This is a genomic window from Streptomyces sp. NPDC014006 (genome assembly GCF_043088925.1).
Classification (GTDB): Bacteria; Actinomycetota; Actinomycetes; order Streptomycetales; family Streptomycetaceae; genus Streptomyces.
Window position 1 is genome coordinate 1 of the sequence record NZ_JBICAJ010000007.1, and the last position, 56,326, is coordinate 56,326.

A 56,326-nucleotide genomic window follows, 5' to 3' on the forward strand; every position below is an offset into this window, starting at 1 on the left:
TATCAACATATCTGGCGTTGACTTTTGGCACGCTGTTGAGTTCTCAAGGAACGGTCGCTTCCTTTGTACTCACCCTCTCGGGCTTTCCTCCGGGCTTCCCTTCGGTCTTGCGTTTCCGACTCTATCAGATCTTTCCGATCCGATTTCCTCGGTGCTTTCCAGGTTCTCGCTTTCGCGGTTTCCTTTCCGGCGGTTCCGACTTTATCAGATGTTTCCGGCTGTTTGATCAGCCATCCAATTCCGATTCATCGGGGTGGCTCGCTGGAATCGATGTTCCGTGGAGCCTGTAGATACGCACTGTAGCCGACCGGACGCTGTCCAGTTCCAGGCAACTGTTCGAATCTACCTCCTCGTCCACTCCGTGTCAACGGGGTTTCCGGGGCGAAGGAGAGATTAACAGCTTCCGAGGGGTGGATGCACATCAGGCGGCCGTCGGCAGCGTGGCGCTGCGCTCCGCCGCCTCCACGTCACCGCTCTCGCCCTCCCGTACAGCCCTCCCGCCCAGCACGAAGACGTACGTCAGGAAAGCCGCCTCGGCGGCGATGCCGATGGCGATGCGGGCCCAGGTGGGCAGGCCCGACGGGGTGACGAAGCCTTCGATCGCGCCGGAGACGAAGAGGACGAGGGCGAGGCCTATGGCCATGCCGATGGCGGCGCGGCCTTCCTCGGCCAGGGCGGTACGACGGGTGCGCGGGCCGGGGTCGATGACGGTCCAGCCCAGGCGCAGGCCGGTGCCGGCGGCGACGAAGACCGCCGTCAGTTCGAGCAGGCCGTGCGGGAGGACCAGGCCGAGAAAGACGTCCAGGCGGCCGGCGGAGGACATCAGGCCGATGCCGACGCCCAGGTTGAGCATGTTCAGGAAGAGGATCCACAGGACCGGCAGGCCAAGGAAGACCCCCATGACGAGGCAGACGGCGGCGGCCTGTGCGTTGTTCGTCCACACCTGGGCGGCGAAGGAGGCTGCCGGGTGGCTCGAGTAGTAGGTCTCGTACTCGCCGCCCGGGCGGGTGAGCCGGCGCAGCTCCTCGGGGGCGGCGATGGCGGACTGGACGTCGGGGTGGGTTCCGATCCACCAGCCGAGCAGGGCGGCGACCACGATGGACAGCAGCGCCGCGGGCACCCACCAATGGCGGGAGCGGTATACGGCGGCGGGGAAACCCCGGGTCAGGAAGCGGGTCACGTCCCGCCAGGAGGCACGTCGGGTGCCGGTCACCGCACTACGCGCGCGTGCGACGAGCTGGCTGAGCCGGCCGGTCAGCTGAGGATCGGGGGCGCTGGACCGGATCAGGGAGAGATGGGTGGCGGTGCGTTGGTAAAGGGCGACGAGTTCGTCGGCCTCGGCTCCGGTGAGACGGCGCCGGCGTCCGAGCAGGATGTCGAGGCGTTCCCACTCGGCTCGGTGGGCGGAGACGAAGACGTCGAGGTCCATCGGTGTGCCTGCTCCTGCGCGGTTCGTCGGCGGCTCGGCCGGGGGTCAGCTTGTCGTACTGCGGCGCGATGCGCCCTCAGCTTGGCAGACTGGCGGTTCTCAGGGCAGGTCAGGGGAAGGGGCGTCGGGCGTGAGTGAGCTGGTGACGGGCGAGGCGGTGGCGTTGGAGTTGCGCCCCGCGAAACTGCCCAGCAGGGCGCTCGCCGTGCTGATCGATCTGGCCGTCGCCATGGCGGTGTACACGGTCGTGACCTTGGTTCTGTTGGTGGCGACGGCCTCGTTGGACGATGCGGCCCAGACGGCGGTGTCGATCGCGACGTTCGTGCTGGTGCTGGTGGGCGGTCCGATAGCCGTGGAGACGCTCAGTCACGGGCGCTCGCTGGGGAAGCTGGCGGCGGGGCTGCGGGTGGTGCGGGACGACGGGGGGCCGATCCGGTTCCGGCATGCGCTGGTGCGGGGGGCTGTCGGCGTGGTGGAGATCCTGCTGACGTTCGGGGTCGTGGCCTGTATCGCCTCGCTGGTGTCGGAGCGGGGGCGGCGGCTGGGTGATGTGTTCGCGGGGACACTGGTCGTGCGGGAGCGGGTGCCGCAGACGCGGTCGGGGTTCCTGCCGCCTCCGCCGCCGTGGCTTGCGGGGCGGTTCGGGCAGCTGGACCTTTCGGCGGTACCGGACGGGCTGTGGCTCGCGATCCGTCAGTACCTGACGCGGATGCAGCAGCTGGACCCGCAGGTCGGCTCTGACATGGCCCAGCGTCTCGCCGCCGACCTCGCGGCGCGTACGGGGGCTCCGGTGCCGCCCGGAGTCCCGCCGGCCGCGTTTCTCGCGGCGGTCCTCCAGGAGCGGCAGGCCAGGGAGGCCCGGCGTGCCTTCGCCGGCGGACCGCACGCGGCGATGCCGCGGGACGGTCGGCCGAGTGCGACCGCTGGGACTCCCGTCGCTCCTGCTCCCGTCGCCTCGGCGCCTGCGCCGACGCCGTTCGCCGGCCCGGGCGGCATGCCGTCCTCCTCCGCCCCCTCCGCCGCCCCGTCTGCACCGAGCGCCCCGTCCTCTCCCGCCGGCTCCCCTGTCGAGCCGGCGGACGGCCGCTCCCGGACGGGCTTCGCTCCGCCCGCCTGATCCGCCTCCGGACACCCGGAAGCCGAGGAAGCGTGACCGCTCAGGGGAAGGCGGACGGCGGTGACTCGAGGTCCTCCAGCTCGATGCCGGGGGCTGCGAGGACCACATCACCGGCGATGTGCACGGTGTGTTGCTCTCCCGTGTCCAGGGCTGTGACCTGGTATTCGTCCACGGTCAGGGGGCCGTTGTCAGTGGCGTGTGCTTCTCTTTTCAGCAAGGTCCAGGACTGGTCCACGGTGCGTGGGGCGAGCACCGGATCCGTGAACGCGACGAGGCGTACTCGGGTGGCGGGACCGGAGGGGGTGAGGCGCAGGAGCCGAGTGGTGGCGACGAGGAACGCGGGGGAGGTGCCGGTGAAGGCGTGGGCGCGCACATTGCCTTCGGTGGCATGGGCGCCGGTGGGGTCGGTGCGGACCCAGGTGACGCCGTCGAGGGCGGCGCCGCGCACCTGCCAGTCGCCCGCGTGGAGTTCCAGGCGGAGGGGGCGGCCCAGCTCGTCGATGGCGAGGTCGACGGAGCCGCGGTGATCTCCGGCCGGGGTGGTCAGCCGTGAGACATAGCGCCAGCCGGAGGGGCCGGGGGCGCACTGGAAGTGTTCTTCCGCGAGGGGGGTGTGATCGTGCGGATCATGGAGCGAATAGCGGCCGCGGGGCATGGGGGTCCTGGATCGTGACGGGGCGTTCCGGTGGGTCCGGCGAGTCGTAACCGGTGTCCGGCCAGTCGTGACGGGCTGGTCCGGGACATGGGGCAGGCCCCCGGCACGGGGGTGCGGGGGCCTGCCTCGGACCTCGGTCAGCGGTGCTGACGCGTGATCAGTAGCGGTAGTGGTCGGCCTTGTACGGGCCGTCCACGTCGACGCCGATGTACGCCGCCTGCTCCGGGCGCAGCGTGGTGAGCTTCACGCCGAGGGCGTCCAGGTGGAGCCGGGCGACCTTCTCGTCGAGGTGCTTGGGCAGCACGTAGACGCCGGTCGGGTACTCCGACTGCTTCGTGAACAGCTCGATCTGCGCGATCGTCTGGTTCGCGAACGAGTTGGACATCACGAACGAGGGGTGACCGGTGGCGTTGCCCAGGTTCAGCAGACGGCCCTCGGACAGCACGATGATCTTCCTGCCGTCCGGGAAGGTCCAGGTGTGGACCTGCGGCTTGACCTCGTCCTTCACGATGCCGGGGATCCTGGCGAGGCCCGCCATGTCGATCTCGTTGTCGAAGTGACCGATGTTGCCGACGATCGCCTGGTGCTTCATCTTGGCCATGTCGGAGGCCATGATGATGTCCTTGTTGCCGGTCGTGGTGATGAAGATGTCGGCCGTCTCGACGACCTCGTCGAGGGTGGTGACCTGGTAGCCGTCCATCGCCGCCTGCAGCGCGCAGATCGGGTCGATCTCGGTGACGATCACCCGGGCGCCCTGGCCGCGCAGGGACTCGGCGCAGCCCTTGCCCACGTCGCCGTAGCCGCAGACGACGGCCGTCTTGCCGCCGATCAGCACATCGGTGGCGCGGTTGATGCCGTCGATGAGGGAGTGGCGGCAGCCGTACTTGTTGTCGAACTTCGACTTCGTCACCGAGTCGTTGACGTTGATCGCCGGGAACAGCAGCGTCCCGTCACGCATCATCTCGTACAGGCGGTGGACACCCGTCGTCGTCTCCTCCGTGACACCGCGGATCTCGGACGCCAGCTGGGTCCACTTCTGCGGGGTCTCGGCGACGGTGCGGGTGAGCAGTTCGAGGATGACGCGGTGCTCGTCGGACTCGGCGGTGTCGGGCGAGGGGACCTTGCCGTCCTTCTCGTACTCGACGCCCTTGTGGACGAGGAGGGTGGCGTCACCACCGTCGTCGAGGATCATGTTCGGGCCGCCGGTGGGCGTGCCCGGCCAGGTCAGCGCCTGCTCGGTGCACCACCAGTACTCCTCGAGGGTCTCGCCCTTCCAGGCGAAGACCGGCACACCCTGCGGGTTGTCGGGCGTGCCGTTCGGGCCGACGGCGATGGCCGCGGCGGCGTGGTCCTGGGTGGAGAAGATGTTGCAGGAGGCCCAGCGGACCTGGGCGCCGAGAGCGACCAGGGTCTCGATGAGGACGGCGGTCTGCACCGTCATGTGCAGCGAGCCGGTGATGCGGGCGCCCTTGAGGGGCTGTGCCTCGGCGTACTCCTCGCGGATCGCCATCAGGCCCGGCATCTCGTGCTCGGCGAGGCTGATCTCCTTGCGGCCGAACTCGGCCAGGGACAGGTCGGCGACCTTGAAGTCCTGTCGGTTGTCGACAGTCGTCATTCGGGCTGCTCCTCGGGTTGGTCGAGGTGTGGGTAGGGCTGACCTGCGCGGCGGCGGACACAGGGGTGCCCAGAGGGACACAGGCATGCCCGCGTGCGCGCAGCGCAGTCCGTCGGAGGCCCTCTCTCCCTCGGTCGGTCCGCGCCGGGACCGCCCGACCGCCATCAGCAGCGACGTCTGGCTCTCTCCCAAGCTACACGGTCGGCCGGGTCGTCCCCAGTCCGCACCGGAAAGCGTCGGGCGTTCACCGATGCCGTGCCGGGCTGTCCGGGCCGGTGAGAGGGGGTGAGCGGGTCGCGTACCCCGGCGAGCGGACCGCTACGCTCTGCGCCCGCGGAAGGGCCGCAAAGGGAGGGGACGCAATGTCCGGCAAGGGACGGGGGCTCGCGATCGCGGCCGTCGTGGTGGGTGTGGTGGGCGTGCTGCTGGGGCTCGGCGGTGCGGGGTACGCGCGGTCCGGGTACGGCGGTTCCGTGATGCGCGGCGAGAGCATGAGGCCGACGTACCGTCCCGGTGACAGGATCATGTTCGAGCGGATCGACGGGAGCCAGGTGCGGCGCGGTGACGTCGTGCTGTTCTCCGCGCCGGACCGGTACGGCTTCGACGACCTGCTGGTGGAGCGGGTCGTCGCCGTCGGCGGTGACCGCGTCTCCTGCTGCACGGGGAAGGGCCCGGGCGGGCACGTCACCCTGAACGGCAGGCCGCTGCAGGAGCCGTATGTGCGCGGCGGGCAGGCCGATGACTGGCTCGCCGGAACGCACTACGACGTACGGGTGCCGGAGGGCCGGCTGTTCCTGCTGGGTGACAACCGCGGGAACGCCCAGGACTCGCGGGCCTTCCTCGACGACCAGGGCGGGACGGTGCCGCTGTCCGCGGTGCGCGGGCGGGTGATCGACGACTACACGGTGCCGGGGCTGGTCGGTGCGGCGCTGATCGTCGCGGCGGTGCTGGTGCTGACCGGCGTCGGGCTCGGGATCGCCGCGGTTGCCGTGCGGCGCCGGACGCGGGCGCTGGTGCCGCCCGCGCCGCCGTGGGTGATGCAGCAGCCGTAGGGGTGCTTCAGTGCCCGGCGCTCTGCGGGGCCGGGCCGCCCGGGGTGGCCTCGGGGTCGGGGCCGTTGGCGGCCGCGGCCTCGCTGTAGATGTCGGGCTCGAGGTAGATGACGCGCGCGATGGGCACGGCGGCGCGGATGCGGGCCTCGGCGGCGTCGATGGCGGTGGCGACCTCGGCGGCGGTGTCGTCGTGCTGGACGGCGATCTTGGCGGCGACCAGCAGTTCCTCGGGGCCGAGGTGGAGTGTGCGCATGTGGATGATGCGGGTGACGGTGTCGCCGTCGACGATCGCGGCCTCGATCTTCTTGATCTCTTCGGTGCCGGCGGCCTCGCCGAGCAGCAGCGACTTGGTTTCGGCGGCCAGGACGAGCGCGATGAGGACGAGCAGGACGCCGATGCAGATGGTGCCGATGCCGTCCCAGACGCCGTCGCCGGTGAGCAGGGTCATGCCGACGCCGAAGAGCGCGAGGACCAGACCGATGAGCGCGCCGAAGTCCTCGAGCAGGACGACGGGCAGCTCGGGTGCCTTGGCGCGGCGGATGAACTGCGCCCAGGAGAGCTTGCCGCGCAGTTCGTTGGACTCCTTGATGGCCGTGCGGAAGGAGAAGCCCTCGGCGATGACGGCGAAGGCGAGGACGCCCACCGGCCAGTACCAGTGCTCCAGTTCGTGGGGATGCCGGACCTTCTCGTAGCCCTCGTAGATGGCGAACATGCCGCCGACCGAGAACAGGACGATGGAGACGAGGAAGGCGTAGATGAACCGCTCGCGGCCGTAGCCGAAGGGGTGCTGGGGGGTGGCCTGGCGCTGGGCGCGCTTGCCGCCGACCAGCAGCAGGAACTGGTTGCCGGAGTCGGCGACCGAGTGCACGCCCTCGGCGAGCATCGACGACGAGCCGCTGAACGCGAACGCCACGAACTTCGATGCCGCGATCGCGAGGTTGGCGCCGAGTGCCGCCACGATCGCCCTGGTGCCGCCTGACGCGCTCATGTGTCCGCGTTGTCCCTTCGCCTGCGTGTGCTGTCGCCGTCCGGGCCTTTGCCCGCCCTTTGCCGGGGGGCCATTCTTGCAGCCCCCGTGGCTCCGGCGTCCCGAGTGTCCACAGTCACGGTCGTACGAACACACCGGGGCCGCGTTCGGAGTCGGCGCTCAGGCGATCACGGTGGCCCGGAACAGCGTGCCGGCGCCGGACACCTCGGCCTTCTCCCCCGCGGGGACGAAGACGGACTGACCGGCGGTCAGCTGGTGTTCCCCGGCCCGCACGGTGCCCGCCGTGCACAGCAGGATCTGCGGCGTGGACCGGGTGAGGACGTGGGCGGCGCCGCCTTCCGGCAGGGTGTAGCGGGAGAGCCGGAACTCGTCGATGGGGGTCTCGTAGACCTCTTCGCCGTCCGGGGATGCCTCGGGTCGCAGCACGCCCGGGTCGCTCGCCTCGAAGCGGACGACGCGCAGCAGTTCGGGGACGTCGACGTGCTTGGGGGTCAGGCCGCAGCGCAGGACGTTGTCCGAGTTGGCCATGATCTCCACGCCGAGGCCGTCGAGGTAGGCGTGCGGGATGCCGGCGCCGAGGTAGAGGGCCTCGCCGGGCTGGAGCCGGACGTCGTTGAGGAGCATCGCGGCGATGACGCCGGGGTCGCCCGGGTAGTGGTGGGCGAGGCCGGCGTAGGGGGCGTAAGTGCCGCCGAGCCGGTCGCAGGCGGCCGCGGCCTCGGCGACGGTGTGGGCCATCTCCTCGCGGTCCGCGGTGAGGATCGCGGTCAGCACCTCGCGCAGGGCCGCTTCCTCGGGGTGGGCGTGCAGCAGGTCGACGTACGGCTTGAGGGAGTCGACGCCGAGACCGGCCAGCAGGTCGGCGGCGTGGACGGGGTCGCGGAAGCCGCACAGGCCGTCGAACTCGGTGAGCGCGCAGATCAGTTCGGGCTTGTGGTTGGCGTCCTTGTAGTTGCGGTGCGGGGCGTCGAGCGGGATGCCGCGGCGTTCCTCGTCGGCGTATCCCTGCCGGGCTTGCTCCAGGTCCGGGTGGACCTGGAGTGAGAGCGGCGCGCCGGCGGCGAGCAGCTTGAGCAGGAACGGCAGGCGCGGGCCGAACTTCGCCACGGCCGCGGGGCCCAGTTCCTGCTCGGGGTCGGCCGCGATGACGTCGGCGAGGGTTCCGCGCGCGGTGCGCGAGGGAGCGCCCGGGTGTGCGCCCATCCACATCTCCGCCTGCGGTTCGCCGGTCGGCTTCACGCCGAGCAGCTGCGGGATCGCGGTGGTGGAACCCCAGGCGTAGGGGCGGACGGTGTTGTCGAGGCGGTCCATGGGATCTCTCTGCGGGATGCGTGCGGGCCGAGGACGGGCGTTCGGCGCCGGTCGGCGCCCGGGAAAAGATCAGACCCTTGACGCAACGGCCAGGTAAACGGCGGCGAAATCGGTGATGGCGATCAGCTCGGCCAGGGTCTCCAGCTCATCGCCCTCCTCCGGTTCCAGTTCGCTGATCGGGGTGTCGTGGCTGAGGGCCAGGTCGCGGGCGGCCGGGGCGGCGGTGAGGCTGCCGATCGGGCGGTCACGCAGCAGCACCACGCGCGCGTGCATCGCTGGCCGTTCCTCGACGCGGTCGCGGAAGAAGTCGTCGGGGTCCGCGCCGGCGGCCAGCGGGCCGGCGAGCAGGGCGCTGTGCGCGGCGAGCGCCTCGGGCAGTTCGGCGACCACCGCGGGCACGCCGGACAGTTCCGCGAGCGCGGCGGCGAAGCGGCGGCCGGCCGGTCCTGCGGAGGTCCCCTCGGTCCAGACGAGGGGCAGGGCGTCGGCCAGTTCGGCGGCGAGGGTCTTGGCCGGGTTGCTGTACGTCGCGATGGCGGGGCCGCAGCGTTCGGCGACGTGGTCGAGTCGGTTGGCGACCTTCTCCAGGGCGTCGGACGGCGCGGTGAGCAGGCCGACGCGGTCGAGCAGGGCGAGCAGCGGGGTGAGCAGCGCCCACAGGACGCCCGGCGCGGAGGCGGCGAGCGGTTCCTCCTGGTCGTACGGGGCGGTCGCCATCGGCAGGAACAGGCCGTGGGCGCCCGCGACGGCCTCCGCGAGGGGGGTGCCGGCGGGGGCGACGGCGGCGACCGTGCAGCCACGGCGGTAGGCCTGTTCGGCGAGCTGGGACAGCGAGGGTTCGGTGCCGTCCGGGGTGGCGATCAGCAGCAGGTCGACGGAGCCGGCCCAGCCGGGCAGCTCCCAGCGCAGCGCGCCCGCGGCGGGGGCGACGCCGGTGGGAGCGAGCCGGATGACGGGGCTGCCGGGGCCGGCGAGGGTGCCCAGCAGGTCGGCGGCGTGGGTGGCGGCGGCGCCGGGGCCGGCGATGAGCACGGCGCGGGGGCGGCCGTCGGGTTTGAGCCCGTTGATGCCGGCCTCCGCGGCGTGCCGGGCCGCGGTGCGGACGCGGGCGCCGGCCTCGGCGGCGCCGCGCAGCAGGGCGCGGCGGTCGGCCTCGGCCAGGGCCTCCGGCGTGTCGAGCAGCGATTCGTCGAGCATGGCGGCAGTCTCCGATCGCCGTGTCGTCGTGCGCGGGCTTTCGCGGCGGTGTTACGCCGGGCGGCGGGCCTCGTCGACGAGCAGCACGGGGATGCCGTCGCGGACCGGGTAAGCCAGGCCGCAGTCCTGACCGGTGCAGATCAGCTCGGTGTCCTGCTCCTCGAGGGGGGCGTGGCAGGCTGGGCAGGCGAGGATCTCCAGGAGGCCGGCTTCGAGCGGCATGGGCTGTCCCTTCGGATACGGCGGAGTCTGGGGTTGTGCCTGGTCAGCGTACCGCCGGGAAGGACCCTGTGCGGTGGGCTGTGGACAACGCCGTCCAGTTGCCCCACCGACGCCACGGTGACCGCTGTCGGGCTGCGCGCCCGGCGTGCACGGTGATCTGCGGTTGGGCTGCGCGCCCGGCGTTTCACCGGTGTCCGGTGCGGTGGCCGGCCGGGGGTGGATGACGCTCACCGGCGCTGGCGGGGTGCCTCCCGACTGCCCGCAGCTACGTCGGCAGGGCGACCGCCCGCAGCTGTGCGCGCACGCGCCGCGCCCGACGGGCAGCGACGACGGGCACCCCCCACCCCGTCCCCGACCCACAACGCACCGTAGGCGAACACCAGCCACCCACCGCAACGCAACGGGCCGCCGCAGGCACAAAAAGGGGCGCGGGGCTGTATTCGACATGCGGCTCCGCCGCGTGGGCGCGAGCAACCACAACGCACCCGCACCCGAAACACGCCCCCGCGCCGCAGGCACCGTCACCCCCGGATGATCCCCAGCACCTCGTCCCGCACCTTCGCCATCAGCCCCCCGTCACGCGCCTCCGCGTTCAGCCGCAGCAGCGGTTCCGTGTTGGACGGGCGGACGTTGAACCACCAGTCGGCGGCGCTCACCGTGAGGCCGTCGAGCGTGTCCAGGGTCACGTCCTCGCGCCCTTCGTACGCCGCGCGGATCGCCGCGACGCGGGCCCCCTGGTCGGCGACGGTGGAGTTGATCTCCCCGGAGCCGACGTACCGGTCGTACTGGGCCACCAGGGCCGACAGCGGACCGTCCTGTTCCCCGAGGGCCGCGAGGACGTGCAGCGCCGCCAGCATCCCCGTGTCCGCGTTCCAGAAGTCCCGGAAGTAGTAGTGCGCGGAGTGCTCGCCGCCGAAGATCGCCCCCGTACGCGCCATCTCCGCCTTGATGAAGGAGTGGCCGACACGGGTGCGCACCGGCGTGCCCCCGTGCTCGGCGACGACCTCCGGCACCGACCAGGAGGTGATCAGGTTGTGGATGATCATGCCCTTGCCGCCGTTGCGCGCCAGTTCCCGCGAGGCGACCAGCGCGGTGATGGCCGACGGCGACACCGGCTCCCCCCGCTCGTCGACGACGAAGCAGCGGTCGGCGTCGCCGTCGAAGGCGAGGCCGAGGTCGGCACCCTCCTCGCGCACCCGCAGCTGAAGGTCGACGAGGTTGGCCGGGTCCAGGGGATTGGCCTCGTGGTTGGGGAAGGTGCCGTCCAGCTCGAAGTACATCGGGACCAGCTGCACGGGCAGGCCGTCCAGCACGGTGGGCACGGTGTGGCCGCCCATGCCGTTGCCCGCGTCGACGACGACCTTCAGGGGCCGGATGGAGGTGAGGTCGACCAGCGACTTCAGATGGGCCGCGTAATCCTCCAACGTCTCACGCACACCCAGGGTTCCCGGCTTCGCGGCCGGCGCCGGGGCACCCGAGACGCTCCACTGCTCGACCAGCGCGCGGATCTCGGCCAGCCCCGTGTCCTGGCCGACGGGCGCGGCGCCCGCCCGGCACATCTTGATGCCGTTGTACTGGGCCGGGTTGTGCGAGGCGGTGAACATCGCGCCGGGCAGGTCCAGCGCGCCGGAGGCGTAGTACAGCTGGTCCGTGGAGCACAGGCCGATCTCGGTGACGTCCACGCCGCGTGCCGCGGCGCCGCGCGCGAAGGCGCGGGACAGGCCGGGCGAGGAGGGCCGCATGTCGTGCCCAACGACGATCGCGTCGGCGCCGGTCACCTGGGCGAAGGCCATGCCGAACAGTTCGGCCAGCGACTCGTCCCACTGGTCCGGAACCACCCCGCGCACGTCGTACGCCTTCACGAGCTGCGACAGATCACCAGCCACGGTCACTTCCTCCTGAACGTCCCCGTCGGTCGCCCCAACCTACCCGCACGTAGCGGCCGCGGAAGGGGCGGACACCGAGTGGACGGCAAGCCGTAACCTCAGGTCAAGCGGGAGATCCCGGGACGACGGGGCGAGTGCCGTGCGGCTCAGTTGTCGGGGGAGCGCAGGACCCGCAGATGGCCGCGGCGGGCGACCTCCATCGGGTCCGCCGAGCGTGCCCCGCCGCCGGCGCCGGCCGCCCGCTTCTGCGGACGGGCCGCCTCGCGGACCGCGTTGGCAAGGGCTTCCAAATCGTCTCCGCTGGGCCGCGCGGGGGCGGAGCCGTCCAGCAGGCGTACGACTTCCCAGCCGCGCGGGGCGGTGAGGCGCTCGGAATGCTCGGCGCACAGGTCGTAGCAGTGGGGTTCGGCGTAGGTGGCGAGCGGGCCGAGGACCGCGGTCGAGTCGGCGTAGACGTACGTCAGCGTCGCGACGGCGGGTCGGCCGCAGGCGGTGCGCGAACAGCGACGTACAGGGCTCACGATGTTGGACGGTACCGCACTCTTGAGCGGGCCGCGACGACTCTCCACCAGGTCACTCCCCCGTGTCGTGCTGTGAAACGTCCCACACACCCTTCCAGAGGGACCTCGCTGACCTGCGCCGACGCCCCTCTTCCCGGCGTGCGTCGGATGGCGATCCAGTCATTTCTCCGTACAAACACCACCAATCGGATCGAGGTCCGCGGTCACGTAGAGATGCGGAAACGAGCCGAAGTTGGCTGGAATGGTCAGCCTGCGACGTGTCACGCACCGCCGACTCCCCGTGGCCGAACCGTCACCCGCAGGTCGGGCGAGCGAGGGCGCCGAGGACTACGCTGCACCAGTGATGGACAACGCCGTACCGCCCCGTGCCACGGGCCCCGGGCCCCGCCGCCGTGATCGCCACGGCCGGGGGATGCGCGGGCCGATCGCGCCGCCGCAGGTGCCGCTCGCGGCGAGCCGCGCCGAGGTGTTCGCGGACCTGGTGCAGGACTCCGTGGACCGTCTCGAGCGGCACTGGCCGCAGCTCGCCGACATCGATTTCCTCGTGCTGGAGGTGCCGCGGCTGGACGGCCCGGGGCAGCCGTGGAACGACGAGGCCGTGCCGCTGGGCGGGATCATCCCGGCGCGTGACGGCCGGCGGGCGCGCGTGGTCGTGTACCGGCGGCCGGTGGAGATCCGCACCAAGGGACGCGACGAGCGGGCGGCGCTGGTGCACGAGATCGTCGTGGAACAAGTCGCCGAGCTGCTCGGGCTGACCCCGGAGACGGTGGACCCCCGCTACGGCGAGGACTGAGCCGGACGCAGCAACGGCGGATCTTGGCTGCCGCGAGGACTGAGCCCGACGCCGCAACGGTGGCTCGCGGCTGCCGCGAGGACTGAGCCGGGCGCCGTACGAGCGTCCGGCCCCGCCTGCGCCGCCGCCCTACTTCTGCAGTACCGCCAGGTCCTCGTCCGCCTCGGGTACCGCCACCGTGCCGCGGTCGTTCGGCAGGGTCTGGATCGTGAAGGCCGGAACGCCGTCCTCCGTCGCCGCGAGCATGCGGGAGGCGTAGACGGGACCGCCCGAGACCTGCTCGACCGTCAGCGCGTACGTCCCCTTCAGACCGCTGGGGACGGGGATCTGCACGTCCTGCGTGGTGCCCGCCTTGATCGTGTACGTCTGGGTGGCCGCCGCGCCGCCCTGGCTGCCGGCCGAAGCCGTCACCTTGACCTGGGCGCTCGCCGTCGGCGCGGTGAGGGAGAGCGTGGTGCCCTTGGCGCTGTTGTCGGCGACCGTCGCGCGGGTGCCCACGGCCGCGGTCGCCGGGATGAACGCCGTCTCCTGCTGGTCGCCCTTGCCGCGGACGACCCGTAGCGCGGCCACCACCGGCACGGCACGGTCCGTCGGCGTCAGCACGAGCGATCCGGCCTCGCCGCGGGTGACGTCGCCGAGGTCGAGGACGCTGGTCATGCCGGACTTCACGTGGAGCGTCTCGTTGCCGGCCGGGGTGATCAGTCCCGCGGGTGAGGCGAGGCGCACTTTCAGGTCGGCATCGGAGCCACCGGGCGTGAAGGCGACCAGGCGGACGGACACCGCGTCCTTGGGGATGCCGGGCAGCACCAGGCTCGGTGCCGGATCGGCGGCAGCGGGCAGCCAGTCGCCGCCGAGCTTCTGGTCGAGGGCCTGGACGGCGGCGCCGACCCGGCCGCTGCGGACGGTGACGTGGACGGTGAGGTTGTCCTGCCGGTCGTCGGTGAGCGTGGAGAGCAGGATCGGCTCGCCGGCGTGCGGCGGGACGGTGATGCCCTCGCCGACCGTCGACTTCACCGCGCCGTCCTTGCCGTACAGCTCGATGTCGGCGACGGCGGCGGAGTCGTCGGGGTTGGTCAGATGCACGTAGTCGGTGCGGTCGGCGGCGGTGCTGGCGCCCGGGAACCAGAACTCGGTGTCGGGGGCCGTGCAGTCGACGCCCTGCAGGCCGCGCCCGTTACCGGCGGCGACCTCGGTGGTCTGCTGGACGGTCCAGCCGGGCGCGAACGTGCCCTGGGCGGTGCCGATCAGCGCGGGCGCGTCCGCGCCGGAGGCCTCTGCGGTGGCGGGGGTGCCGGGCTGCTTGGGCGTGAGGCCGGGTGTGCCGCTCTTCGCGGACGCCTTCTTGCCCTTCTTGTCCTTGCCGCTCGCGCCGTTCGCCGACTGCTCGGCGGCGGCCTTGAGTTCGGCCGAGCCGGTGCCCGACACGCCCTGGGTGACGGGCGTGAAGGACGTGTACGCCGTGTCGGCGAGGTCGGACTGGCTGGGTGCCGGGCAGAGCAGCGTGGTGCGCTCCACGGGCCGCTGGGCGGCGGCCTTGGCGGTGTCCGCGCCGGAGGCGTCCGGGGAGCTGAGGGCGGCGAAGCCGGTCACCGCGGCGAGCGCGGTCGCGCCGGCGATCAGGGACAGGGTCGTGCGGTTCACTGCTGGCTCCCGTCGGGGCGCTCATGGCCGCCGTCGTGCGGTTGCGGCTGTGCCTGGCCGTACGCCGTCGCGTCGTACCCCTGGTCGTACGGCTGCTGATAGGCCGTCGGTTCGTAGGCATCGGCCGGGCTCTGGCCGCCGTAGCCGTAGGGGTCGTAGCCGCCGGCCTGGTAGGCGTCGGCCGGATACGCCTGCTCGTGGCCGCCGCCCGCCGGGTACGGCTGCCCGCCTGCCTGGTACGGGTCGTAGCCGCCGTATTCGGCGACGGCCGGGGCGGGTGTGTCCCACTGGTCGTAGGACTGCTGCTGCGGGACGGGCACGGGGGGCTGCTCGGTGGGAACGGGTACGGGCTGCTCCTCCCCGGCCGCTGCCTCCGCCTCGGCCTGGGCGCGCAGGCGGCGGGCGCGGCGGCCCTCGCCGGCGACCGGCTGGGCCGGGATCACGGGCTCCTCGGGCAGGTCGTCGTCGACGTCGCGGCGCCGCCCGGGCAGGGCGAGGACGACGAGGACGACGGCGAGGGCGCCCTGGGCCCACAGCCAGGCGGTGTGGCCGAACGGGTCGTCGTAGACGACGTCGAGCTTTCCGCCCGAGGCGGGCAGTTCGAAGCCCTGCGCCCAGCCGCCGACGGTGGTGGCCTTGAGCGGCTTGCCGTCCAGGGTGGCGCTCCAGCCGTCGGCGGCGGCGTCGGCCAGGCGCAGCACGCGCGTGCCCTGGCCGGCCGGGACCGTGGTGTGGATCTCCACGGGGCCGGCCGCGACGGGCTGGGGTGCGCCGGTGCCGGAGGCGGGGACGACGGCGGCGCGGGAGACCTCGCGGTCCACCCGCCACAGCCCGCTGCCGTTCTGCTCGCTGAGCCGGCTCAGGCCGGGGGTGGCGTCCAGGACGCGGGTGACGTCGCGGGGCGCGCCCTTGTGGACGAGGACGTAGCGCACCGCGAACGCGCCGAGCTGGTCGGCCTGGTCGGCGCCGGAGCCGGCCACGAGGTTGGCGACGGTCTTGCCGAGCCGGTCGTCCTCGCCGTCGGCGGCGGCGAGTTCGGCGTCACCGAGGCGGGCGCCGGAGCCGCGGACCAGCATGTAGCTCACATGGGCGGCGGAGTCGCTGTCCAGGACGAGGGTGCGGGCCTGGTCGCGGGTGTTGCTCTCCTCGGCGACGAACGCGGGCACCTGCACCGGGTCGCGGCGCTCGAGCGGCCCGTCGGCGCCGCCGATCATCCAGCCGACGGCGACGAGCAGCGGGCCCGCGGCGGACGCGAAGGCGATCAGGGCAGCGACCGGCTGGCGCCAGCCGAAGCTCTGCTCGGCCACGCGCGTGCGTGCCCCGTCGGCGCCGACGACGGCGGCGGCGAGGAGGGCGAGGCCGTAGACGAGGGTGGCGGGGCCGGCCCAGGTGGAGCTGTTGGACAGGACGGCGAAGACGAGGGCGACGAGGGCGACGGCCCAGGCGGTCCAGATGCCCCGCTGGCGCTCGGAGCGCATCAGGGCGGCGAGCGCGGCCAGCACGATGCCGATGAGCATCAGCCCGTCGACGGTGCCGGGGCCGCCCGGGCTCGCGCCGAGCAGGTCGAGCGCGGTGGCGGAGGACGGGCCGTAGTCCAGGCCGGCCTCGGTGAAGAAGCCGAACGGCAGCAGGGACAGCGACCAGGGCGCGAGGACCAGCAGCGGGGTGCCCAGCTGGGCCAGGAAGCGCAGGCCCTGGGCGATGGGGTCGCCGCGGCGCAGGGCCAGGACCGCGAGGCCGAGGATCAGCGCGAGGGGCCACACGATCGGCGTGAACGCCGTGGTCAGGGTCAGCAGCAGGGCGTAGGCCCAAGTGGCACGCCAACTGCCCCGTGCGCCGGAGGGGTTCGCGAGGCCGCTTGCGGCGATGCCCGCGCGGGCGATCAGCGGCAGCAGGACGGCGAGGACGGCAGTGCCGATGCGGCCGCCGGCCAGGGCGCCGGTGGCGGCGGGCAGGAAGGCGTACGCGATGGCCGCCCAGGCGCGCAGGAGCCGGGACTCGACGAGCGGGCGGGAGGCGAAGTACGCGGTGAAGCCGGCCAGCGGGACGGAGCAGACCAGCAGGACGGTGACGGCCAGGCCGGTCGAGCCGAACAGCACCGACGCCAGCAGTGCGACGATCGCCAGGTAGGGCGGCGCGGAGGGGTCGCCGCCGGCGCCGACCGGGTGCCAGGCGTCGAGGTAGCGGGACCACAGCTCGGAGGCGTCGGCGGGGGCGGGCAGCAGCGCGCCGCCGGCGAGGGCGCCGCCGCCGAGCAGGTTGCGGCAGGCGACCAGGGAGACGGCCAGCAGCACCAGGAAGAGCACCGGGCCCGGTTTGCGGGCGATGCGCTTCAGGCGCGCGAACTGCTCGATCTCAAGGAAGTCGGCGTCGTCTCCGCCGGGGCCGGACTCGACGGCGCCGCCGTGCCGGCCGACCGAGGAGGTCTCCTGGTCGGAGCCGCCGGAAAGGTTGCCCGCGACCTGTTCGAAGGTGGCCCGCACGGTTGCTCCGGGTGGCGGGAACAAGGGCCGTAGTTCGCCCTTGTCGACCGCGGGGCGTCCGCGCCTGCGCCGGCCGGCGATGATCCGCTCGGGCCGCAGCAGGGTGCCCAGCAGGCCGCGGATCTCGTCGACGGCCTGTCCGGGGACCTTGCCGACGAGGTAGGCGACGGTGCGCAGCAGGGTGCCGAGGATGATGCGCAGCACGATCCAGGGCAGCACGGCGGTGCGGGCGTTGACGAGGAGGGTGTAGACGGCACCGGCCTTGTCGACCTTGTGCGGGGAGGCGGTGGTGCGGCCGGCGCAGTCGACGGCGCGGCGCTCGCGGGAGGCGGCCTCGGCGTGCCGCACGACGGCTTCGGGGGCGATCAGGACGCGGTGGCCGGCGGCGTGCGCGCGCCAGCACAGGTCGACGTCGTCGCGCATGAGGGGCAGGCGGCGGTCGAAGCCGCCGAGCTGCTCGAAGACGTCACGGCGGACGAGCATGCCGGCGCTGGACACCGACAGCACGTCACGCACGTGGTCGTGCTGGCCCTGGTCCTGTTCGCGGCGGTCCAGGCCGGTCCAGCGGCGGCCGGAGTTGGCGATGGAGACGCCGACCTCGAGCAGCTGGCGCCGGTCGTACCAGCCGCGCAGCTTGGGGCCGACGACGGCCACGTCGTCGCGGCCGAGCTCCAGTTCGCGGTCGACGACGCGCAGCAGCTCGGCGAGCGCGTCGGGTTCGGGGGCGCAGTCGTCGTGCAGCAGCCACAGCCACTGGACGGGTTCCCCGTGCGGCAGGTCGGGCAGGTCGTAGGCGTCGTCGCGCCACGTGCGCGTGACGGGGTCCCAGCCGCTGGGCCGCTTGAGGTAGGGCAGTTCCTCGGGGGTGAGGTGCGGGGCGGTGCGGGTGGCCTCCTCGACGGCCTGGCCGAAGCCGGTGCGGCGGGCCAGGTGGAGCACGCGGTCGGCCCCGAGGGCGGCCGTGACCAGCTCGGCGGAGGCGTCGGCGCTGCCGGTGTCGGCGGCGACGGCGTACTGCACGGGGCGCTCCTGGCCGAGCAGCCCGGCGAGCGCGTCGGGCAGCCAGCGGGCGCCGTCGTGGGAGACGAGGACCGCGGTCACCACGTGACGCGGGAACTCAGGTGTCGCAGCCCCGTCTTGCTGGGCTGCGGTGTGGCTGTGCACGGTCATCGAGGTACGGGCCCCGGTTCGGTGGACTGCGGTGGACGCCCGTGCCGCCTGCGGGCGGTGGGGCGTCTCGGACGAGCGACCACACTATCGGCTGGGCACGACCGCGGCCCGCCGCCTGTGGACAACCCACCCGCGACGGGCCGTTCGACACGTTTGTGCGGAACAGTCCGCGGTTGTTCGGTCAGTAGCCGGTCATACGGCGGTCACACGGCGGCCTTCTTCAGCCGTCGGCGCTCCCGCTCGGACAGGCCGCCCCAGATGCCGAACCGTTCGTCGTTGGCGAGGGCGTACTCCAGGCACTCGGAGCGGACTTCGCACGCGAGGCAGACCTTCTTGGCCTCTCTCGTGGAGCCGCCCTTCTCGGGGAAGAAGGACTCGGGGTCGGTCTGGGCGCACAGCGCGCGCTCCTGCCAGCCGAGTTCCTCGCCCGCGTCGTCGACCAGCAGTTGCTGCACCGTCTCGGTCATGTGCGCCCCTCGTCTGTCTTTCCGCGTCCCCGTGCTGTAGCCGTTACCGATTTCGGCTGAACGACACGAGTGAAATTACAAGTGTGCTGCTCCGGGCGAGTCAAGCCGAGATCTGCTATTGGGCCCCTTATTCACTCTGCGGAACCAAGGCGGTGCGGAAAGTGTTCAAATCGCCATAAACCTTGACACACCGACGGGACCCGGAAGGCCGCCTTCCGCCCCAAGGGCCCCTCGCAGGGCCTGTACGGAGAAAGACGCCCGTGCGTTCGATCCCGTTCCTGTGTGCTCGACGAAGCGAACAAGATCACAGTCGGATCACGAGATCACAACGCGGCTTGCGCACCCGGATGTGCCGCATGTGTCCCGGTGAACGGGTGAGCAAACCTTTCACCTCACACATGCACCGGATGAGGTGAAGCTTGTCCCACATACCGGTCGTCGAGTTGACAGTGAAGGTGTGAACCGCTGTCCTTGTGGGCATGCTCGCGAACTTGGCATCCGTGACGACCCGCGCCGCCGGGTCCCTCGGTGCTGCGCGCGTTCGCTGTAGCTGTTGCTGTCCCAGCTGTTGAGCCGACCGTAGCTCCAGCTGCCCGCCGGGACTCCGTCCCCGGGCCGCCGTTCCCTCCCCGCCCTCTCCCACGGGGCACCCGTTCCGCACCCTTCGCCAAGGAACCCCCCACCCCATGAACAGCGACAGCGACCTCCAGATCGCCGGTGACCTCCTCGAAGTCCCGCATCTGCTGCAGCCCCCGCGTGAGCACCCGGCCACCGTCGCCGACTTCGTCGGCCTGGCCCGCTCGATCGCCGCCGACCGCGCCCGGTGGGAGCACCTGGTCCGGTACGACGCCACCACCCGCTGGTACCACCGGCTGCGCACCGGCCCCGGATACGAGGTCTGGCTGCTGTCGTGGGTGCCCGGACAGGGCAGCGGACGGCACGACCACGGCCCCTCCTCCGGTGTGCTGACCGTGCTGGACGGCACCCTGACCGAGCGCACCGAACGCGGCACGCGCGCGTTGGCCTCCGGCGCCCAGCGCGTCTTCGCCCCGGGCTACGCGCACGAGGTCGTCAACGACACCCTCGAGCCGGCGGTCAGCCTGCACGTGTACTTCCCGGGCCTGACCGAGATGCCGATGCACACCGCCCCCCACTGCGAGGCACGCGAACGACCGCGTTCCGTGACCGTCTGACGCGTTGTCGTACCGGCCTGCCAGACTTGGCGCATGCGCATTGTGGTTCTGGCAGGCGGCATCGGCGGTGCCCGTTTCCTGCGCGGTCTGAAGCAGGCCGCGCCGGACGCGGACATCACGGTCATCGGCAACACCGGCGACGACATCCACCTCTTCGGGCTGAAGGTCTGCCCGGACCTCGACACGGTGATGTACACGCTCGGCGGCGGCATCAACGAGGAGCAGGGCTGGGGAAGAGCCGACGAGACCTTCCACCTCAAGGAGGAGCTCGCCGCCTACGGCGTCGGGCCCGAGTGGTTCGGGCTCGGCGACCGGGACTTCGCCACACACATCGTGCGGACGCAGATGATCGGCGCCGGCTATCCGCTCAGCGCGGTCACCGAGGCGCTGTGCGACCGCTGGCAGCCGGGCGTGAAGCTGATCCCGATGACCGACGACCGGGTCGAGACCCACGTGGCCGTCGAGATCGACGGCGAGCGCAAGGCGATCCACTTCCAGGAGTACTGGGTGAAGCTGCGCGCGTCGGTCCCGGCCGCGGCCGTCGTTCCGGTCGGCGCCGAGCAGGCCAAGCCGGCGCCGGGCGTGCTGGAGGCCATCGCCGAGGCGGACGTCGTCCTCTTCCCGCCGTCCAACCCCGTCGTCTCCGTCGGCACCATCCTCGCCGTGCCCGGCATCCGCGAGGCCATCGCCGACGCGGGCGTGCCGGTGGTGGGCCTGTCCCCGATCGTCGGGGACGCGCCCGTGCGCGGGATGGCGGACAAGGTGCTCGCGGCGGTCGGCGTCGAGTCCACCGCCACCGCGGTCGCCGAGCACTACGGCTCCGGGCTGCTGGACGGCTGGCTCGTCGACACCGTCGACGCGGGCGCGGTCGAGCAGGTCGAGGCCGCCGGCATCCGCTGCAGGGCCGTACCGCTGATGATGACGGACCTCGACGCCACCGCGCAGATGGCCCGCGAGGCGCTGGACCTGGCGGAGGAGGTGCGGGCGCGATGAGCGCGGCGCCCGAAGAGGGCTACCGGGTGTGGGCACTGCCCGGCATCCCCGAGGTCCGGCCCGGTGACGACCTCGCCAAGCTGATCGCCGCCGCCGAGCCGGGCCTGGCCGACGGGGACGTCGTCCTGGTGACGTCCAAGATCGTCTCCAAGGCGGAGGGGCGGATCACCGAGGCCGCCGACCGGGAGGCCGCGATCGACGCGGAGACGGTCCGGGTGGTGGCCCGGCGTGGCGCCCTGCGCATCGTGGAGAACCGGCAGGGCCTGGTCATGGCCGCGGCCGGGGTGGACGCGTCGAACACCCCCGCGGGCACGGTGCTGCTGCTCCCCGAGGACCCGGACGCCTCCGCCCGCGCGATCCGCTCCGGCCTGCGCGACACGCTCGGCGTCAGCGTCGGCGTCGTCGTCACCGACACCTTCGGGCGGCCCTGGCGGGCGGGGCTCACGGACGTCGCGATCGGCGCCGCCGGAGTGCGCGTGCTGGACGATCTGCGCGGCGGCACGGACGCGTACGGCAACCCGCTCAGCGCGACCGTCGTGGCGACCGCGGACGAGCTGGCCGCCGCCGGCGACCTGGTCAAGGGCAAGGCCGCCGGGCTGCCGGTGGCCGTCGTGCGCGGACTGCCCCAGGTGGTGGCGGACGACGACACGGACGGGGCCCGGGCCCTGGTGCGCGGCGCGCGCGACGACATGTTCCGCCTCGGCACCTCCGAGGCGATCCGGCAGGCGGTCACCCAGCGCCGCACGGTACGGGCGTTCACCGACGAACCCGTCGACCCGGGGGCGGTCCGCAGAGCGGTGGCGGCCGCGGTGACGGCTCCGGCGCCGCACCACACCACGCCCTGGCGCTTCGTCCTGCTGGAGTCGCCGGAGTCCCGCACCCGACTGCTGGACGCGATGCGCGACGCGTGGATCGCGGACCTGCTAGGCGACGGCAAGAGCGAGGAGTCCATCGCCAAGCGGGTGCGCCGCGGCGACGTCCTGCGCAACGCCCCCTATCTGGTCGTCCCCTGCCTCGTGATGGACGGCTCCCACACCTACGGCGACGAGCGGCGGGACGCGGCCGAGCGGGAGATGTTCGTCGTCGCCGCAGGCGCCGGTGTGCAGAACCTCCTCGTCGCGCTGGCCGGGGAGCGGCTCGGATCGGCGTGGGTGTCCTCGACGATGTTCTGCCGGGACGTCGTCCGGGAGGTGCTGGACCTGCCCGCGCACTGGGACCCGATGGGCGCGGTGGCCGTCGGCCACCCGGCCGAGGAGCCGCGGCCGCGGCCGGAGCGGGCCGCGGGGAGCTTCATCGAGGTGCGCTGACCGTAGGCTCGTAACGTCTTCCTTCCCTCCTCACCCCGGGACCTCGATCGTGGCTGGACGGTTCGCCCCCCGCCCGACGCGCACGACCATGCGCGGCGGCGAGGTCGTCGTACCCCTGGGGGCGGTGCCGCGGCCGGCGCCGGCGCCCGGGCGGGTGCGGACCTGGACCCCGGACGGGCCGCTCGACCTCGGCCTCGTCCTCGGTCCGCTGCGGCGCGGGCCCGGCGACCCGACCTTCCGGGCGATGCCCGACGGGTCCGTGTGGCGGACCAGCCGGACGCCGGGCGGGCCGGGGACGCTGCGCGTGACCGTGCGAGGCGGGGTGGTGCGCGGGGACGCGTGGGGGCCCGGGGCCGAGTGGCTGCTGGAGCAGCTGCCGCGGCTGTGCGGCGCCGAGGACGATCCGTCGGCCTTCGCGCCCCGCCACAAGATCGTGGCGCTGGCCCGGCACCGGCGGCCCGGACTGCGGCTCGGGCGCACCGGGCTGGTGCTGGAGTCGTTGATTCCATCGGTACTGGAACAGAAGGTCACGACGGTCGAGGCGTACCGGGCGTGGCGGCTGCTGGTACGGCGGTTCGGCGAACCTGCGCCGGGTCCCGCGCCCGCACGGATGCACGTCATGCCCTCCGCGCGGGACTGGGCGCTGATCCCCTCCTGGGAGTGGCACCGCGCCGGGGTCGACGACAAGAGGGCGTCGACGATCCTGCGGGCCGTGCGGGTCGCCGCGCGGCTGGAGGAGGCGACGCGGATGCCTCCGGCGGCGGCGCAGGCCCGGCTGGAGCTGGTGCCGGGGATCGGTCCGTGGACATCGGCGGAGACCGTGCAGCGCAGTCATGGAGCGGCGGACGCGGTGACCGTGGGGGATCTGCATCTGCCGGGGATCGTCGGGTGGGCGCTGGCGGGGGACCGGCATGCCGATGACTCGGAGATGCTGCGCCTGCTGGAGCCGTATGCCGGGCAGCGGCATCGGGCGGCGCGGCTGATCCTGCTGAGCGGGCGGGTACCGGCGCGGCGTGCGCCTCGCTTCCCTGTGGGGGACATTCGGGGGCTGTAGGCGGCGGTACGTCGAGCTGCCCGGTGTTGCAGTTGTGGGGCCGGGTGACCGCAGCCGACCCAGGGGCGCGGGGAACTGCGCGACCAGCCCCCACCTACCCGCAGACGACGCACCGGCAGCTGTTACTGGTCGGAAGAGAAGCGCACCGCTCCCGCCGGGATGTGGGCGTCGCACCACACCCGTACGCCCTCGCGGAGTTCGTTGTCGGGGCCGACGATCGCGCCGTCGCCGATCACCGCGCCCGTCAGGACCGTGCGTTCGCCGACGCGGGCGCGGGCGCCGACGAGGGAGTCGGTGATGACCGCGCCCGGTTCGACGACGGCGCCCGGCAGGATCGTGCTGCCGAAGATGCGGGCGCCCTCCGCTATGAAGGCGCCCTCGCCGACGACCGTGCCGCCGGTGAGCTTGGCGTCGGGGGCGACCGTGGCCGTGGGGAGAACGAGACGGTCGCCGCAGCGGCCGGGGACGGCCGGGGACGGGGCCCGTCCCAGCACCAGGTCCGCCGAGCCCCGGACGAACGCGGCGGGGGTGCCGAGGTCGAGCCAGTACGTGGAGTCGACCATGCCCTGGAGGTGGGCGCCGGCCGCGAGCAGGTCGGGGAACGTCTCGCGCTCCACCGACACCGGCCGGCCCGCCGGGATCGTGTCGATGACCGAGCGGCGGAAGACGTACGCACCGGCGTTGATCTGGTCGGTGACGATCTCCTCCGGCGTCTGCGGCTTCTCCAGGAAGGCCAGGACCCGGCCGGTGTCGTCCGTGGGGACGAGACCGTAGGCGCGCGGGTCCGTGACCTTCGTCAGGTGCAGGGAGACGTCCGCGCCCGTCGTCTCGTGGGTGCGGACCAGGGCCGGGATGTCCAGCCCGGTCAGGATGTCGCCGTTGAAGATGAGGACGGGATCGTCGGGGCCGGAGTGGAGCCGCGAGGCCACGTTGCGGATCGCGCCGCCCGTGCCGAGGGGCTCCTCCTCCGTGACGTACTCCAGGTGCAGTCCCAGCGACGAGCCGTCGCCGAAGTACGGCTCGAACACCTCCGCCAGATACGACGTGGCGAGGACGATGTGCTCCACGCCCGCCGCTCTCGCGCGCGCCAGCTGGTGGGTGAGGAACGGCACGCCTGCCGCCGGGACCATGGGCTTGGGGGTGTGGACCGTGAGCGGGCGCAGCCGGGTTCCCTTGCCGCCGACCAGAAGGATCGCTTCTGTCACCTGTCGTCTCTGCTTCCTGCCGGGACCGGCCGAACTGTCTTTCGATCGGCCAGTGTATGTCCCGGCCTCAGCGCCCCTGGTAGCCCGCCGCCTTTGAACGGGCCGTGCCGAGCTTGCCGTAGAGCTGCTTGCCCGGGCAGTCGGTGGCAAAGCCGTCGCGGTGACCGGAGATCACGTTCAGGCGAACGCTCGCGCCCTTGGCGTAGAGGTTGCCACCGCCGGACTTCAGGTATGTCTTGGCGGTCGGATTCATCCCGTACAGACCGAGCTTCCAGGCCGCCAGCCGGGCGACGGCCGTCACCGCGGCCGACGCGGGCTTGGTGGAGCCGAAGGAGCCGATGACGGCGACACCCATGCTGTTGGAGTTGAACCCGAGGGTGTGGGCACCGAGGACCGGCTTGGCCACGCCGCCGGCCCGGCCCTCGTAGATGGTGCCGCACTTGTCGACGAGGAAGTTGTAGCCGATGTCCCGCCAGCCCATGCTCTTGACGTGGTAGCGGTAGATGCCGCGGATGACCGACGGGGCCTGGGCGCAGGTGTAGTTGTTGCCGGTGGCCGTGTGGTGCACGAAGGCCGCCTTCACCGACTTCGTGTACACGAAGCCCCTCTCGCGCAGGTTCTCGTCCGCACCCCAGCCGGCCCGGGTGACGATACGCGGGCGCGGTCCGATGTACGGCTTCGCGCGCTCCTGCTGGCTCATCTCGGCGCCGCGCAGAGTGGTCATCTCCTGCTCGGTCCCGGTGCGGTCGAGGGCCGGGATCTCGGCGGCGCCCGGGGCCACACCGGTCAGGCCGGTGTTGGCGTCGGCGACCTCCCGTACCTCGGTGGTGTCCTCGCTCTCCTCCTGCTCGTCGAGGGCGCCGGGGCGGGGGGCGGCGACCGGGGCGTGCCGGTGCGGGACGGAGTCACGGCCGGGGTCGACCAGCTCCAGGCGCATTCCGCCGGGCAGCGGGGAGGAGGTGACGGTGACGTTCCTGACGCCGCGTCCGGTCTCCTCGACGTGGCTGCTGGAGACGGTCTCGGCCCGTACCCGGACCTCGACGCCGTCGGAGTCGCCCACCCACAGCGGGGCGGTGGCACCGTGGACATGGCCGGAGGTGCGTTCGGTGGTGCCGGGGTCCGCGCCGTGGTCGGCGTTGTGCGTGTCGAGGTCCTGCCAGTCGGACCAGGTGTGGCTGCCGGAGGTGCGGGTGCGGACCTGCACACGACCGTTCAGCACGGCGTCCGGGTCGTCCCAGACGACGCCGACGAGGGAGAAGTGCCCGGTGTCGCGGCGGGGCACGCCTTGCAGGGCGGAGCCGGGGGCTCGGTCACTGCCGAGCGGGACGAGGGGCAGCGACGCGGTGCTGCCCGGGATCTCGGCGGCCGCCGGGGCCCCGGCCGGTGCCGGGGCCGCCGCGGCGGGCGGGGTCAGCGGAAGGGCGAGTGCGGCTGCGCATGTGACGCCGATCGAAGAAGCAAGCAATCCACGCATGCCAACGATCCTGGACATAGTCAGACATATCTGTCCATCGGGGAATTGACGGGCCGTCGGCTGCCGTTGCGCCAAACCGGTGGCGCACGGCACGCCTCGGGGCCGGGGCGGCGAGGGGTGCGCGGGAGGGGACGCGCGTACGCTGATGCGGGTGAACGCCACCGATCGCACCCCTGCCGACCTGCTGAGTTCCGCGCTGGCCGCGGATGCCGCGCGCCCGCTGGTGACCTTCTACGACGACGCCACGGGCGAACGTGTCGAATTGTCCGTGGCCACTTTCGCCAATTGGGTGGCCAAGACCGCGAACCTCCTCCAGGACGGGTGGTCCGCCGAGCCCGGCGACCGGGTCGCCCTCCTGCTGCCCGCCCACTGGCAGACGGCGGTGTGGCTGCTCGCGTGCGCCTCGGTCGGAGTCGTCGCGGACGTGGACGGCGACCCGGCACGGGCGGACTTCGTCGTGGCCGGCCCTGGCGAGTTCGAACGGGGCCTGGCATGCAGCGGCGACCGCTACGCCCTGTCCCTCGCCCCCCTGGGCCGGCGTTTCGTCCCGGCTCCCCCGGAGGGATACGCCGACTACGCCGTCGACGTGCCGACCTTCGCCGACCGCTTCGTGCCGTACGCGCCGGTGGATCCGGAGGAGCCGGCGCTGATCGTGGCGGGGGCGGAGCTGACGGGCGCGGAGATCGTGGAGCGGGCAGTCGGGGACGCGGCGGGGCTGGGCCTGACGGGACCGGGGTCCCGGCTGCTGTCCGGCCTGCCCTACGACACGTGGGAGGGCCTGAGCGCGGGCCTGTACGCACCGCTCGCCTCCGGCGGCTCGGTGGTGCTGTGCCGGAACCTTTCCCTGCTCGGGGAGGAAGAGCTGGCGAAGCGGATCGACACGGAACGGGTGTCTTCTACGGCACGCTGACCCGACCCCGACGTCACGGCTGACCGCAGCTATGCCAGTCGATGGCACGCGCCACGGCGTCGGTGCACCCGCCCTCGGCGGGAAGGGGACGGGGTGGGGGGTGTCCGCCCGCACGGCCGGCACCGGGCAGGGGCGCCCCGTCGGAAACGGGCGGCCGGACCGAGGACGGACACCCCCACCCCGGCCCCGACCCACAACGACCCGAAGGCGCGACACCAGCCCCGCACCCACCGCAACGGGCCGCCGCAGGCATATAAGGGGCGCGGGGAACGGCGCGAGCAACCACAACGACACCCGCACCGTCCCCCATTCGGCCCACCACCCCCCACCCCCAAGCACCCACCCACGGCATCGTCGTAAGCAGGAGCAACGACACAAAGGGGGGTGGCAGCAACGTGACGCCCATCACCCGCCGCCGCTGGGCACTGCGCACCGGCGTCGGCCTCACCGCCGTCCTCCTCGCCGCCGCCGTCACCGTCGCCGTCCTCTACGCCAAGCTCGACGGCAACATCACCGCCGACGAGGCCGCCGCCCGCGAACTCGCCCGGTACGAAAAGGAGCGCCCCACCGCCCTGAGCAAGGACGCGCAGAACATCCTTCTCATCGGCTCCGACTCCCGCGCCGGCACGGGCAACGACCGGTACGGCCACGACTCCGGCACCGAGCGCTCCGACACCACGATCCTGCTGCACCTATCCACCGGCAGGCACAGCGCCACCGCCGTCTCCCTCCCCCGCGACCTCATGGTGGACATCCCCGCCTGCCTACGCCGAGACGGCACCGGCACCGGCACCGGCACCGGCAAAGACACCGCCGGAGGCACCCGCAGCGAACCCACGTTCGCCATGTTCAACCAGGCCTTCCAAACGGGCGGCTCCGCCTGCACCATCCGCACGGTGGAAAAGCTGACCGGCGTCCGCGTCGACCACCACGTCGTCATCGACTTCAGCGGCTTCAAGGAGATGGTGGACGCCGTCGACGGCGTGCAGATCTGCCTGACCCGGCCCATCCACGACACGGCGGCCAAGCTTCACCTCCCCGCCGGCCGCGTCACCCTGAACGGCGAGCAGGCCCTCGGCTACGTCCGCGCCCGCAAGTCCCTGGGCGACGGCAGCGACACCGACCGCATGGACCGGCAGCAGCGATTCCTCGCGGCGCTCGTCAACAAGGTCCGCGGCAACGGCGTACTGCTGAATCCGGTGAAGCTCTACCCCGTGCTGGACGCGGCGACGTCCTCGCTCACCACCGACCCCGCCCTGGCGAATCTGCGCGGTTTGTACCAACTTGTGCGCGGACTGCGTGACATCCCCACCGAACACGTCCAATTCTTGACCGTTCCACGGGAGTCGTACGTCTACAACGCCAATCGCGACCAACTGGTGGAGCCCGAGGCGGAAAGGCTGTTCGCCCTCCTGCGCAGGGACAAGCCGGTACAAGTCGCCGCGAGTGTCACCGAGAACGCCCCCTCCGACTACACCCCGTCCGGAACGCGCGGCGAAAAGCCGTCCGACTCCCCCACCGGCTCCCCCTCCCCCGGCCCCGCCTCCCCCGATCCCACATTCCGCGGGAACACCGCCGCCCATGCCGCCCATGACACCTGCGAGTAAAGCGATCGCCAAAGCGGCGAACTCCCGTTCCGGGAAATGAGGCAATTGCCCGCTTGTAGGGAAGTGGAATGTGTCACCGCCGTCGCCCGATGCCGAACGGTGCGGATAGGGTGAGCGATCCGGTGCACCCAACCACGAGGTCCGTCCTGGGGTCGTGCAGGTCGTGCACTGTGAGACCGAGACCGGAGCGCCTCGAGGGGGAAGGCGCGGCGTGGCCCCGACGGAGGATTCGAGCAACCGTGGACGCGCAAGGCCGTGGGCGGGCGGAGAACATCGATCCCGCAGACCAGTGGGTGCTCAATCCGAGCACCGGCGAATACGAACTGCGACTGACCCCTTCCGCAGCGCAGTCGACGGTCGCGCCGCAGTCGGGAGTTCCCTCGCCTCGCAGACCCCGCACCCCGCAGGGGGGCCGCGCGGGCGGCGCCCCGGCATCCGACGCAGCGCGCGCCGCGGCACCGGACACCGCGGCGCGCTCCCGTACCCGCACGTCTTCGGGGCCCGGGCGGGACACCCCGGAACGTGACGTCCCGTCACCCCGCCGGCGCCGCGGCGCTCCGCCGGAGCCGGTGCCGGGCCGGCGCGGACGGCGCCCGGCGAAGAAGAAGTCGAAGGCGAAGAAGGCCCTGATCTGGACCGGCGGGACGATGGCGTTCCTGCTGCTCGTCGTCGGCACCGCGGGCTATCTCTTCATCAAGCATCTCGAGGGCAACGTCAGCACCACCGACGTCGGTGACGCCGGTTCGAAGGGCTTCAGCAAGGACGAGGCCTTCAACATCCTGATCATCGGCACGGACAAGCGCACCGGCAAGGGCAACGAGGGCTACGGCGACAAGGGCAGCGTCGGCCACGCCGACACCAACATCCTGCTGCACGTGGCCAAGGACCGGACGAACGCGACCGCGATGAGCATCCCGCGCGACATGATCGTCGACGTCCCGGACTGCCCGACCAAGCAGTCCGACGGCTCCGAGAGGGTCATCTCCGGCACGGAGCGCGTCCGTTTCAACACCAGCCTCGGCCAGGACGGCCGTGACCCCGGCTGCACGATGCGCACGGTTCAGGCGGTCACCGGCATCCACGTCGACCACTTCATGATGGCGGACTTCAACGCGGTCAAGACGCTGTCGAGCGCGGTCGGCGGCGTCGACGTGTGCCTCAAGCACGCTGTCGACGACCCGAAGTCGCACCTCAAACTGCCCGCGGGCGAGAGCAAGATCGAGGGCGAGCAGGCCCTCGCCTTCGTCCGCACCCGGCACAGCTTCGGCAACGCGGGCGACCTGGACCGCATCAAGGTGCAGCAGCAGTTCCTCGGCTCGCTGGCCCGCAAGATGTCCTCCAGCGACACACTGACCAACCCGACCAAGCTGTACAAGCTGGCGAACGCGGCGACCAAGGCGCTCACCGTCGACACCGGCATCGGTGACGTCTCCACCCTCAAGGACGTCGCCCTGGAGCTGAAGAAGGTCCCGACGAAGAACATCACCTTCCTCACCCTGCCGGTGGTCGACAACCCCACCGAGAAGGTGCACGCGACGGTGGTCCCGGACCCCAACAAGGCGCCGGCGGTCTTCGACGCCATCAAGAACGACGTCTCCTTCACCGCGGTGAAGGAGAAGGAGAAGGCCGCCAAGGACGCCGAGGCGGCCCGGCTGCAGGGCCCGCAGGCTCCCGCCGACGAGGTGCGGGTGCGCATCCTCAACGGCGGTGCGCAGGCCGGCTCCGCCTCGCAGACGCTGAACTGGTTGCAGAACGACCAGGGCGTGCTGAAGTCGGAGAACGCCGGCAACGCGCCCGCCGTGGCGGCGAAGACGACCCTGGAGTACGCCCCCGACCAGGCGGCCCAGGCCCGCAAGCTGGCCGCGCTGATGGGCCTGCCGGGCTCGGCGCTCAAGCCGGGCCGGAGCGTCACCAACGCCCAGGGCCTGCCGACGATGACGCTGACCCTGGGCAAGGACTTCAAGGGCGCGGGGGTGTCCCTGACGGCACCGGCGAAGGCGCCGGAGGTGGACAACCAGTCCACGGCCGACAAGGTTCAGTGCGCGAGTTGAGCCCAGCAGGGCCACCGAACGGGCCTGTCGTACGTCTAACAGGGCGGGCGACAGGCCCGTTCGACTGACCGGACGGGCTGACACGTGCCCCGTTCGATCGACCGGACGGGGCGGACAGGCCCGTTCGATGACCGACGAGGGTGGGGAGGGCAGCTGTGGCGCGCAGCGGCGTCAGGGGGGAGGTGCCGGCGGTCGAGGACACGATGTCCCTGACCCCGCGGACCGGGACCGCGGAAAGCGGCTCCGGCGGCGGCCACGGCACGGGACGCAGACGGCCCGGACGGCGCATGCTGCGCTGGTCGGCGACCGTGCTGGCGGTGGCGATACTCGGCACGGCCTGCGCCGGTTACCTCTACTACGAGCACCTCAACGGCAACCTCCGCAGCGGTGAGCGCAGCAGCGGCGACTCCAAGGCCCGCAAGGCCGATCCGAACGCCGCCGGGCAGACCCCGCTGAACATCCTGCTGATCGGCTCCGACAGTCGTAACTCCGACGCGAACGTCGCGCTCGGCGGCGGCCGGGACAACCGCGGCAACCCGCCGCTGGGCGATGTGCAGATGCTGATCCATCTCTCCGCGGACCGGGAGAGCGCGTCCGTGGTGAGCATTCCGCGTGACACCCGCGTCCAGATCCCCAAGTGCACCGACCCGAAGACCGGCCGGCAGTTCCCGGCGACGAACACGATCATCAACGAGTCGCTGGCCCGCGGCGGCCCCGGCTGCACGCTCGCCACCTGGCAGAACCTCACCGGTGTCTACATAGACCACTGGATGATGATCGACTTCGCCGGTGTGGTGCGCATGGCGGACGCGATCGGCGGGGTCGAGGTGTGCGTCAGCCAGAACGTCTGGGACCGCCCGCTGCCGGCCCAGAAGGGCGGCTCGGGACTGAAGCTGACGGCCGGCCGGCACAAGGTGAAGGGCGTCCAGGCCCTGCAGTGGCTGCGCACCCGGCACGCCTGGGGCAGCGACCCGCTGCGCGCCCGCGCCCAGCACATGTACATGAACTCGATGATCCGCACGCTGCGGGAGCAGAACGTCTTCACCGACACCGGCCGGCTGATGGACCTGGCCGAGGCGGCGACCAAGTCGTTGCAGGTGTCGGAGGAGATCGGCACGGTCAAGAAGCTGTACGACCTCGGTATGCAGCTCAAGACGGTGCCGCCGGACCGCATCACCATGACGACGCTGCCCACGGTGCAGGACACGCAGAACTCGGAGCACCTGCTCCCGGCCGGGGACGGGGCGGAGAAGATCTGGCAGATGATCCGCGAGGACGTGCCCTTCGACAAGAAGGGCCCGCAGAGCGGCGCCGGGAAGCCGGCGGCCCCTGAGAAGACGTCCGCAGATCCCGCCGCGCCGGACGCGCAGATCGGTGTCGTCGTGCGCAACGGCACCCGGTCCGGCGCGCAGGCCGCGGTCCGTGGCCGGGCGGGTACGATCGCGCAGGCGCTCGTGGACAAGGGCTTCGTGCGCGCGGCGAAGGACAGCGCGCCACCGGTCGCCGAGTCCGCCACCGTGGTCCGCTATCCGACCGCCGATCTGGAGGGCGACGCCCAGCAGGTCGCCAGGGCGCTGGGGATCCCGCTGAGCGCGGTGAAGAAGTCCACGGACGTCTCCGGCGTCACCGTCGTCGTCGGCGCGGACTGGCGCACCGGCACGACGTATCCGGTGCAGGCGCCGCCGGAGGCCGGGGACCTGCCCGCGGACGCGGACGCGCTGAGCGGCTCCGACAGCGCCAAGTGCATGGACGTGTACAAGCCGTACCGCTGGTAGCGCGCGGCCTCGACGGTGGGCCGGCACGCGCCGGTGACACACAGAGAACTCTTACCCGACTGCACGATGATGTGGCGGAAACCGGCCGAGGGGGGCCGGTCGGGTGCTCGGCCCAGGGGTGGGGAGGACGGGGAAGTGACACAGAACGACGTGCAGGGGGACGGCACGCTCACGGACATACGTGAGCGTCGGCGACCGGATCCCGACGAGGACGCGCGGGAGCCGGACGACGGCGCGCGGGAGACAGACGAGGACGCGCGGGAGCCCGGATCCGCCGTACCGGAGGAGAGACATACCGTCGCCCGCCCGGGCCGGCGGCGGCGAGCCCTGCGCTGGACCGCGACGGCCCTCGCGCTGCTCCTGCTCTCCAGCGCGGGCGCCGGTTACCTCTACTACCGGCACCTGAACGACAACATCAAGAAGGACTACCTCAACCTCGGCGACGCCAAGGACCGGGCGAGTGTGCCGACGGCCAACGCGGCCGGGCAGAAGCCGCTGAACATCCTGCTGATCGGCTCGGACGCCCGGGACACCAAGGAGAACCAGGAACTTGGCGGCGCGAAGGAGACCTTCGGCGGCCTCCCGCTCGCGGACGTCCAGATGCTCGTCCACGTCTCCGCCGACCGCTCCAACATGTCGGTCGTCAGCATGCCGCGCGACACGCTGCTGCAGCTGCCCAAGTGCACCGACCCCGACGGCACGGTCTACCCGGCCACCACCGGCCGGGTGATGACGAACACCACCCTCGGCCGTGGCGGACCGGGCTGCACGGTGGCGACCTGGGAGAAGCTCACCGACATCCACATCGACCACTTCATGATGATCGACTTCGCCGGTGTGGTGCGCATGGCGGACGCCGTCGGCGGTGTCCCGGTGTGCGTGGACGCCAACGTCTACTCCCACACCCCGGACGGTCACGGCTCCGGCCTGAGGCTCCCCGAGGGCACCACCCCGGTCAAGGGCGAGCAGGCCCTGCAGTGGCTGCGCACCCGCTACGGCTTCGAGGACGGCAGTGACCTCGCCCGTGCCAAGGCCCAGCACATGTACATGAACGCGATGGTGCGTCAGCTGCGCCAGAACGCCACCCTCGGCAACCCGGGCGCCCTGCGCGCCCTCGCCGAGGCGGCCACGAAGGCCATCACGGTCGACGACGGGCTGGGCACCATCAAGAGGATGTACGACCTGGCGGTCGAGCTGCGGAAGGTGCCCACCGACCGGATCACCATGACGACGATGCCCAACCGCTATGTCGGCGCCCGGGTGGAGCCCACCTCGGACGCGGCGAAGCTGTTCCGCATGGTCCGCGACGACGTGGCCCTCGACGGCAAGGACACCCAGAAGCCCGCCGCCGCGCCGAGTGTTCAGGCGACGGCGGACCAGGCTGCGCCGGATGGAGAGATCGCCGTCCAGGTGCTGAACGGCACCCGCACCGACGACCTCGGTCCGGCGCGCGGCCGGGCGTCCACGGTGGCGGGGCTGCTGAAGGACAAGGGCTTCACCGGGGCCCTCGCGGACTCCTCCGCGGCCACGTCCGAGGAGAGCACGGTCGTGCGCTACCCGAGTGCCGATCTGGAGGGCGACGCCCGCCGGGTCGCGCAGGTGCTGGGCCTCCCGGCGAGCGCGGTGCAGAAGTCCACCGACGTGTCCGGCATCACGCTCGTGGTGGGCGCGGACTGGCGCACGGGTACGGCGTATCAGGCGCCGAAGGACGACGGGAAGACGCCGGATTCGGCGCAGGCGATGAACGCGTCCGACGACAGCCAGTGCATGCACGTGAACCCGGCCTTCACCTGGTGAGGCCGGGTCCCCGGGTGGTGCTCAGCGCTGCGGTTCGCCGCTGAGCACCGCCGGGCGGCGGGAGGCGATGACCCGCTTCGCCAGCGACCTCGGGCTGGTCAGGAAGCCCCAGCCCCACGACATGTGCATGGTGGCGAGCGCGAGGGGGATCTGCAGCCGCGCCTTGAGCGGCAGCCCCTTGCCGGCCGGCAGCGACCCGGCGGCGATCGCCGCGAGATAGCCGCCCGGGACGACGAAGCCCCACGGCGTCAGCACCGCCCCGACCACGACGCCGGCGGCGATGGCGCACACCGCCGTCGGCGGGGCGAGGTAGCGCAGGTTGATCGAGCCGGCGTGGTAGCGGGCCACGACGTGCCGCCAACGGCCGTAGTCCTTGTACTGCTTGGCGAGCGCGCGCACCGAGGGACGCGGCCGGTACGACACCCGCAGCTCGGGCGAGAACCAGATCAGGCCGCCCGCCTCACGGATGCGGAAGTTCAGCTCCCAGTCCTGGGCGCGGATGAACTCCTCGTTGTAGCCGCCCTGTTGCTCCAGCGCCTCGCGGCGGAAGACCCCGAGGTAGACGGTCTCGGCGGGGCCGGCCTCGCCTCCGGTGTGGAAGGCGGCGTTACCCACGCCGATCTTCGAGGTCATCGCGGCGGCGACGGCGTGCTCCCAGTCGTTCTCGCCCTCGGCGTGCATGATGCCGCCGACGTTCTGCGCGCCGGTCTCCTGAAGCAGCCGTACGGCGGTGGCGATGTAGTTCGGCGAGAGCATGCCGTGCCCGTCGACGCGGACCACGATCGGATGCCGGGACGCTTTGATCGCCGCGTTGAGGGCGGCGGGCGTACGGCCCGTCGGGTTGGGCACGGTGTGCACGCGGGGGTGGTCCGCGACGAGCTCGGCGGCGATCTCGTCCGTGCGGTCCGTCGACGGACCGAGGGCGATCACGACCTCCATCTCGCCGGCGTACTCCTGCGCGAGGATCGCTTGGACGGCCCCGCGCAGATGCCGCTCCTCGTTGAGGACGGGCATGATCACGGACACGGCGGGGAGCTGCACGTCGGACTTGGCGTTCATCGGTGCTCACGTTACCGCGAACGGGGGACACCTTTGCGCGCCACGTGAGCGGGTGACCGGGCTGCAGATCGTATGGACCTACCGTGCTCACGGATCCCGCGTACGGCCTCGTCCGGAGGTGTCCTTCTTGTCCACGCCGCCCCGCTCCACCTCGTCCCGGCCGCAGCGCCGCCCGCAGCCGCCCCGCAGGCCCCGGCAGCCCGTCGGGCGCCGCAGGCCGCGCTGGGCCATGCGGGCGGTGACGACGCTGTCCGTCGTCGTCCTCGCCTCCGCGGGGATCGGGCACGCCGTGATCTCCAGCCTGGACGCGGACATCGCGCGGGTGGACCCCTTCAAGGACATGAAGAACCGGCCCCGCGCGGGCCACGGCATGAACGTGCTGCTGGTCGGCACCGACGGCCGCGACAAGATCACGCCGGAGGAGCGCAAGAAGTACCACCTCGGCGGCGCGCCCTGCCACTGCACCGACACGATCATGATCGTGCACATCTCGGAGGACCGGGACCGGGCCAGCGTGGTCAGCCTCCCCCGCGACTCCTACGCCGAGACGCCCGAGCACGCCGACGCCACCACCGGCGAGCGGCACAGCGGGCACCCGATCAAGCTGAACGCGGCGTACGCGGAGGGCGGGCCGCAGCTGACCGTGCGCACGGTCGAGCAGATGACCCATGTGAAGATCGACCACTATCTGGAGGTCGACTTCACCAGTTTCATGAAGACCGTCGACGAGCTGGGCGGCGTGCGGATCTGCACCGCCGAGCCGCTGAAGGACTCCTACACCGGCCTCGACCTGCCGGCCGGCGCACACACCCTCACCGGCGGCCAGGCCCTGCAGTACGTGCGCTCCCGGCACATCGACGGCGCCTCGGACCTCGGCCGGATGAAGCGCCAGCAGCGTTTCCTGGCCTCGCTGGTGGACCGGGCGACATCCTCCGGGTTGCTGCTGAACCCGCTGAAGTTCCGCGACGTGACCCGGGCGGTGCTCGGCTCGGTGCGGGCGGACAAGGGCTTCGGCGCGGAGGAGCTGCTGGACCTGGGCCGCGCGATGCGCACCTTCTCGCCGTCGTCCTCGGAGTTCACCACGGTCCCCGTCGGGCAGCTGGGCTACCAGGTCAAGGGCATCGGCTCGACGCTGAAGTGGGACGACGCGAAGGCCGCGAAGCTGTTCGAGGCGCTGCGCGAGGACAAGCCGCTCTCCGTGCAGCGGCCGCGCGGCGCGGCCCCGGTGCTGGTCGAGGTCGCCCCGCAGCAGATCCGGGTGCAGGTGGAGAACGGCACCACGACGTCCGGCCTCGGCCGCCGCGTCGACGCCGCCCTCGCGGCGGCCGGCTTCCGCACCACCGGCACGCCCGGCACCGCGCCCCAGTCCGCCACAGGCCGCACGGTCATCCTGTACGACCCGCGCTGGGACCGCTCCGCCCGGTCGCTGGCCGCCGCGCTGCCCGGCAGCCTGCTGCGCCCGGCGCCCGGCCGGGGTCCGCTGATGAAGGTGATCGCCGGCACTGATTTCCGCCAGGTCCGCACGGTGCGCGCCGAACAGCCGGGGCAGGCGCAGACGTCGGTGGTGCGGGGCAACGAGGTGGGCTGCGCGTAGGGCGGGGCCGGGGTGTCGTAGGGACCTCCGATGGACGCGGGGCCCTGGGAGGCGTACGACGGAAGGACACGCACGGGGCCCCGTCCCCGGGGCCCCTCGCACCCCCAGGAGGAGCCATGACCGAGTCCGCCGCGACCCCCATGAGCAAGGAGATGCAGGACTGCGTCGAGGCGTGCATGTCCTGCCACACCGTGTGCGAGGAGACCATGAGCTCGTGCCTGCAGATGGGCGGGCCGGCCCAGATGCAGGTCATGCGGGCGCTCATGGACTGCTCGGAGATGACGCGGATGTGCGCCGACATGATGATGCGGCGCTCGCCGCTGTCGGCCGAGATGTGCGCGATGTGCGCCCGCGCGTGCGACATGTGCGCCGAGGCGTGTATGAGCATGCCGGACGACGCGCAGATGATGCGCTGCGCCGAGTCCTGTCGCCACTGCGCCGAGATGTGCCGGACGATGGCGGGCGCCACGATGTGACACCCCAGGGCACCCCACGGGGGTGCCCTGCGTGGCGGCGACCTCGGCGTTCTCGGCGGTGTCGTCGCCACGCTCTCCCGTGCGGGGAGCGGGGCGGGGGCGTATCGCGTCGGACCGGGTGAACGGGGTCAGTTGCCCGCGACCGTGACCTTCTCGTCGTTGTTCAGTTCGTTGACCAGGGTTTTCACCTTGGCCTTGTCCCAGACGAGGTTGCCGCCGCGGGAGCCCGAGATCGGCATGTTCATGGACGTGCCGTCGCCGCCGTTGACGCCCTTCATCGCGAAGAACATCGAACCCAGGTCGTACAGACCCATGTCCTTGTCGACGATCAGGGAGTCCAGGCCCGCGCCCATCGTCGGGTAGAGCTTGAACGGGTTGAGGACCGTGGACGGGGTGGCGACCTGGTGGGCCAGGGCGGCGAGGAACTTCTGCTGGTTCTTCGTGCGCTCCAGGTCGGAGGCGGCGAAGGCGTGCCGGGTACGGACGAAGGCGAGGGCCTGCTCGCCGTTGAGGGTCTGCTTGCCGGCCTGGAAGTCGGCGCCCGAGTACTTGTCCTTGAACGGCTTGTCGATGGTGATCTCGACACCGCCCACCGCGTCGACGATGTTCGCGAAGCCGGCGAAGCCGATCTCCACGTAGTGGTCGATGTGCAGGCCGGTGTTGTACTCGACGGTCCGCACCAGCAGCTCGGGGCCGTCCTCGGCGTAGGCGGCGTTGAGCTTGGTGTGCCGGCCCGTGGCCGGGTAGGTCTTGCCGGACTGGGACCCCTTGTAGGAGGGGATCTCCACGTCGGAGTCACGGGGCAGCGAGATCAGCGTGTCGCCGCTGCTGCCGACGTGCAGGATCATCATCGAGTCCGTGCGCTTGCCCTCGGCGGACCCGGTGTGCAGCTTCTTCTTGTCCTCCTTGGACATGCCCTCACGGCTGTCCGAACCGACGATCAGGTAGTTCGTTCCCTCGCCGGAGGAGGGCCGGTCGATGACCTTGGACAGGTCGACCTCGCGGCGCAGCTTGGAGTCGGCCCAGAAGTACGTGCCGACGGTGGTGACCACAAGCACGGTGGCGAGCGTGATCGCCGTCCACTTGATCCGGCGGCGCCAGTTCGGAGCGGGTCTCGGCCCACCACCGCCCGGGCCCGCGGGGCCGCGGCCGGCGGGGCTGCCGTAGACGTGGCCGGTGTTGTAGCCGGAGTCGTACCCGTCGTCGTAGCCGCCGGGGGCCTCGCCGCCGTCGACGTACGACGGCTGCGGCGGCACCGCTCCGTACTGCGGCGCGGACGGGCCCGGGCGGGCGCCCGGCGCGGGCCGGCGCACCTGCCGCATGACGCGGGCACCCTCCGGCGTCGCGCCGGAGCTGCCGCGTCCGTAGCGGGTGCCGCGGTTGTCGTCGGACCATCCCTCGGGCCAGTCATTCATGCGCCCCAGTGTGCCGGGCCGGACGGTATGCCTTACAAGGGCCGTCGGAAAATAAGGTCAGCGCTGTTGCGAAGCTGACACAAATCCCTCGGATGTCAGCTCGGCATAAGGTGGACGCCATGACAGACCAGGCCCCCGCCGCAGACACGGACACTCCGGAGATCCCGGGCAAGCCGACGTCGGCCTCCCGCACCACGCTGAGCCACATCATGACCCACGCCGACACCAACCTCCTGGGTACGGTGCACGGTGGCGTGATCATGAAGCTGGTCGACGACGCCGCGGGCGCGGTCGCCGGCCGCCACTCGGGCGGGCCCGCGGTCACCGCGTCCATGGACGAGATGGCGTTCCTGGAGCCGGTCCGGGTCGGTGACCTGGTCCATGTGAAGGCGCAGGTCAACTGGACCGGCCGGACCTCGATGGAGGTCGGCGTGCGCGTCCTTGCCGAACGCTGGAACGAGTCCACGCCTCCCACCCAGGTCGGCTCGGCCTACCTGGTCTTCGCCGCGGTCGACGCCGACGGCAAGCCGCGCTCGGTCCCCCCGGTGATCCCGGAGACGGAACGGGACAAGCGCCGCTACCAGGAGGCCCAGATCCGCCGCACCCACCGCCTGGCCCGCCGCCGAGCGATCATGGACCTGCGCGAGCGCCGCGCGGCGGAGGGCTTCGAGGACTGAAAAACGCAGCGGCCCCCGGCGCACGGTGCGCCAGGGGTCGTCACGTCAGCGTTCTGTGTGGAGCGTTACGGCAGGTTGCGGGCCATCACGATGCGCTGGACCTGGTTGGTGCCCTCGTAGATCTGGGTGATCTTGGCGTCGCGCATCATGCGCTCCACCGGGTAGTCACGGGTGTAGCCGTAGCCGCCGAGGAGCTGGACCGCGTCCGTGGTGACCTCCATCGCCACGTCCGAGGCGAAGCACTTGGCGGCAGCGCCCAGGTAGGTGAGGTCGGCGTCGCCGCGCTCGGAGGCCGCGGCGGCCTGGTAGGTCAGGGCGCGGGCGGCGGAGATCTTCATCGCCATGTCGGCCAGCATGAACTGGATGCCCTGGAAGTCGGCGATCGGCTTGCCGAACTGCTTGCGCTCCTGGACGTAGCCCTTGGCGTAGTCCAGCGCGCCCTGGGCGATGCCGAGGGCCTGCGCGGCGATGGTGATGCGGGTGTGGTCCAGGGTCTTCATGGCCGTCATGAAGCCCGTGCCCTCCTCGCCGATCATGCGGTCGGCGGGGATGCGGACGTTGTCGAGGTAGACCTCACGGGTCGGCGAGCCCTTGATGCCGAGCTTCTTCTCCGGCGCGCCGAAGGAGACACCCTCGTCGGACTTCTCGACGACGAACGCGGAGATGCCCTTCGAGCGCTTGGCGGGGTCCGTGACCGCCATCACCGTGTAGTACTCCGACACGCCCGCGTTGGTGATCCAGCGCTTCACGCCGTTGAGGATCCAGTGGTCTCCGTCACGGACCGCGCGCGTCTTCATGCCGGCCGCGTCCGAGCCCGCGTCCGGCTCGGAGAGGCAGTAGGAGAACATGCCGTCGCCCTTGGCAAGCGGGGTCATGTACTTCTTCTTCAGCTCCTCGGAGCCGGACAGGATCACCGGCAGCGAGCCCAGCTTGTTCACGGCCGGGATCAGCGAGGAGGACGCGCAGACGCGGGCCACCTCCTCGATCACGATGACCGTCGCGAGCGCGTCGGCGCCCGCGCCGCCGTAGCTCTCGGGTACGTGCACCGCGTGCAGGTCGTTGGCCACGAGCGCGTCGTGCGCCTCCTGCGGGAAGCGCGCTTCCTCGTCCACCGCGGCGGCGTGGGGCGCGATCTTCGCCTCGGCCAGCGCGCGGACGGCGTCGCGGAGCATGTCGTGCTCCTCGGACGGGCGGTACAGGTCGAAGTCAGCCGATCCGGCCAAGGTCTCTCACGCTCCAAGATGCAGTGATACCGACGCGATACCAACGCTAATTACCGTTAAGTAACTCAAATTTTAGAGCTCTGGACGCCCCATGGGTACGTGACCTGGACGACAGAGGGAAAACCGCCCGGTGAGGGCCATGGGCGCGCCCCGGCTATGCTCGGCACGCGCACCGAACGACCTCGACCCGGGAGCACGCATGGCCCTCAAGATCACCGTGATCGGCACCGGTTATCTCGGCGCCACGCACGCGGCGGCCATGGCGGAACTGGGATTCGAGGTGCTCGGCCTCGACGTCGTCCCGGAGAAGATCGACAAGCTCCAGCGGGGCGAGGTCCCGATGTACGAGCCGGGACTCGAGGACCTGCTGCGCAAGCACGTCGCCGGGATCGAGGGATCCTCCGGGCGGCTGCGCTTCACCCAGGACTGGGCCGAGGTCGGCGCGTTCGGCGAGGTGCACTTCCTGTGCGTGAACACCCCGCAGCGACACGGCGAGTACGCCTGTGACATGAGTTACGTCGACTCCGCGATCGCCTCGCTCGCCCCGCATCTGCGCGGTCCCGCCCTCGTCGTCGGCAAGTCGACCGTGCCCGTCGGTTCCGCCGACCGTCTCGCCTCCTACCTCGTCGAGCACGCGCCGGCCAGCGGGGACGCCGAGCTGGCCTGGAACCCGGAGTTCCTGCGCGAGGGCTTCGCCGTGCAGGACACCCTGCACCCGGACCGGATCGTGGTCGGTGTGCGCAGCGAGCGCGCGGAGAAGCTGCTGCGCGAGGTGTACGCCACGCCGGTCTCCGAGGGTTCGCCGTTCGTGGTCACCGACTTCCCGACCGCCGAGCTGGTGAAGACCTCAGCGAACTCCTTCCTGGCCACCAAGATCTCCTTCATCAACGCCATGGCCGAGGTGTGCGAGGCCGCGGGCGGCGACGTGGCGAAGCTGGCCGAGGCGATCGGGTACGACGACCGGATCGGGCGGAAGTTCCTGCGCGCCGGGATCGGCTTCGGCGGTGGCTGCCTGCCCAAGGACATCCGGGCGTTCATGGCGCGCGCCGGTGAGCTGGGCGCGGACCAGGCGCTGACGTTCCTGCGCGAGATCGACTCGATCAACATGCGCCAGCGCGGGCAGATGGTGGAACTGGCCCGGCAGGCACTGGGCGGCGGCCCCTTCCTGGGCAAGCGGGTCGCGGTGCTCGGCGCCACCTTCAAGCCCGACTCGGACGACGTCCGTGACTCGCCGGCGCTCAATGTCGCCGGGCAGATCCACCTCCAGGGCGGCCAGGTGACCGTCTACGACCCGAAGGGCATGGACAACGCCCGCCGGATCTTCCCCACCCTGGGGTACGCCGACACCGCGCTGGACGCCGTGCGCGGCGCTGACGTGGTGCTGCACCTCACGGAGTGGAAGGAGTTCCGGGAGCTGGACCCGGCCGAGCTCGGCTCGGTCGCGGCGGACCGGCTGATCCTGGACGGCCGCAACGCCCTCGACCCCGAGCTGTGGCGACGGGCGGGCTGGACGTACCGGGCGATGGGCCGCCCCACGGCGTAGACGCCGGCAGACGCATCCGCAGAGACGCATCCGCAGGCGTGTCGAGGACGCCGGTTCGGCCGAGGCTCAGTCGGCCGAACCGGCGTCTGTCGCATTCTGCACCACCACGGCGCCCGCTCACGCCCCCTTCGCCCGGTAGCGCCGCATCTTCGCGCGTGCCCCGCACAGCTGCATCGAGCACCAGCGCCCGCGTCCGGCGGGGCTGCGGTCGTAGTACGCCCAGTGGCAGGTGGCGGACTCGCACGCCTTGAGGCGGTCCCAGGTGCCCGCGACGAGGGCCTCGGCGACGGCGGAGGCGATCAGGGAGAGCAGCGGGCCGGAGTCGGCCGGGGCGAGACGGGCCGAGCCGTCGCCCTCGTCCACGGCGACCAGCAGCGGGGCGGCGGCGAGCAGCTCGCCGAGCGGGGTGACCTCGCGGTGCGGGGGGTGCCCGGCGTGGGCGAGGAGGGTCGCGCGCAGGGACTCACGCAGTTCGCGGGCGCGCGGCAGGTCGTCCTCGGTGAGTCCGAAGCGCGCCCGGCCCTCGGCGGTGTCGAGCGTGTCGCCGCCCGATTCCAGGTCCAGGGTGTTGACCAGGGACTCCACCAGGGCGAGTCCTCCGGGCGCGACCGATCTCCCACTCATGCTTGCGACGTTACCCCCAATGCGGGAGCATGCAGTAACCGTTACCGGTTACCCGCCTCTACGGGTAACCCTGCCGGGTAACGTCACCGATGCCGAGGAGGACGTCATGGCCGTCGCCGAACTGGGAGTCGTCGTTCTGGACTGCCCCGATCCCCGCGCCCTGGCCGGCTTCTACGCCGCCGTGCTGGGCGGCGCCATCGAGGACCAGGGCGAGTGGGTGGACCTGAAGCTGCCGGGCGGGCAGCAGCTGGCGTTCCAGGAAGCGCCCGGTTTCGTCCCGCCGCGGTGGCCGTCCGCCGACCACTCGCAGCAGTTCCACCTGGACCTGACCGTGCCGGACCTGGACGCGGCCGAGAAGGCCGTGCTGGAGCTGGGCGCGCGGCCGCTGGACACCGAGGACCGGGCGCGCACCTTCCGGGTTTACGCCGATCCGGCCGGGCACCCGTTCTGCCTGTGCGCCTGCTGAAGGCACCACCGACCAGGGAGGTCTCTCCATGCCCCGTGTGGCACGTGTGCGTTCCGTCGTCGTCGACTGTCCCGACCCGCGGGCACTGGCCCGCTTCTACGCCGAGATCGTCGGCGGCGAACCCGAGAGCGAGGACGCCGACTGGGTCGTGCTCCAGGTGCCCGACGGGCCCCGGCTGGCGTTCCAGCGCTCGGAGGGCCACACCCCGCCGGAGTGGCCGCGCTCCGACCGCAACGCCCAGCAGTTCCACCTGGACCTGGACGCCGGGGCCACCTGGGACGAGGTCGACCAGGTGGAGAAGCGGGTCCTGAACCTGGGAGCGCGGCTGCTGAAGCGGGAGGAGGGCGACGAGGACTTCCGGGTCTACGCCGACCCGGCAGGCCACCCCTTCTGCCTGTGTGTGATCCCCGGGGACTGACCCCGCACGTGGCCGCTGCGGATCCGCCTACCCGTCCAGCTCCCCGATCGTCGCCGCCGACGGCCCCCGGCGCTCCTGTGCGGTCCGCGCGGCGAAGTCGGCGCTGCGCAGCACGCGCTGGACGTTGCCCCAGGTCAGCAGGGCGAGATCGGCCTCCGGCCAGCCGCGGCGAAGCAGTTCGGCGATGAGCCGGGGGTAGCAGGAGGGGTCGGCGAGGTCCTGCGGGTGGTCCGCGCCGGAGTCGTACGTGCCGGCCAGGGCGACGCAGTCCGGGCCGGCGAGGTTGCGGACGTGGTCGAGGTGGTCGGCGACGTCCTTCAGCCTCGGCCCGGTCTGGTCGGCCGCCAGCGGCACCATGCACAGCCCCTTGGCCGCGCCGAGCCCGCCGAGCAGCTCGTCGGGCAGGTTGTCGGGGTGCGGGCACAGGGCGCGGGCACCGGAGCGGGTGCACAGCACCGGCGTACGGGACAGCGTGAGGGCGCGGGCGATGGTCGCGTCGGAGGCGCCGGAGAGGTCGGCGAGCACGCCGAGCCGGTTCATCTCGCGGACGACCTCCTCGCCGAACCGGCTCAGGCCCGCCTCGCTGGCCCAGCTGGTGCCGGCCAGGGTGACGACGCGGACGCCGAGGGAGTGCAGCACGCGCAGGATGGCGACGGAGTCACCGAGGGCGGCGGCCGGGGCCGGGCCGGGGATCACGGCGACCCGGCCGCAGTTGCGGGCGTCGATGACCTGCCCGGCGGTGCGGGCCAGCCGCAGGCCCTCGGGGTGGCCGCGGACGACGGAGCGGATCAGGTCGAGCTGCTCCAGCGTGCTGACGAGCGCCCTGCCGGGGGCCGGCTCCCCCGGCAGGTGCAGGGACCACAACAGGGCACCGACGTGCCCCTCGCGCAGCCGGGGCACGTCCGTGTCGACGGAGCTGTCGCCCAGTTCGAGGTCGTACCAGGACAGCTTGCGCAGGGCCCAGGGCAGCGCACTGTAGCCGTCGGCGACGGGGTGCTCGGCGAGCAGCGTGCGCACCCGGTCGACGGCGTCCAGCGCGGCGGCGTACGCCTGGGGAAAGGGGTCGTCGACGGGGTCGTCGACAGGCAGGCCGCCGATCTCGGTCGTGTCGTGCAGTTCGTCCTGGAGGTCGGCCATGACGGTCTCCGTACGTCGTGATCGGCGGCAGAACGGCAGTACCGTCACGCTTGCACGGAGCGGGAGGCCCTTCCTGGTGGACGGGGCGTTCGGGGGTACGCCGGTCAGCCTCGCGCGGCCGTGTCGATGACCTCGTCCAGGGTGTCGCGGGAGCGGACCAGGTCGCGGATCATGCGGTCGATGCGCTCGCGTTCGGCGGTGAGGTCCCGCACCAGCTTCGGTGTGGCGACGGCGGAGGGGCCGCCGTCGCTGTCGCGCATGCAGGGCAGCAGCTGGGCGATCTTCGCGCTGCACAGCCCGGCCGCGAACAGCTCCTGGATCCGGATGACCCGGTCCACGGCCGCCTCCGGATAGTCCCGGTGTCCGCCCGCGGTGCGGTCCGGGGCGAGCAGCCCCTGCTTCTCGTAGTAGCGCAGCGAGCGCTCGCTGACACCGGTGCGCCGGGCCAGTTCACCGATCCGCATGTCCACCCCCGCGGGACTTGAATCTGACATGCGTGTCAGGTTCTAGCGTACGGACATGACGAACACAACGGCTCTCCTCGCCTCCGGCCGGATCGGCTCCCTCACGCTCCCCAACAAGCTCGTCATGGCCCCGATGACCCGCAACCGTGCGCAGGACGACGGCACCCCCTCCGAGCTGATGGCCGTCTACTACGCCCAGCGCGCCTCCGCGGGGCTGATCGTCGCCGAGGCGGCCACGCCCAGCGCGGTCGGCCGGACCTACCCCAACATCGGCGCGATCCACACCGACGCGCACGCGGCCGGCTGGCGGCGGGTGACGGACACGGTGCGTGCCGCGGGCGGGCGGATGTTCCTGCAGATCCAGCACGGCGGGCGGGTCGGCCACCCTGCGACCAGCGGTCTGCACCCCGTGGCGCCCTCCCCCGTGCCGCTGCCGGACACCGTCTTCACCAGCGACGGGCACCAGCCGGCCGTCACACCGCGCGAGATGACCGGCGAGGACATCGAGACCACCGTCGCCGACTTCGCGGCCGCGGCCCGGCGGTCGTGTACGCCGACCCCGACTCCCCCGTGTTCCGGCGGATCCGCGCCGACTGGCCGGGCACGCTGATCGCCAACCCGCGGCTGACAGCGGTGACGACCGAGGAGGTCACGCGGGCGAGCGAGCGGCTGCTGGACGCCGGTGCGGACCTCGTCGCGCTCGGCCGCCCGTTCCTCGCCAACCCGGACCTGGTCGAGCGGCTGCGCCGGGGCGCCCCGCTCAACGAGGTCCGGGACCGGTACCTGATGTACGTGGGCGGGGCGGACGGCTACACCGACTACCCCACCCTGTCCGGCCCGGCTCAGCCGTCCAGTGACTCGATCGTCGCGTGGGACGGCGCGCGGGTCGCCTGAAGGCCGCGGGCCACGTCTTCCGCCGCGCCCAGCACCCGGACCGCGTTCCGCCAGGTCAGCTTGGCCAGGTCGGACCTGGACCAGCCGCGGTCGAGCAGTTCGGCGATCAGGTTCGGGTAGCCGGAGACGTCGCCGAGGCCCTCGGGGGTGAACGCCGTGCCGTCGTAGTCGCCGCCGATGCCGAGATGGTCGATGCCGGCCACCTCGCGCATGTGGTCCAGGTGGTCGGCGACGGTCGCGACCGTGGCGACCGGGCGCGGGTTGCGCTCCTCGAAGGCGCGGTGGATCTTCATCGCCTCGGGGCTGGTGTCCAGGTGGTGCAGCCCGTGCGCGCGCATGTTCTCGTCGGCGGCGGCCGTCCAGTCCACCGCCGCCTGGAGCACGAACTTCGGCACGAACGTCACCATCGCCACGCCACCGTTGGCCGGGAGGCGCTCCAGGACGTCGTCGGGGATGTTGCGCGGGTGGTCGCACACCGCCCGCGAGGACGAGTGCGAGAAGATCACCGGCGCCTCGGTGGCGTCCAGCGCGTCCCGCATGGTCGTCGCCGCCACATGGGAGAGGTCGACGAGCATGCCCAGCCGGTTCATCTCCCGCACCACCTCGCGGCCGAAGGCCGTCAGGCCGCCCGCCCTCGGCTCGTCGGTCGCGGAGTCCGCCCAGTCCACGTTGTCGTTGTGGGTGAGCGTCATGTACCGCACCCCGAGCGCGTACAGGCCACGCAGGGTGCCGAGCGAGTTGGCGATGGAGTGCCCGCCCTCCGCGCCCATCAGCGAGGCGATACGGCCCTCACCGCGCGCCGCCTCAAGATCGGCCGCCGTCGTCGCCAGGCGCAGCTCGGCGGGGTGGCGGTCGACCAGCCGCCGTACGCAGTCGATCTGCTCCAGCGTGGCCGGCACCGCGTCCGGCAGGTCGGAGCGGACGTACACCGACCAGTACTGCGCGCCGACACCGCCCGCACGCAGGCGGGCGAGGTCGGTGTGCAGGTGGGCGGACTGGTCGACGGCGATGTCGCGGGCGTCGAGGTCGTAGCGGACCTGCTCGCGCAGCGCCCACGGCAGGTCGTTGTGGCCGTCGACGACCGGGAACTCGGCGAGGAGGTCGCGGGCTGTCTCCAGGGACGTCATGACGTCACTTCCCGAAACCGAAGCCGTTGCTTCCCTCGACCTTGGTGCGCAGGCGCTTGCCCTTCTCGGTGGCCTGGTCGTTGAGGTCCTGCTGGAAGTCGCGCATCCGGCCCAGCAGCTCCTCGTCGTGCGCGGCGAGGATGCGGGCGGCCAGCAGACCGGCGTTGCGGGCACCGCCGACGGAGACCGTGGCGACCGGCACCCCGGCGGGCATCTGCACGATCGACAGCAGGGAGTCCATGCCGTCGAGGTACTTCAGCGGCACCGGGACACCGATGACCGGCAGCGGGGTGACCGAGGCGAGCATGCCCGGCAGGTGGGCGGCGCCGCCCGCACCGGCGATGATCACCTTCAGGCCGCGGTCGGCGGCGTGCTCGCCGTACGCGACCATCTCGCGGGGCATGCGGTGCGCGGAGACGACGTCGACCTCGTAGGCGATCTCGAACTCGTCGAGGGCCTTCGCGGCGGCCTCCATGACGGGCCAGTCGCTGTCCGACCCCATGACGATGCCAACAACAGGGCTCATTCGGTGATGGTGCCTCTCAGGTAGCCGGCAGCGTGACGGGCGCGCTCCAGCACGTCGTCCAGGTCGTCGCCGTAGGTGTTCACGTGGCCGACCTTGCGGCCGGGCTTCACGTCCTTGCCGTACATGTGGATCTTCAGCTGCGGGTCGCGGGCCATGCAGTGCAGGTACGCCGAGTACATGTCCGGGTAGTCGCCGCCGAGGACGTTGACCATCACCGTCCACTTGGCACGCGGGCGCGGGTCGCCGAGAGGGAGGTCCAGCACGGCGCGGACGTGGTTGGCGAACTGCGAGGTGATCGCGCCGTCCATGGACCAGTGGCCGGAATTGTGCGGGCGCATCGCCAGCTCGTTGACGAGGATGCGGCCGTCACGGGTCTGGAACAGCTCGACGGCGAGGTGGCCGACGACACCGAGTTCCTTGGCGATGGTCAGCGCCATCTCCTCGGCCTTCAGCGCCAGATCCTCGTCGAGGTCGGGCGCCGGGGCTATGACGGTGTCGCACACGCCGTTCACCTGCCGCGACTCGACCACCGGGTAGGCGACGGCCTGGCCGTGCGGGGAGCGCACGACGTTGGCGGCCAGCTCGCGGACGTAGTCGACCTTCTCCTCGGCGAGGACGGGGACGCCCGCCTTGAAGGGATCCTCCGCCTCCTCGACGCTGTCGACGACCCACACGCCCTTGCCGTCGTAGCCACCGCGGACGGTCTTCAGGACGACGGGGAAACCGTCGCCCTCGGCCGCGAAGGCCGCCACGTCCTGCGGATCGCTGACGATCCTGTGCCGTGGGCAGGGGATGCCGATCGCGTCGAGCCTGGCGCGCATCACCCCCTTGTCCTGGGCATGCACCAGCGCGTCGGGGCCCGGGCGCACGGGAATGCCGTCCGCCTCCAGGGCCCTGAGGTGCTCGGTGGGTACATGTTCGTGATCGAAGGTGATCACATCGCACCCGCGCGCGAACTCGCGCAGCGTGTCGAGGTCGCGATAGTCGCCGATGACGACATCGCTCACGACCTGCGCCGCGGAATCCTGAGGGGTGTCACTGAGGAGCTTGAACCTGATGCCCAGCGGGATGCCCGACTCGTGTGTCATACGAGCCAGCTGGCCCCCGCCGACCATGCCGACTACCGGGAACGTCACACCCCTAGGGTATCGGCCACCGGACGGCGGCCGGATCGGGCGCCTCCCACCCGGGCCCTCACCGGTGCGTCAGGCCTCACACCGGCCTCCTCGGGTACTCGGCAGGCATCCGCCGTTAGGGGTGGTTAGCATGGCTGGGTTGACGAAACCGTAACGACTGGGGGCCTGCTCGACCATGGGAAGCGGTACCTCAGGACTTCAACGGCTCGTCCGCGAGATCGCCAAGTTCGGCGCCGTCGGCGGCGCGGGCGTGCTCGTCAATCTGGGCGTGTTCAACGTCGTACGGCATGTGACCGATCTGCAGGTGGTCCGGGCCAGCGTCATCGCGACGGCGGTGTCGATCGTCTTCAACTACGTCGGCTTCCGTTACTTCACCTACCGCGACGCCGACAAGAACGGGCGCACCAGGGAACTGACCCTGTTCCTGCTGTTCAGCCTGGTCGGCCTGGTGATCGAGAACGGTGTGCTGTACGCGGCGACCTACGGTTTCGGCTGGGACACCCCGCTGCAGAGCAACATCTTCAAGTTCCTCGGCATCGGCGTCGCGACCCTGTTCCGCTTTTGGTCCTACCGCACCTGGGTGTTCCGCGCCCTTCCGGCCGGCGAGGCGGTCGCGGACGCGCAGGCCCTCCTGGAACAGGCCGGGCCGCCGCCGCGTCCCCGCCAGCGGGTCTGACCCCCGCCCGGGACGTCACCGGTCAGCGCCGGCGGGTCTGACCCTGCCGGTACGTCACCGGTCAGCGGACCGTCGGCTCCTCGTCGGGGGTCGGCTTCTTGACGGGCTGGCTGCGGGAGAGGAACAAGCCGAAGACCGGTGGGGCCGCCTGCAGCATCTCCAGACGGCCGCCGTCGGCCTCCGCGAGGTCGCGGGCGACGGCCAGGCCGATGCCGGTGGAGTTGCGACCACTGATCGTGCGCTCGAAGATGCGCGCGCCCAGCTCCGGCGGAACACCGGGACCCTCGTCCGTCACCTCGATCACCGCCTGGTTGCCGGTGACCCGCGTGCGCAGCGCGACCGTGCCGCCGCCGTGCATCAGCGAGTTCTCGATCAGCGCCGCCAGCACCTGCGCCACCGCGCCCGGCGTGCCCACCGCCCGCAGATGCCGCTTGCCGGAGCTGACGATCGCCCTGCCGGCGCTGCGGTAGGCGGGGCGCCACTCGGCGACCTGCTGCTGGATGACCTCGTCCAGGTCGAAGGCGACGGCGGAGCCGGTGCGCGGGTCCCGGGAGTTCGTCAGCAGCCGCTCGACCACGTCCGTCAGGCGCTCGACCTGGGTCAGCGCGACGTTCGCCTCCTCCTTCACCGTGTCCAGGTCGTCGGTGAGGGTGATCTCCTCCAGCCGCATCGACAGCGCGGTCAGCGGCGTACGCAGCTGGTGGGAGGCGTCCGCGGCCAGCCGCCGCTCGGCGGTGAGCATCCGGGCGATGCGTTCGGCGGAGGAGTCCAGCACATCGGCGACCCGGTCCAGCTCGGGCACGGAGTACCGCTTGTGCCGCGGGCGCGGGTCGCCGGAGCCGAGCCGCTCGGCGGTCTCGGCCAGGTCGGTCAGCGGAGAGGCGAGCCGGTTGGCCTGGCGGATCGCCAGCAGCACCGCGGCCACCACCGCCAGCAGCGCGACCAGCCCGATGATCAGCAAGGTCCGGCCGACCTCCCGGGTCACCGTGGAGCGCGGCTCCTCCACGACGACGGTCTCGCCCTCCTCGCCCTGGTGCTCCTTGGAGCGGATGACATCGCCCTCGGGCTTGGTGCCGACCTCGATCGGCGCCCGCCCGGGGATGCGGACCACGGCATAACGGTCCTGCATGCCCGGAACCTGAAGGATCTCCGGGGTGACGCCCGCCGAGCTCAGCAGCCGGCTGTCCACCACACTGGCCAGCCGCAGCGCCTCGGAGTCCACCCGCTCCTGCGCGGTGTTGCTGATCGTCCGCGTCTCGACGATCACGAGGGACACGCCGAAGACGGCGATCACGACGAGCACCACGGCGAGGGTGGACTGGATCAGTCGACGGCGCATGTCCTCTTGTCCTGAACGTGCCTGGTGCGGTCCGGCTCCGGCTCGGCTGCCGCCGAGCCCGGCTCAGCTCTTCTCGAAGCGGAAGCCGACGCCCCGAACCGTCGCGATGTACCGCGGGTTCGCCGCGTCGTCGCCGAGCTTCTTGCGCAGCCAGGAGATGTGCATGTCGAGGGTCTTGGTGGAGGACCACCACGTGGTGTCCCAGACCTCGCGCATCAGCTGGTCACGCGTGACGACCCGGCCCGCGTCGCGCACCAGGACCCGCAGCAGGTCGAACTCCTTCGCCGTGAGCTGCAGCTCCTCGTCGCCCATCCACGCGCGGTGCGACTCCACGTCGATGCGCACGCCGTGGGTGGCGGGCGGCTGCTGCGGCTCCGCGGCGCCGCGCCGCAGCAGGGCGCGGACCCGGGCGAGCAGCTCGGCGAGGCGGAACGGCTTGGTGACGTAGTCGTCGGCGCCCGCGTCCAGGCCGACGACCGTGTCGACCTCGTCGGCGCGCGCGGTGAGGATCAGGATCGGCACGGTGTGGCCGTCGGCGCGCAGTCTGCGCGCGACCTCCAGGCCGTCCATGCCGGGCAGCCCGAGGTCCAGCACGACCAGATCGACGCCGCCCTGCATCCCGGCGTCGAGCGCGGTGGGTCCGTCCTCGCGCACCTCGACCTCGTACCCTTCCCGGCGCAGTGCGCGGGCCAGCGGCTCCGAGATGGACGCGTCGTCCTCGGCGAGCAGTACACGGGTCATGAGGTGATGGTAGTCCGCCTGGTGCAACGCCCGAGGTGAGATCGCCACAGGGGGCTCTTACCTTCGGACAACCCGGACACCGGCCGCCTCGGGCTCTCCGCGGACAGCCGGACCCCGTGCCGCCGCCCGGGCCGGCGGATGCCATCCTGGTATCGACTGCCGAGACGGGGCTTGCGGTTCCTCGGCCATCTGTGATCCGCGTCTCAAGTCCTTCCATACCGGGCGGTGTCCTGCCGTATGGTGAATCAACGCCTGTAGCACCGCGGGGACCTTTGGCGAGCAATGACGCTGAAGGTCTTCTTTGTGTGCGGGTCGGCTGCGGCCGGCCTTGAAAGGAATGACCTGTGGCCGGGCCTCGAGCGCTACGACGCGCGCAGAGGCGTGGATCCCGGTGGTCGCCGTCCCCCGCTCCGCGATCCGGAGCGGACTCCCCCTGGGCGTGGTGGGTGGGCGGGCCGACGTGCCGGTGCCGGCCTGCCCCCCACCGGGCGCGCAACTCCCCCGAGCTCGGCGTCGCCGAGCAAGGGGGATCCCAACCGCGCGTCCCGACCAGCAAGGAACGACCATGGCGTCCAGCCTGACGAAGGCCTCGGTCCAACCGGGCACCCCCGGTTCCGAGAAGACCTTCTTCGGCCACCCCCGCGGACTGGCCACTCTCTTCATGACCGAGATGTGGGAGCGATTCAGCTTCTACGGCATGAGGGCTCTGCTCGTCGTCTACCTGCTCTCCGGCGGCCCCGACGCCAAGAAGGGCAGCATGGGCGGTGGCCTGGGCATGGACCTGGCCACGACGACGGCGATCTACTCCGTCTACCTGTCGATGGTGTACCTGCTCGCCATGCCCGGCGGCTGGCTCGGCGACCGCGTCTGGGGCCCCCGCAAGACGGTGACCATCGCGGCGGTCACGATCATGGCCGGTCACCTCGTCCTGGCGCTGCCCGGCGGCCAGGCGCCGTTCTTCGCGGGTCTCGCGCTGGTGGCGCTCGGTTCCGGTCTGCTGAAGGCCAACATCTCCACGATGGTCGGCCACCTGTACGACGGTCCGGACGACCCGCGCCGTGACGGTGGCTTCACGATCTTCTACATGGGCATCAACATGGGTGCCTTCTTCGCGCCGCTGATCATCGGCACGGTCGGCCAGGAAGTGAACTGGCACCTGGGCTTCGGCCTGGCCGCCGTCGGCATGGCCATCGGTCTCGCCGCCTTCCTGCTCGGCACGCGCAACCTCAGCCCGGAGAGCAACGTCGTCCCGAAGCCGCTCGCGGCCGAGGAGCGCGCCACGTGGCTGCGCAAGGGCCTGATGTGGCTGGCCATCGCGGCCGTCTTCTACGGCGTCGTCGGCTTCACCGGCCACTTCACGCTGAACTGGGCGATGATCCCGCTCACCGTCATCGGTCTGGTCATCCCGGCGGGTGTGCTGCTGCGCATCAAGCGGGACAAGGAGCTGTCGACCGTCGAGCAGTCGAAGATGACCGGGTACATCTGGTTCTTCGTCGCGGCCGCCGCGTTCTGGATGATCTACGACCAGGGTGGCTCCACGGTCCAGGCCTTCGGTGAGACCAAGGCCGCTGACTCGCTGCTCGGCTTCAGCTTCCCGTCGTCCTGGTACCAGTCGCTGAACCCGGTGTTCATCATGGCGCTGGCGCCGGTCATCGCCTGGTTCTGGCTGTGGCTGAACCGCAAGGGCCAGGAGCCCAGCACGGTCACGAAGTTCGCGGCGGGGCTGTTCTTCATCGGTGTGTCGTTCTTCTTCTTCCTGCTGCCGCTGGGCATGGCGTCCGACGGCACCAAGGTCACGCCGATGTGGCTGGTCGGGATCTACCTGATCCAGACGGTCGGTGAGCTGTGCATCTCGCCGGTCGGCCTGTCGGTCACCACGAAGATGGCGCCGGCGAAGTACGCCAGCCAGATGATGGGCGTGTGGTTCCTCGCGGTCACCGCGGGTGACTCGATCACCTCGCTGCTGTCCAACCCGGCGATCGCCGGGGTCGACCTCAGCGGCAAGGGCGCGGTGCTCGGCGAGGCGGTTCTCGCGGCGCTGGCCGGGTTCGCGGTGTACATGTACCGGCGCAAGGTGAAGGCGCTGATGGGGGACGTTCGCTGACGTTGCCCGCGCGGGGCCGTCGTATCCCTATGGGGGTGCGGCGGCCTTCGGCGTTTCCGCGTGTTCGTCTGCGGGTGGGTGGGCGGTTGCTCGCGCAGTTCCCCACGCCTCTTTGATGCCTGCGGCGGCCCGTCGCGGTGCGTCGTGGCGCGCGCCAACGGCTGGCATGGCTGCGGCAGTCGTGCCTCCCCCAAGCTCTTCGAGCAGGGGGACCCCCAGGGCGGCACGGGTGGGCGCAGCGGCACCCCGTCGCGCCGGGCTGCGCACCCACAGCGGTCCGCACAACGCCGGGCAGCACGAAACGCCGGGGCGCGCAGCCAACGGCGGCTGCGCAACGCCGGGCGGAGCCCAAACGGTGCCGTCGGGAGGGATACCGGTTACGCCGGCGCGCCCAGTTCTGCCCAGACTCTCTTGCCGGTGAGGCCCGGGAGTCGTACGACGCCCCAGTCCAGGCACAGGCGCTGGACGATGAACATGCCGTGGCCGCCGGGGCGTCCGGCGCGGTGGGGGGTGCGGGGGGCCGGCTGGCCCGTGCCGCGGTCGGCCACCTCGATGCGGATCACCTTGTTGTCGCAGGTGAGTTCCATCCGGTCCGGCCCCTCCGCGTGCAGGCACGCGTTCGTGACCAGCTCGGACACGACGAGCAGCACATCCTCGGCCGCGGCCCGCTGATCCGCGGAGTCGGCCGGCAGCCACCCCCACGCGTACAGCGCCTGACGGGCGAAATCGCGGGCGAGCGGAACGACACCGCTTTGGTCGTCGAAGCTCAGCGTGCGGACCTGACGGCCCGCCGACGCCCCGGAAGCGCCGCTGGGCTCCGGGCCGCGGTCGCCCGGCGAACAAGGCCGGGTGGTGCTCATCAGCGCTTCACCTCACCGATTCACCAGTTCAGGATTCAAGACTTCGGTTCACGACTCACTACGTGGCTCGACGGGGGATGGTTCCGTCGATGGCTCGACAGGTTCAGGATGTCTCCTGCCCGACCCGGCGGACGGAACACCCCCCGGTTCGGCGCGGCGGGTGTGACGTACACATACCTCGGCGCGCGGCCCGGACGGCATCCCACGGGCGGCCAGGTCAGTCGGCGGCGCCCGGCGGTCCGGAACCGCTGTCACCTGCGAGGGCGTCCTCGACCGAGTCGTGCACGGTGAAGACCGCCTCAGCGCCTGTGATCTCGAACACACGGGCCACCACCGGCTGCATCCCGGCGAGATGCACCCCACCCCCGGCGGCCTCCGCCTTCAGGCGGGCGCCGAGCAGTACGTTGAGGCCCGTGGAGTCGCAGAACTCCAGGCGCGAGCAGTCGACGACGAGCTTGCTGAAGCCCTTGCCGAGGCAGTCCTCAAGGGGCTCGCGCAGCAGTTCGGCGGTGTGGTGGTCGAGTTCACCCGCCGCCGTCACGACGGCACTGGAGCCCTCTTCCCGCACCTCCACCAGAAGCCGGCCCGACTGTGCGCTGCCGACCGTCCCGCGGTCCATGCCGTGTTACTCCCGAGGTCGTGGCTGCTGACTGACGACCTCGAACACTACGCCTTCTCCACGGGACCCGACACCCGAACAACCGCACACAAACGGACATACCCGAACGAAACGCACTTGCGATCGTTCCCTGCGAGCGGGTAGGCCTAGTAGGAACCCGTAACCGACACGGCCGGCTTTGGAGGCGCCGCACACCGCAGTGCACGTACTGGCTTCGGCAGCCATATGCCGAGAACGATGGAGGACTTCATGTCACCCCGGCTCGACGCCTCGCATACCCGGACGACGACGTCGACACCCCCTCCGGAGGACATCCTTTCCGGACTCCCGGACATCCCCCCTTACGACGAGGTGGGTCCCGTCGACGCGCGGGCCCTGTCCAAGACTCTGTTCGAGCGGCTCGAGTCCCTCGAAGAAGGCACGTACGAGTTCTCGTACGTGCGCAACACCCTCGTCGAGCTGAACCTCGCGCTCGTCAAGTTCGCCGCCTCCCGTTTCCGCTCCCGCAGTGAGCCGATGGAGGACATCATCCAGGTCGGCACCATCGGCCTGATCAAGGCGATCGACCGCTTCGAACTGTCCCGGGGCGTCGAGTTCCCGACCTTCGCGATGCCAACCATCATCGGGGAGATCAAGCGTTTCTTCCGCGACACGTCCTGGTCCGTGCGCGTCCCGCGCCGGCTGCAGGAGCTGCGCCTGGACCTCGCCAAGGCCGGTGACGAGCTGGCCCAGAAGCTGGACCGCGCCCCGACGGTCGCGGAGCTGGCCGAGCGCCTCGGCCTGAGCAACGACGAGGTCGTCGAGGGCATGGCCGCGTCCAACGCGTACACCGCCTCCTCGCTGGACGCCCAGCCGGAGGACGACGACGCCGAGGGAGCGCTCGCGGACCGTATCGGCTACGAGGACCACGGGCTCGAGGGCATCGAGTACGTCGAGTCGCTGAAGCCGCTGATCGCCGAGCTCGCGCCGCGCGACCGGCAGATCCTCTCCCTGCGGTTCGTCGCCGGCCTGACCCAGTCGGAGATCGGCGAGGAGCTCGGCATCTCCCAGATGCACGTCTCGCGCCTGCTGTCGCGCACGCTGGTGCGGCTGCGCAAGGGCCTCACCGTCGAGGACTGACAGGACCTTCCACGGCGTTCACAGGGGTTACCCGGGGAAACTTCCGCTCCCCGGGTCCCCTGCGCCTGCCCCATGCACTACGGTCACCCCCCAACCGGACGGTATGCCGGGGGACACGTGCGCGAGGAGGCGGCGGATGGCCCGTGCGGAGGCGGAGTGGTACGCGGATGCGTCCG

At 71.7% G+C, this 56,326-nt stretch carries 50 protein-coding genes and 1 pseudogene (1 of these 51 cut by a window edge); 24 read left to right on the forward strand and 27 right to left on the reverse strand.

The window, feature by feature from the left end:
- Positions 1-290, forward strand: a 290-nt coding sequence (locus ACF1GV_RS23385; RefSeq protein WP_391684069.1) for a hypothetical protein, incomplete at its 5' end; no start/stop codon positions are given.
- Between the two features lie 131 nt (positions 291-421).
- Here ACF1GV_RS23385 and ACF1GV_RS23390 read toward each other — a convergent pair.
- Complete coding sequence (locus ACF1GV_RS23390; RefSeq protein ID WP_391684072.1) at positions 422-1,429, reverse strand: stage II sporulation protein M; 1,008 nt, start codon at positions 1,427-1,429, stop codon at positions 422-424.
- Positions 1,430-1,559: 130 nt separating this feature from the next.
- Here ACF1GV_RS23390 and ACF1GV_RS23395 point away from each other — a divergent pair, with 130 nt between their 5' ends.
- Positions 1,560-2,546, forward strand: coding sequence for an RDD family protein (locus tag ACF1GV_RS23395; RefSeq protein WP_391684074.1), 987 nt, complete (start codon positions 1,560-1,562; stop codon positions 2,544-2,546).
- Positions 2,547-2,586: 40 nt separating this feature from the next.
- On the opposite strand, the gene ACF1GV_RS23400 is transcribed toward ACF1GV_RS23395, so the two are convergent.
- Together ACF1GV_RS23400 and ahcY are read right to left on the reverse strand one after the other, a co-directional pair.
- Positions 2,587-3,201 carry a hypothetical protein gene (locus ACF1GV_RS23400; protein ID WP_391684077.1) on the reverse strand — a complete coding sequence of 205 codons (615 nt, stop codon included), beginning with the start codon at positions 3,199-3,201 and terminating at the stop codon, positions 2,587-2,589.
- 157 nt (positions 3,202-3,358) lie between these two features.
- Entirely contained in the window at positions 3,359-4,816 is a 1,458-nt protein-coding gene (gene ahcY / locus ACF1GV_RS23405) for an adenosylhomocysteinase (protein ID WP_391684079.1), read from the reverse strand.
- 362 nt (positions 4,817-5,178) lie between these two features.
- On the opposite strand from ahcY, the gene lepB reads away from it, so the two are divergent.
- The gene (gene lepB / locus ACF1GV_RS23410; RefSeq protein ID WP_391684082.1) at positions 5,179-5,868 is read left to right on the forward strand and encodes a signal peptidase I; all 690 of its coding nucleotides are present in this window, start codon (positions 5,179-5,181) and stop codon (positions 5,866-5,868) included.
- Positions 5,869-5,875: 7 nt separating this feature from the next.
- Here the strand turns inward: lepB and ACF1GV_RS23415 are convergent, their stop codons facing one another.
- The 6 genes from ACF1GV_RS23415 to ACF1GV_RS23440 form a co-directional block, all read right to left on the reverse strand.
- Positions 5,876-6,856: a cation diffusion facilitator family transporter gene (locus ACF1GV_RS23415; protein WP_391684084.1), complete on the reverse strand. Its 981-nt coding sequence runs from the start codon at positions 6,854-6,856 to the stop codon at positions 5,876-5,878.
- Between the two features lie 159 nt (positions 6,857-7,015).
- Positions 7,016-8,167: a mannose-6-phosphate isomerase, class I gene (manA, locus tag ACF1GV_RS23420; protein WP_391684086.1), complete on the reverse strand. Its 1,152-nt coding sequence runs from the start codon at positions 8,165-8,167 to the stop codon at positions 7,016-7,018.
- Between the two features lie 69 nt (positions 8,168-8,236).
- Positions 8,237-9,364 (reverse strand): SIS domain-containing protein, encoded by a 1,128-nt coding sequence (locus tag ACF1GV_RS23425; protein WP_391684088.1) that lies wholly within the window; start codon positions 9,362-9,364, stop codon positions 8,237-8,239.
- A gap of 51 nt (positions 9,365-9,415) precedes the next feature.
- Positions 9,416-9,586: a Trm112 family protein gene (locus ACF1GV_RS23430; RefSeq protein ID WP_078936097.1), complete on the reverse strand. Its 171-nt coding sequence runs from the start codon at positions 9,584-9,586 to the stop codon at positions 9,416-9,418.
- A 521-nt stretch (positions 9,587-10,107) separates the two neighbouring features.
- Positions 10,108-11,472 (reverse strand): phosphomannomutase/phosphoglucomutase, encoded by a 1,365-nt coding sequence (locus ACF1GV_RS23435; protein WP_391684092.1) that lies wholly within the window; start codon positions 11,470-11,472, stop codon positions 10,108-10,110.
- A gap of 146 nt (positions 11,473-11,618) precedes the next feature.
- Positions 11,619-12,041 (reverse strand): DUF3499 domain-containing protein, encoded by a 423-nt coding sequence (locus tag ACF1GV_RS23440; protein ID WP_391684094.1) that lies wholly within the window; start codon positions 12,039-12,041, stop codon positions 11,619-11,621.
- 295 nt (positions 12,042-12,336) lie between these two features.
- Between ACF1GV_RS23440 and ACF1GV_RS23445 the strand changes: the two genes are divergently transcribed.
- A complete protein-coding gene (locus tag ACF1GV_RS23445) occupies positions 12,337-12,786 on the forward strand; it encodes a metallopeptidase family protein (protein ID WP_361639057.1) in 450 nt (149 codons plus the stop codon).
- A gap of 129 nt (positions 12,787-12,915) precedes the next feature.
- Here ACF1GV_RS23445 and ACF1GV_RS23450 read toward each other — a convergent pair whose 3' ends face one another.
- The 3 genes from ACF1GV_RS23450 to ACF1GV_RS23460 all read right to left on the reverse strand — a co-directional run bounded on the left by ACF1GV_RS23450 (position 12,916) and on the right by ACF1GV_RS23460 (position 18,547).
- Entirely contained in the window at positions 12,916-14,427 is a 1,512-nt protein-coding gene (locus ACF1GV_RS23450) for a DUF5719 family protein (RefSeq protein ID WP_391684097.1), read from the reverse strand.
- Entirely contained in the window at positions 14,424-18,080 is a 3,657-nt protein-coding gene (locus ACF1GV_RS23455; RefSeq protein ID WP_391684100.1) for a glycosyltransferase, read from the reverse strand. The genes ACF1GV_RS23450 and ACF1GV_RS23455 overlap by 4 nt, the downstream gene beginning before the upstream one ends.
- A 203-nt stretch (positions 18,081-18,283) precedes the next feature.
- The gene (locus tag ACF1GV_RS23460; protein WP_361639037.1) at positions 18,284-18,547 is read right to left on the reverse strand and encodes a WhiB family transcriptional regulator; all 264 of its coding nucleotides are present in this window, start codon (positions 18,545-18,547) and stop codon (positions 18,284-18,286) included.
- 686 nt (positions 18,548-19,233) lie between these two features.
- Between ACF1GV_RS23460 and ACF1GV_RS23465 the strand changes: the two genes are divergently transcribed.
- Genes ACF1GV_RS23465 through ACF1GV_RS23480 form a run of 4 tightly spaced genes read left to right on the forward strand, consistent with a single transcriptional unit; the run spans position 19,234 to position 23,094 of the window.
- Positions 19,234-19,740 (forward strand): cysteine dioxygenase, encoded by a 507-nt coding sequence (locus ACF1GV_RS23465; RefSeq protein WP_391684104.1) that lies wholly within the window; start codon positions 19,234-19,236, stop codon positions 19,738-19,740.
- A gap of 33 nt (positions 19,741-19,773) precedes the next feature.
- A complete protein-coding gene (gene cofD / locus ACF1GV_RS23470; RefSeq protein WP_391684107.1) occupies positions 19,774-20,733 on the forward strand; it encodes a 2-phospho-L-lactate transferase in 960 nt (319 codons plus the stop codon).
- Complete coding sequence (locus ACF1GV_RS23475) at positions 20,730-22,040, forward strand: coenzyme F420-0:L-glutamate ligase (RefSeq protein WP_391684110.1); 1,311 nt, start codon at positions 20,730-20,732, stop codon at positions 22,038-22,040. Before cofD ends, ACF1GV_RS23475 begins: the two co-directional genes overlap by 4 nt.
- A 49-nt stretch (positions 22,041-22,089) precedes the next feature.
- A complete protein-coding gene (locus ACF1GV_RS23480; RefSeq protein WP_391684113.1) occupies positions 22,090-23,094 on the forward strand; it encodes a DNA-3-methyladenine glycosylase family protein in 1,005 nt (334 codons plus the stop codon).
- 122 nt (positions 23,095-23,216) lie between these two features.
- On the opposite strand, the gene ACF1GV_RS23485 is transcribed toward ACF1GV_RS23480, so the two are convergent.
- Complete coding sequence (locus tag ACF1GV_RS23485) at positions 23,217-24,299, reverse strand: sugar phosphate nucleotidyltransferase (protein WP_391684116.1); 1,083 nt, start codon at positions 24,297-24,299, stop codon at positions 23,217-23,219.
- Between the two features lie 67 nt (positions 24,300-24,366).
- The gene (locus ACF1GV_RS23490; protein ID WP_391684119.1) at positions 24,367-25,773 is read right to left on the reverse strand and encodes a peptidoglycan recognition protein; all 1,407 of its coding nucleotides are present in this window, start codon (positions 25,771-25,773) and stop codon (positions 24,367-24,369) included.
- A gap of 151 nt (positions 25,774-25,924) precedes the next feature.
- Between ACF1GV_RS23490 and ACF1GV_RS23495 the strand changes: the two genes are divergently transcribed.
- The 5 genes from ACF1GV_RS23495 (at position 25,925) to ACF1GV_RS23515 (ending at position 33,913) form a co-directional block, all read left to right on the forward strand.
- Positions 25,925-26,683, forward strand: coding sequence for a TIGR03089 family protein (locus ACF1GV_RS23495; protein ID WP_391684122.1), 759 nt, complete (start codon positions 25,925-25,927; stop codon positions 26,681-26,683).
- A 395-nt stretch (positions 26,684-27,078) separates the two neighbouring features.
- Positions 27,079-28,290, forward strand: coding sequence for an LCP family protein (locus tag ACF1GV_RS23500; RefSeq protein WP_391684125.1), 1,212 nt, complete (start codon positions 27,079-27,081; stop codon positions 28,288-28,290).
- Positions 28,291-28,529: 239 nt separating this feature from the next.
- Entirely contained in the window at positions 28,530-30,341 is a 1,812-nt protein-coding gene (locus tag ACF1GV_RS23505; RefSeq protein ID WP_391684129.1) for an LCP family protein, read from the forward strand.
- 203 nt (positions 30,342-30,544) lie between these two features.
- The gene (locus ACF1GV_RS23510) at positions 30,545-32,116 is read left to right on the forward strand and encodes an LCP family protein (protein WP_391685074.1); all 1,572 of its coding nucleotides are present in this window, start codon (positions 30,545-30,547) and stop codon (positions 32,114-32,116) included.
- A 135-nt stretch (positions 32,117-32,251) separates the two neighbouring features.
- Complete coding sequence (locus ACF1GV_RS23515) at positions 32,252-33,913, forward strand: LCP family protein (RefSeq protein ID WP_391684132.1); 1,662 nt, start codon at positions 32,252-32,254, stop codon at positions 33,911-33,913.
- A gap of 21 nt (positions 33,914-33,934) precedes the next feature.
- Here the strand turns inward: ACF1GV_RS23515 and ACF1GV_RS23520 are convergent, their stop codons facing one another.
- Entirely contained in the window at positions 33,935-34,972 is a 1,038-nt protein-coding gene (locus tag ACF1GV_RS23520) for a glycosyltransferase family 2 protein (RefSeq protein WP_391684135.1), read from the reverse strand.
- A 229-nt stretch (positions 34,973-35,201) separates the two neighbouring features.
- On the opposite strand from ACF1GV_RS23520, the gene ACF1GV_RS23525 reads away from it, so the two are divergent.
- Together ACF1GV_RS23525 and ACF1GV_RS23530 are read left to right on the forward strand one after the other, a co-directional pair.
- Positions 35,202-36,566, forward strand: coding sequence for an LCP family protein (locus ACF1GV_RS23525; protein ID WP_391685076.1), 1,365 nt, complete (start codon positions 35,202-35,204; stop codon positions 36,564-36,566).
- A gap of 116 nt (positions 36,567-36,682) precedes the next feature.
- On the forward strand, positions 36,683-37,042 hold the full coding sequence (locus tag ACF1GV_RS23530; protein WP_391684137.1) for a four-helix bundle copper-binding protein: 360 nt from the start codon (positions 36,683-36,685) through the stop codon (positions 37,040-37,042).
- 128 nt (positions 37,043-37,170) lie between these two features.
- Here the strand turns inward: ACF1GV_RS23530 and ACF1GV_RS23535 are convergent, their stop codons facing one another.
- Positions 37,171-38,457: an LCP family protein gene (locus ACF1GV_RS23535; RefSeq protein WP_391684140.1), complete on the reverse strand. Its 1,287-nt coding sequence runs from the start codon at positions 38,455-38,457 to the stop codon at positions 37,171-37,173.
- A gap of 119 nt (positions 38,458-38,576) precedes the next feature.
- Here ACF1GV_RS23535 and ACF1GV_RS23540 point away from each other — a divergent pair, with 119 nt between their 5' ends.
- Positions 38,577-39,134 (forward strand): acyl-CoA thioesterase, encoded by a 558-nt coding sequence (locus ACF1GV_RS23540; RefSeq protein WP_391684143.1) that lies wholly within the window; start codon positions 38,577-38,579, stop codon positions 39,132-39,134.
- Between the two features lie 65 nt (positions 39,135-39,199).
- Here the strand turns inward: ACF1GV_RS23540 and ACF1GV_RS23545 are convergent, their stop codons facing one another.
- On the reverse strand, positions 39,200-40,357 hold the full coding sequence (locus ACF1GV_RS23545; RefSeq protein WP_363263255.1) for an acyl-CoA dehydrogenase family protein: 1,158 nt from the start codon (positions 40,355-40,357) through the stop codon (positions 39,200-39,202).
- A gap of 199 nt (positions 40,358-40,556) precedes the next feature.
- Between ACF1GV_RS23545 and ACF1GV_RS23550 the strand changes: the two genes are divergently transcribed.
- Complete coding sequence (locus ACF1GV_RS23550) at positions 40,557-41,900, forward strand: UDP-glucose dehydrogenase family protein (RefSeq protein ID WP_391684146.1); 1,344 nt, start codon at positions 40,557-40,559, stop codon at positions 41,898-41,900.
- A 117-nt stretch (positions 41,901-42,017) separates the two neighbouring features.
- On the opposite strand, the gene ACF1GV_RS23555 is transcribed toward ACF1GV_RS23550, so the two are convergent.
- On the reverse strand, positions 42,018-42,524 hold the full coding sequence (locus tag ACF1GV_RS23555; RefSeq protein WP_391684149.1) for a CGNR zinc finger domain-containing protein: 507 nt from the start codon (positions 42,522-42,524) through the stop codon (positions 42,018-42,020).
- A gap of 106 nt (positions 42,525-42,630) precedes the next feature.
- On the opposite strand from ACF1GV_RS23555, the gene ACF1GV_RS23560 reads away from it, so the two are divergent.
- Together ACF1GV_RS23560 and ACF1GV_RS23565 are read left to right on the forward strand one after the other, a co-directional pair.
- Positions 42,631-42,990 carry a VOC family protein gene (locus ACF1GV_RS23560; protein ID WP_391684152.1) on the forward strand — a complete coding sequence of 120 codons (360 nt, stop codon included), beginning with the start codon at positions 42,631-42,633 and terminating at the stop codon, positions 42,988-42,990.
- 28 nt (positions 42,991-43,018) lie between these two features.
- On the forward strand, positions 43,019-43,408 hold the full coding sequence (locus ACF1GV_RS23565) for a VOC family protein (protein ID WP_391684155.1): 390 nt from the start codon (positions 43,019-43,021) through the stop codon (positions 43,406-43,408).
- A 27-nt stretch (positions 43,409-43,435) separates the two neighbouring features.
- On the opposite strand, the gene ACF1GV_RS23570 is transcribed toward ACF1GV_RS23565, so the two are convergent.
- Positions 43,436-44,545: a dipeptidase gene (locus ACF1GV_RS23570; protein WP_391684158.1), complete on the reverse strand. Its 1,110-nt coding sequence runs from the start codon at positions 44,543-44,545 to the stop codon at positions 43,436-43,438.
- Positions 44,546-44,649: 104 nt separating this feature from the next.
- Positions 44,650-45,009 carry a MerR family transcriptional regulator gene (locus ACF1GV_RS23575; RefSeq protein ID WP_391685078.1) on the reverse strand — a complete coding sequence of 120 codons (360 nt, stop codon included), beginning with the start codon at positions 45,007-45,009 and terminating at the stop codon, positions 44,650-44,652.
- 55 nt (positions 45,010-45,064) lie between these two features.
- Here ACF1GV_RS23575 and ACF1GV_RS23580 point away from each other — a divergent pair.
- A pseudogene (locus tag ACF1GV_RS23580) lies at positions 45,065-45,903 on the forward strand (hypothetical protein).
- Here the strand turns inward: ACF1GV_RS23580 and ACF1GV_RS23585 are convergent.
- From ACF1GV_RS23585 to ACF1GV_RS23595, 3 genes are read right to left on the reverse strand one after another with little or no spacing between them, the layout of a single operon-like run.
- Positions 45,852-47,030, reverse strand: a complete 1,179-nt coding sequence (locus tag ACF1GV_RS23585; RefSeq protein WP_391684161.1) for a dipeptidase — start codon at positions 47,028-47,030, stop codon at positions 45,852-45,854. The pseudogene ACF1GV_RS23580 and the gene ACF1GV_RS23585 sit on opposite strands and share 52 nt — an antisense overlap.
- A 4-nt stretch (positions 47,031-47,034) precedes the next feature.
- Positions 47,035-47,556, reverse strand: a complete 522-nt coding sequence (gene purE, locus ACF1GV_RS23590; RefSeq protein WP_391684164.1) for a 5-(carboxyamino)imidazole ribonucleotide mutase — start codon at positions 47,554-47,556, stop codon at positions 47,035-47,037.
- The gene (locus ACF1GV_RS23595) at positions 47,553-48,692 is read right to left on the reverse strand and encodes a 5-(carboxyamino)imidazole ribonucleotide synthase (RefSeq protein ID WP_391684167.1); all 1,140 of its coding nucleotides are present in this window, start codon (positions 48,690-48,692) and stop codon (positions 47,553-47,555) included. Before ACF1GV_RS23595 ends, purE begins: the two co-directional genes overlap by 4 nt.
- A 175-nt stretch (positions 48,693-48,867) precedes the next feature.
- Here ACF1GV_RS23595 and ACF1GV_RS23600 point away from each other — a divergent pair, with 175 nt between their 5' ends.
- Positions 48,868-49,368: a GtrA family protein gene (locus tag ACF1GV_RS23600; protein ID WP_391684170.1), complete on the forward strand. Its 501-nt coding sequence runs from the start codon at positions 48,868-48,870 to the stop codon at positions 49,366-49,368.
- Positions 49,369-49,429: 61 nt separating this feature from the next.
- Here ACF1GV_RS23600 and ACF1GV_RS23605 read toward each other — a convergent pair whose 3' ends face one another.
- Complete coding sequence (locus ACF1GV_RS23605; RefSeq protein WP_391684173.1) at positions 49,430-50,707, reverse strand: ATP-binding protein; 1,278 nt, start codon at positions 50,705-50,707, stop codon at positions 49,430-49,432.
- Between the two features lie 63 nt (positions 50,708-50,770).
- The gene (locus ACF1GV_RS23610; RefSeq protein WP_020940464.1) at positions 50,771-51,448 is read right to left on the reverse strand and encodes a response regulator transcription factor; all 678 of its coding nucleotides are present in this window, start codon (positions 51,446-51,448) and stop codon (positions 50,771-50,773) included.
- A gap of 565 nt (positions 51,449-52,013) precedes the next feature.
- Between ACF1GV_RS23610 and ACF1GV_RS23615 the strand changes: the two genes are divergently transcribed.
- Positions 52,014-53,552: a peptide MFS transporter gene (locus ACF1GV_RS23615; protein ID WP_391684176.1), complete on the forward strand. Its 1,539-nt coding sequence runs from the start codon at positions 52,014-52,016 to the stop codon at positions 53,550-53,552.
- A 377-nt stretch (positions 53,553-53,929) separates the two neighbouring features.
- Here the strand turns inward: ACF1GV_RS23615 and ACF1GV_RS23620 are convergent, their stop codons facing one another.
- Positions 53,930-54,412, reverse strand: a complete 483-nt coding sequence (locus tag ACF1GV_RS23620) for an ATP-binding protein (protein WP_391684179.1) — start codon at positions 54,410-54,412, stop codon at positions 53,930-53,932.
- Between the two features lie 217 nt (positions 54,413-54,629).
- Positions 54,630-55,031: an STAS domain-containing protein gene (locus tag ACF1GV_RS23625; RefSeq protein WP_363263268.1), complete on the reverse strand. Its 402-nt coding sequence runs from the start codon at positions 55,029-55,031 to the stop codon at positions 54,630-54,632.
- A 249-nt stretch (positions 55,032-55,280) separates the two neighbouring features.
- On the opposite strand from ACF1GV_RS23625, the gene ACF1GV_RS23630 reads away from it, so the two are divergent.
- Both ACF1GV_RS23630 and ACF1GV_RS23635 read left to right on the forward strand, forming a co-directional pair.
- Entirely contained in the window at positions 55,281-56,150 is an 870-nt protein-coding gene (locus ACF1GV_RS23630; protein ID WP_391684183.1) for an RNA polymerase sigma factor SigF, read from the forward strand.
- Positions 56,151-56,286: 136 nt separating this feature from the next.
- Positions 56,287-56,326 carry the 5' portion of a ricin-type beta-trefoil lectin domain protein gene (locus ACF1GV_RS23635; protein WP_391684186.1) on the forward strand. Its footprint extends 1,508 nt past the window's final position, so only the first 40 of its 1,548 coding nucleotides appear in the window; it begins with the start codon at positions 56,287-56,289; its stop codon lies off the right edge, out of view.

Excerpts from the sequence above, each read along its gene's own strand:
- ACF1GV_RS23520 (WP_391684135.1), bottom strand. The coding sequence starts at position 34,972 with ATGAACGCCAAGTCCGACGTGCAGCTCCCCGCCGTGTCCGTGATCATG.
- ACF1GV_RS23570 (WP_391684158.1), bottom strand. The coding sequence starts at position 44,545 with ATGGCCGACCTCCAGGACGAACTGCACGACACGACCGAGATCGGCGGC.
- ACF1GV_RS23465 (WP_391684104.1), top strand. The coding sequence starts at position 19,234 with ATGAACAGCGACAGCGACCTCCAGATCGCCGGTGACCTCCTCGAAGTC.
- ACF1GV_RS23415 (WP_391684084.1), bottom strand. The coding sequence starts at position 6,856 with ATGAGCGCGTCAGGCGGCACCAGGGCGATCGTGGCGGCACTCGGCGCC.
- ACF1GV_RS23560 (WP_391684152.1), top strand. The coding sequence starts at position 42,631 with ATGGCCGTCGCCGAACTGGGAGTCGTCGTTCTGGACTGCCCCGATCCC.
- ACF1GV_RS23625 (WP_363263268.1), bottom strand. The coding sequence starts at position 55,031 with ATGGACCGCGGGACGGTCGGCAGCGCACAGTCGGGCCGGCTTCTGGTG.
- cofD (WP_391684107.1), top strand. The coding sequence starts at position 19,774 with ATGCGCATTGTGGTTCTGGCAGGCGGCATCGGCGGTGCCCGTTTCCTG.
- manA (WP_391684086.1), bottom strand. The coding sequence starts at position 8,167 with ATGGACCGCCTCGACAACACCGTCCGCCCCTACGCCTGGGGTTCCACC.
- ACF1GV_RS23550 (WP_391684146.1), top strand. The coding sequence starts at position 40,557 with ATGGCCCTCAAGATCACCGTGATCGGCACCGGTTATCTCGGCGCCACG.
- ACF1GV_RS23575 (WP_391685078.1), bottom strand. The coding sequence starts at position 45,009 with ATGCGGATCGGTGAACTGGCCCGGCGCACCGGTGTCAGCGAGCGCTCG.
- ACF1GV_RS23620 (WP_391684179.1), bottom strand. The coding sequence starts at position 54,412 with ATGAGCACCACCCGGCCTTGTTCGCCGGGCGACCGCGGCCCGGAGCCC.
- ACF1GV_RS23615 (WP_391684176.1), top strand. The coding sequence starts at position 52,014 with ATGGCGTCCAGCCTGACGAAGGCCTCGGTCCAACCGGGCACCCCCGGT.
- ACF1GV_RS23605 (WP_391684173.1), bottom strand. The coding sequence starts at position 50,707 with ATGCGCCGTCGACTGATCCAGTCCACCCTCGCCGTGGTGCTCGTCGTG.
- ACF1GV_RS23600 (WP_391684170.1), top strand. The coding sequence starts at position 48,868 with ATGGGAAGCGGTACCTCAGGACTTCAACGGCTCGTCCGCGAGATCGCC.
- ACF1GV_RS23400 (WP_391684077.1), bottom strand. The coding sequence starts at position 3,201 with ATGCCCCGCGGCCGCTATTCGCTCCATGATCCGCACGATCACACCCCC.
- purE (WP_391684164.1), bottom strand. The coding sequence starts at position 47,556 with ATGAGCCCTGTTGTTGGCATCGTCATGGGGTCGGACAGCGACTGGCCC.
- ACF1GV_RS23425 (WP_391684088.1), bottom strand. The coding sequence starts at position 9,364 with ATGCTCGACGAATCGCTGCTCGACACGCCGGAGGCCCTGGCCGAGGCC.
- ACF1GV_RS23430 (WP_078936097.1), bottom strand. The coding sequence starts at position 9,586 with ATGCCGCTCGAAGCCGGCCTCCTGGAGATCCTCGCCTGCCCAGCCTGC.
- ACF1GV_RS23585 (WP_391684161.1), bottom strand. The coding sequence starts at position 47,030 with ATGACGTCCCTGGAGACAGCCCGCGACCTCCTCGCCGAGTTCCCGGTC.
- ACF1GV_RS23565 (WP_391684155.1), top strand. The coding sequence starts at position 43,019 with ATGCCCCGTGTGGCACGTGTGCGTTCCGTCGTCGTCGACTGTCCCGAC.
- ACF1GV_RS23610 (WP_020940464.1), bottom strand. The coding sequence starts at position 51,448 with ATGACCCGTGTACTGCTCGCCGAGGACGACGCGTCCATCTCGGAGCCG.
- ACF1GV_RS23630 (WP_391684183.1), top strand. The coding sequence starts at position 55,281 with ATGTCACCCCGGCTCGACGCCTCGCATACCCGGACGACGACGTCGACA.
- ACF1GV_RS23540 (WP_391684143.1), top strand. The coding sequence starts at position 38,577 with ATGACAGACCAGGCCCCCGCCGCAGACACGGACACTCCGGAGATCCCG.
- ACF1GV_RS23535 (WP_391684140.1), bottom strand. The coding sequence starts at position 38,457 with ATGAATGACTGGCCCGAGGGATGGTCCGACGACAACCGCGGCACCCGC.
- ACF1GV_RS23530 (WP_391684137.1), top strand. The coding sequence starts at position 36,683 with ATGACCGAGTCCGCCGCGACCCCCATGAGCAAGGAGATGCAGGACTGC.
- ahcY (WP_391684079.1), bottom strand. The coding sequence starts at position 4,816 with ATGACGACTGTCGACAACCGACAGGACTTCAAGGTCGCCGACCTGTCC.
- ACF1GV_RS23475 (WP_391684110.1), top strand. The coding sequence starts at position 20,730 with ATGAGCGCGGCGCCCGAAGAGGGCTACCGGGTGTGGGCACTGCCCGGC.
- ACF1GV_RS23460 (WP_361639037.1), bottom strand. The coding sequence starts at position 18,547 with ATGACCGAGACGGTGCAGCAACTGCTGGTCGACGACGCGGGCGAGGAA.
- ACF1GV_RS23390 (WP_391684072.1), bottom strand. The coding sequence starts at position 1,429 with ATGGACCTCGACGTCTTCGTCTCCGCCCACCGAGCCGAGTGGGAACGC.
- ACF1GV_RS23555 (WP_391684149.1), bottom strand. The coding sequence starts at position 42,524 with ATGAGTGGGAGATCGGTCGCGCCCGGAGGACTCGCCCTGGTGGAGTCC.
- ACF1GV_RS23490 (WP_391684119.1), bottom strand. The coding sequence starts at position 25,773 with ATGCGTGGATTGCTTGCTTCTTCGATCGGCGTCACATGCGCAGCCGCA.
- ACF1GV_RS23510 (WP_391685074.1), top strand. The coding sequence starts at position 30,545 with ATGTCCCTGACCCCGCGGACCGGGACCGCGGAAAGCGGCTCCGGCGGC.
- ACF1GV_RS23525 (WP_391685076.1), top strand. The coding sequence starts at position 35,202 with ATGCGGGCGGTGACGACGCTGTCCGTCGTCGTCCTCGCCTCCGCGGGG.
- ACF1GV_RS23455 (WP_391684100.1), bottom strand. The coding sequence starts at position 18,080 with ATGACCGTGCACAGCCACACCGCAGCCCAGCAAGACGGGGCTGCGACA.
- lepB (WP_391684082.1), top strand. The coding sequence starts at position 5,179 with ATGTCCGGCAAGGGACGGGGGCTCGCGATCGCGGCCGTCGTGGTGGGT.
- ACF1GV_RS23445 (WP_361639057.1), top strand. The coding sequence starts at position 12,337 with ATGGACAACGCCGTACCGCCCCGTGCCACGGGCCCCGGGCCCCGCCGC.